General features: G+C 25.3%; 51 protein-coding genes and 1 pseudogene. 29 read left to right on the top strand and 23 right to left on the bottom strand.

All coding sequences use genetic code 11. The features are described from left to right. On the bottom strand, positions 1 to 438 hold the full coding sequence (locus tag R4K56_RS04695) for a GNAT family N-acetyltransferase (protein WP_335772090.1): 438 nt from the start codon (positions 436 to 438) through the stop codon (positions 1 to 3). An 80-nt stretch (positions 439 to 518) separates the two neighbouring features. After that, positions 519 to 1,271, bottom strand: coding sequence for a basic amino acid ABC transporter substrate-binding protein (locus tag R4K56_RS04690; protein ID WP_335772091.1), 753 nt, complete (start codon positions 1,269 to 1,271; stop codon positions 519 to 521). A 161-nt stretch (positions 1,272 to 1,432) separates the two neighbouring features. Between R4K56_RS04690 and R4K56_RS04685 the strand changes: the two genes are divergently transcribed. Continuing rightward, positions 1,433 to 2,200 (top strand): biotin--[acetyl-CoA-carboxylase] ligase, encoded by a 768-nt coding sequence (locus R4K56_RS04685; RefSeq protein WP_335772092.1) that lies wholly within the window; start codon positions 1,433 to 1,435, stop codon positions 2,198 to 2,200. A gap of 24 nt (positions 2,201 to 2,224) precedes the next feature. After that, positions 2,225 to 2,458: a hypothetical protein gene (locus R4K56_RS04680; RefSeq protein ID WP_335757376.1), complete on the top strand. Its 234-nt coding sequence runs from the start codon at positions 2,225 to 2,227 to the stop codon at positions 2,456 to 2,458. Positions 2,459 to 2,673: 215 nt separating this feature from the next. Here the strand turns inward: R4K56_RS04680 and R4K56_RS04675 are convergent, their stop codons facing one another. From R4K56_RS04675 to R4K56_RS04660, 4 genes are read right to left on the bottom strand one after another with little or no spacing between them, the layout of a single operon-like run. After that, entirely contained in the window at positions 2,674 to 4,356 is a 1,683-nt protein-coding gene (locus R4K56_RS04675; protein ID WP_335759208.1) for an ABC transporter permease, read from the bottom strand. Beyond that, the gene (locus R4K56_RS04670) at positions 4,353 to 5,471 is read right to left on the bottom strand and encodes an ABC transporter ATP-binding protein (protein ID WP_335759209.1); all 1,119 of its coding nucleotides are present in this window, start codon (positions 5,469 to 5,471) and stop codon (positions 4,353 to 4,355) included. The genes R4K56_RS04675 and R4K56_RS04670 overlap by 4 nt, the downstream gene beginning before the upstream one ends. Positions 5,472 to 5,500: 29 nt before the next feature. Next, complete coding sequence (locus R4K56_RS04665; RefSeq protein ID WP_335772093.1) at positions 5,501 to 6,511, bottom strand: ABC transporter substrate-binding protein; 1,011 nt, start codon at positions 6,509 to 6,511, stop codon at positions 5,501 to 5,503. A 14-nt stretch (positions 6,512 to 6,525) separates the two neighbouring features. Next, on the bottom strand, positions 6,526 to 7,575 hold the full coding sequence (locus R4K56_RS04660; protein ID WP_335772094.1) for an ABC transporter substrate-binding protein: 1,050 nt from the start codon (positions 7,573 to 7,575) through the stop codon (positions 6,526 to 6,528). 197 nt (positions 7,576 to 7,772) lie between these two features. On the opposite strand from R4K56_RS04660, the gene R4K56_RS04655 reads away from it, so the two are divergent. The 3 genes from R4K56_RS04655 to R4K56_RS04645 all read left to right on the top strand — a co-directional run bounded on the left by R4K56_RS04655 (position 7,773) and on the right by R4K56_RS04645 (position 13,542). Then, the gene (locus R4K56_RS04655) at positions 7,773 to 8,885 is read left to right on the top strand and encodes a tetratricopeptide repeat protein (protein ID WP_335757381.1); all 1,113 of its coding nucleotides are present in this window, start codon (positions 7,773 to 7,775) and stop codon (positions 8,883 to 8,885) included. Between the two features lie 66 nt (positions 8,886 to 8,951). Further along, complete coding sequence (locus R4K56_RS04650) at positions 8,952 to 11,672, top strand: DEAD/DEAH box helicase family protein (protein ID WP_335772095.1); 2,721 nt, start codon at positions 8,952 to 8,954, stop codon at positions 11,670 to 11,672. A gap of 4 nt (positions 11,673 to 11,676) precedes the next feature. Next, positions 11,677 to 13,542, top strand: a complete 1,866-nt coding sequence (locus tag R4K56_RS04645; protein WP_335772096.1) for a site-specific DNA-methyltransferase — start codon at positions 11,677 to 11,679, stop codon at positions 13,540 to 13,542. Between the two features lie 20 nt (positions 13,543 to 13,562). Here R4K56_RS04645 and thiD read toward each other — a convergent pair whose 3' ends face one another. Continuing rightward, positions 13,563 to 14,372: a bifunctional hydroxymethylpyrimidine kinase/phosphomethylpyrimidine kinase gene (gene thiD / locus R4K56_RS04640; protein WP_335772097.1), complete on the bottom strand. Its 810-nt coding sequence runs from the start codon at positions 14,370 to 14,372 to the stop codon at positions 13,563 to 13,565. Positions 14,373 to 14,396: 24 nt separating this feature from the next. Next, positions 14,397 to 15,104, bottom strand: a complete 708-nt coding sequence (locus tag R4K56_RS04635) for a PleD family two-component system response regulator (protein WP_335772098.1) — start codon at positions 15,102 to 15,104, stop codon at positions 14,397 to 14,399. A gap of 232 nt (positions 15,105 to 15,336) precedes the next feature. Here R4K56_RS04635 and R4K56_RS04630 point away from each other — a divergent pair, with 232 nt between their 5' ends. The 5 genes from R4K56_RS04630 to R4K56_RS04610 all read left to right on the top strand — a co-directional run bounded on the left by R4K56_RS04630 (position 15,337) and on the right by R4K56_RS04610 (position 21,421). Then, entirely contained in the window at positions 15,337 to 16,776 is a 1,440-nt protein-coding gene (locus tag R4K56_RS04630; RefSeq protein ID WP_335772099.1) for an alpha-amylase family glycosyl hydrolase, read from the top strand. A 21-nt stretch (positions 16,777 to 16,797) separates the two neighbouring features. Continuing rightward, a complete protein-coding gene (locus R4K56_RS04625; RefSeq protein ID WP_335759219.1) occupies positions 16,798 to 19,197 on the top strand; it encodes an ATP-binding protein in 2,400 nt (799 codons plus the stop codon). Between the two features lie 40 nt (positions 19,198 to 19,237). After that, complete coding sequence (locus R4K56_RS04620; protein ID WP_335757388.1) at positions 19,238 to 20,041, top strand: hypothetical protein; 804 nt, start codon at positions 19,238 to 19,240, stop codon at positions 20,039 to 20,041. Between the two features lie 40 nt (positions 20,042 to 20,081). Further along, entirely contained in the window at positions 20,082 to 21,161 is a 1,080-nt protein-coding gene (locus tag R4K56_RS04615) for a DUF3810 domain-containing protein (RefSeq protein WP_335772100.1), read from the top strand. A gap of 83 nt (positions 21,162 to 21,244) precedes the next feature. Next, a complete protein-coding gene (locus R4K56_RS04610; RefSeq protein ID WP_297298284.1) occupies positions 21,245 to 21,421 on the top strand; it encodes an FmdB family zinc ribbon protein in 177 nt (58 codons plus the stop codon). Here R4K56_RS04610 and R4K56_RS04605 read toward each other — a convergent pair. Continuing rightward, positions 21,416 to 22,312: a DMT family transporter gene (locus R4K56_RS04605; protein WP_335772101.1), complete on the bottom strand. Its 897-nt coding sequence runs from the start codon at positions 22,310 to 22,312 to the stop codon at positions 21,416 to 21,418. The genes R4K56_RS04610 and R4K56_RS04605 overlap by 6 nt on opposite strands. 135 nt (positions 22,313 to 22,447) lie before the next feature. On the opposite strand from R4K56_RS04605, the gene R4K56_RS04600 reads away from it, so the two are divergent. Further along, positions 22,448 to 22,924, top strand: coding sequence for an STM3941 family protein (locus R4K56_RS04600; protein WP_335772102.1), 477 nt, complete (start codon positions 22,448 to 22,450; stop codon positions 22,922 to 22,924). 503 nt (positions 22,925 to 23,427) lie between these two features. Here R4K56_RS04600 and R4K56_RS04595 read toward each other — a convergent pair. The 6 genes from R4K56_RS04595 to R4K56_RS04570 all read right to left on the bottom strand — a co-directional run bounded on the left by R4K56_RS04595 (position 23,428) and on the right by R4K56_RS04570 (position 28,272). Then, positions 23,428 to 23,895, bottom strand: coding sequence for a hypothetical protein (locus R4K56_RS04595; RefSeq protein ID WP_297300592.1), 468 nt, complete (start codon positions 23,893 to 23,895; stop codon positions 23,428 to 23,430). Positions 23,896 to 24,010: 115 nt separating this feature from the next. Continuing rightward, entirely contained in the window at positions 24,011 to 24,499 is a 489-nt protein-coding gene (locus R4K56_RS04590; protein WP_335772103.1) for a Spy/CpxP family protein refolding chaperone, read from the bottom strand. Between the two features lie 42 nt (positions 24,500 to 24,541). Continuing rightward, positions 24,542 to 24,775, bottom strand: a complete 234-nt coding sequence (locus R4K56_RS04585) for a hypothetical protein (protein ID WP_335769776.1) — start codon at positions 24,773 to 24,775, stop codon at positions 24,542 to 24,544. A 144-nt stretch (positions 24,776 to 24,919) separates the two neighbouring features. Next, positions 24,920 to 25,765 (bottom strand): DUF4349 domain-containing protein, encoded by an 846-nt coding sequence (locus R4K56_RS04580; protein ID WP_335772104.1) that lies wholly within the window; start codon positions 25,763 to 25,765, stop codon positions 24,920 to 24,922. Positions 25,766 to 25,802: 37 nt separating this feature from the next. Then, positions 25,803 to 26,372 (bottom strand): tetratricopeptide repeat protein, encoded by a 570-nt coding sequence (locus tag R4K56_RS04575; RefSeq protein ID WP_335772105.1) that lies wholly within the window; start codon positions 26,370 to 26,372, stop codon positions 25,803 to 25,805. Positions 26,373 to 26,679: 307 nt separating this feature from the next. Then, positions 26,680 to 28,272: a peptide ABC transporter substrate-binding protein gene (locus R4K56_RS04570; protein WP_335757397.1), complete on the bottom strand. Its 1,593-nt coding sequence runs from the start codon at positions 28,270 to 28,272 to the stop codon at positions 26,680 to 26,682. A gap of 452 nt (positions 28,273 to 28,724) precedes the next feature. Between R4K56_RS04570 and R4K56_RS04565 the strand changes: the two genes are divergently transcribed. The 6 genes from R4K56_RS04565 (at position 28,725) to R4K56_RS04540 (ending at position 36,129) form a co-directional block, all read left to right on the top strand. After that, a complete protein-coding gene (locus R4K56_RS04565) occupies positions 28,725 to 29,126 on the top strand; it encodes a hypothetical protein (protein WP_335772106.1) in 402 nt (133 codons plus the stop codon). Positions 29,127 to 29,273: 147 nt separating this feature from the next. After that, on the top strand, positions 29,274 to 31,121 hold the full coding sequence (locus R4K56_RS04560) for a methyl-accepting chemotaxis protein (protein WP_335758133.1): 1,848 nt from the start codon (positions 29,274 to 29,276) through the stop codon (positions 31,119 to 31,121). 321 nt (positions 31,122 to 31,442) lie between these two features. Beyond that, entirely contained in the window at positions 31,443 to 32,564 is a 1,122-nt protein-coding gene (gene tgt / locus R4K56_RS04555) for a tRNA guanosine(34) transglycosylase Tgt (RefSeq protein WP_335758134.1), read from the top strand. Between the two features lie 73 nt (positions 32,565 to 32,637). Continuing rightward, complete coding sequence (locus R4K56_RS04550; protein ID WP_335772107.1) at positions 32,638 to 33,459, top strand: tetratricopeptide repeat protein; 822 nt, start codon at positions 32,638 to 32,640, stop codon at positions 33,457 to 33,459. Positions 33,460 to 33,553: 94 nt separating this feature from the next. Further along, the gene (locus tag R4K56_RS04545) at positions 33,554 to 35,071 is read left to right on the top strand and encodes a DUF5312 family protein (RefSeq protein ID WP_335772108.1); all 1,518 of its coding nucleotides are present in this window, start codon (positions 33,554 to 33,556) and stop codon (positions 35,069 to 35,071) included. A gap of 20 nt (positions 35,072 to 35,091) precedes the next feature. Next, positions 35,092 to 36,129 (top strand): lysylphosphatidylglycerol synthase transmembrane domain-containing protein, encoded by a 1,038-nt coding sequence (locus tag R4K56_RS04540; protein ID WP_335772109.1) that lies wholly within the window; start codon positions 35,092 to 35,094, stop codon positions 36,127 to 36,129. Here the strand turns inward: R4K56_RS04540 and rsmG are convergent. From rsmG to ispF, 5 genes are all read right to left on the bottom strand, one after another. Further along, positions 36,113 to 36,742 (bottom strand): 16S rRNA (guanine(527)-N(7))-methyltransferase RsmG, encoded by a 630-nt coding sequence (gene rsmG / locus R4K56_RS04535; protein ID WP_335772110.1) that lies wholly within the window; start codon positions 36,740 to 36,742, stop codon positions 36,113 to 36,115. The two genes, R4K56_RS04540 and rsmG, sit on opposite strands and share 17 nt — an antisense overlap. Before the next feature lie 5 nt (positions 36,743 to 36,747). Next, on the bottom strand, positions 36,748 to 37,467 hold the full coding sequence (locus R4K56_RS04530) for a hypothetical protein (protein WP_335758139.1): 720 nt from the start codon (positions 37,465 to 37,467) through the stop codon (positions 36,748 to 36,750). A gap of 44 nt (positions 37,468 to 37,511) precedes the next feature. After that, complete coding sequence (locus tag R4K56_RS04525; RefSeq protein WP_335772111.1) at positions 37,512 to 39,446, bottom strand: tetratricopeptide repeat protein; 1,935 nt, start codon at positions 39,444 to 39,446, stop codon at positions 37,512 to 37,514. A gap of 104 nt (positions 39,447 to 39,550) precedes the next feature. After that, positions 39,551 to 40,567: a squalene/phytoene synthase family protein gene (locus R4K56_RS04520; RefSeq protein ID WP_335770470.1), complete on the bottom strand. Its 1,017-nt coding sequence runs from the start codon at positions 40,565 to 40,567 to the stop codon at positions 39,551 to 39,553. 22 nt (positions 40,568 to 40,589) lie between these two features. After that, positions 40,590 to 41,063: a 2-C-methyl-D-erythritol 2,4-cyclodiphosphate synthase gene (gene ispF / locus R4K56_RS04515; protein ID WP_335758142.1), complete on the bottom strand. Its 474-nt coding sequence runs from the start codon at positions 41,061 to 41,063 to the stop codon at positions 40,590 to 40,592. Positions 41,064 to 41,300: 237 nt separating this feature from the next. On the opposite strand from ispF, the gene R4K56_RS04510 reads away from it, so the two are divergent. From R4K56_RS04510 to R4K56_RS04455, 12 genes are all read left to right on the top strand, one after another. Next, positions 41,301 to 42,482, top strand: coding sequence for a cation:dicarboxylate symporter family transporter (locus R4K56_RS04510; RefSeq protein WP_335772112.1), 1,182 nt, complete (start codon positions 41,301 to 41,303; stop codon positions 42,480 to 42,482). A gap of 500 nt (positions 42,483 to 42,982) precedes the next feature. After that, the gene (locus tag R4K56_RS04505) at positions 42,983 to 44,275 is read left to right on the top strand and encodes a PstS family phosphate ABC transporter substrate-binding protein (RefSeq protein WP_335772113.1); all 1,293 of its coding nucleotides are present in this window, start codon (positions 42,983 to 42,985) and stop codon (positions 44,273 to 44,275) included. 85 nt (positions 44,276 to 44,360) lie between these two features. Beyond that, positions 44,361 to 46,229: an ankyrin repeat domain-containing protein gene (locus R4K56_RS04500; protein WP_335772114.1), complete on the top strand. Its 1,869-nt coding sequence runs from the start codon at positions 44,361 to 44,363 to the stop codon at positions 46,227 to 46,229. Between the two features lie 470 nt (positions 46,230 to 46,699). After that, positions 46,700 to 47,146, top strand: coding sequence for a hypothetical protein (locus R4K56_RS04495; RefSeq protein ID WP_335772115.1), 447 nt, complete (start codon positions 46,700 to 46,702; stop codon positions 47,144 to 47,146). A 252-nt stretch (positions 47,147 to 47,398) separates the two neighbouring features. After that, positions 47,399 to 48,826, top strand: a complete 1,428-nt coding sequence (locus R4K56_RS04490; RefSeq protein ID WP_335772117.1) for a hypothetical protein — start codon at positions 47,399 to 47,401, stop codon at positions 48,824 to 48,826. Between the two features lie 395 nt (positions 48,827 to 49,221). Continuing rightward, positions 49,222 to 50,640 carry a hypothetical protein gene (locus tag R4K56_RS04485; protein ID WP_335772116.1) on the top strand — a complete coding sequence of 473 codons (1,419 nt, stop codon included), beginning with the start codon at positions 49,222 to 49,224 and terminating at the stop codon, positions 50,638 to 50,640. A gap of 625 nt (positions 50,641 to 51,265) precedes the next feature. Next, positions 51,266 to 52,549, top strand: coding sequence for a hypothetical protein (locus R4K56_RS04480; RefSeq protein WP_335786886.1), 1,284 nt, complete (start codon positions 51,266 to 51,268; stop codon positions 52,547 to 52,549). Positions 52,550 to 52,636: 87 nt separating this feature from the next. Further along, positions 52,637 to 52,810 (top strand): hypothetical protein, encoded by a 174-nt coding sequence (locus R4K56_RS04475; protein WP_297299705.1) that lies wholly within the window; start codon positions 52,637 to 52,639, stop codon positions 52,808 to 52,810. Beyond that, positions 52,807 to 53,070, top strand: a complete 264-nt coding sequence (locus tag R4K56_RS04470; protein ID WP_297299703.1) for a Txe/YoeB family addiction module toxin — start codon at positions 52,807 to 52,809, stop codon at positions 53,068 to 53,070. Before R4K56_RS04475 ends, R4K56_RS04470 begins: the two co-directional genes overlap by 4 nt. 127 nt (positions 53,071 to 53,197) lie before the next feature. After that, positions 53,198 to 54,265 carry a hypothetical protein gene (locus R4K56_RS04465; protein WP_335773110.1) on the top strand — a complete coding sequence of 356 codons (1,068 nt, stop codon included), beginning with the start codon at positions 53,198 to 53,200 and terminating at the stop codon, positions 54,263 to 54,265. A gap of 24 nt (positions 54,266 to 54,289) precedes the next feature. Then, the gene (locus R4K56_RS04460) at positions 54,290 to 55,012 is read left to right on the top strand and encodes an ankyrin repeat domain-containing protein (RefSeq protein WP_335773111.1); all 723 of its coding nucleotides are present in this window, start codon (positions 54,290 to 54,292) and stop codon (positions 55,010 to 55,012) included. 166 nt (positions 55,013 to 55,178) lie between these two features. Next, positions 55,179 to 56,033 carry a DUF368 domain-containing protein gene (locus R4K56_RS04455; protein WP_335756734.1) on the top strand — a complete coding sequence of 285 codons (855 nt, stop codon included), beginning with the start codon at positions 55,179 to 55,181 and terminating at the stop codon, positions 56,031 to 56,033. A gap of 11 nt (positions 56,034 to 56,044) precedes the next feature. Here R4K56_RS04455 and R4K56_RS04450 read toward each other — a convergent pair whose 3' ends face one another. The 3 genes and pseudogenes from R4K56_RS04450 to R4K56_RS04440 all read right to left on the bottom strand — a co-directional run. Then, positions 56,045 to 56,596: a hypothetical protein gene (locus R4K56_RS04450; protein ID WP_335773112.1), complete on the bottom strand. Its 552-nt coding sequence runs from the start codon at positions 56,594 to 56,596 to the stop codon at positions 56,045 to 56,047. Between the two features lie 54 nt (positions 56,597 to 56,650). After that, entirely contained in the window at positions 56,651 to 57,166 is a 516-nt protein-coding gene (locus tag R4K56_RS04445) for a YfbM family protein (RefSeq protein WP_335773113.1), read from the bottom strand. Between the two features lie 127 nt (positions 57,167 to 57,293). Then, positions 57,294 to 57,671: pseudogene (locus R4K56_RS04440) on the bottom strand (Rpn family recombination-promoting nuclease/putative transposase); the annotation flags it as partial.

Here is a 57,671-nt window from a genome sequence, read left to right as displayed (position 1 = left end):
TTATAATTTCATGTGTATTATAGGGAAATTGTTTCCAAGCTCATCAAATTCATCTCTTTTATATGCTTTGAATCCTATATGTTTATAGAAGTTGTAGGCATTAGTATTTTGTTCATTAACAGATACTTCTTCGATAGCATAATTTGTTATAGCATATTCTATTAATTTTTTTCCTATTCCTTTACCTATAATTGTAGGATCCAAAAAAAGCATTTCTATTTTTTTATCATCTATGCCAATAAAGCCTTTTACCTCATTATATATTTCTACAACAATCAAATCTTTTACAACTATGAATGCTTGTTTTACATGTTTTGATATGTTGATAATATCATCTTCTTTTAAGAATAAATGTGTGGCTCTTACAGATCTTTCCCATACAATATAGAGTTTATCTATAATTGCATCATCTCGATTTTTTAATTTATATATATTCATAATCTTATTATTAAAAAATAATTGGTATTGAGTTTTATTAATTTACCAATACCAATAATTAAATTTTTTATTTTATTTGTTTATTTGAAATTTTTCTCTATTAATTTTTCATAAGTGCCGTTAGTCATTATTTGAGATAAGCCTGCATTAATTTTTTCTAAAAGAGCAGTTTCATCTTTTCTCATCGCTATAGCATAATTTTCTTGAACAGCATCACTTTCTACTAATTTGATATCATCATTATATTTTTCAAAACTTTTACAAGGTTCTTTGTCAAATACAACAGCAGCAATTTTTTTTGATTTTAATGCTAATACAGCACTTGCTCCAGTATCAAATTTCTCAACATTTACACCTTCTTTTTCAGTCATTATAGTATCGCCTGTAGTTCCTATAACAACACCTATATTTTTTCCATTCAAATCATCAAATGTTTTTATAGAGTCATCATCTTTATGTACAAGCATTACCTGACTTGATACATAATATGGTTCTGAGAAATTTACAAATTGTTTTCTGTCTTCTGTTACTGTCATGCTTGCTATTATAACATCTATTTTTTTAGCTTGAAGTGCAGGCAAAAGTCCATTAAATTGCATGTGTGTAAATTCAACATTCAAACCAGATAATTTAGCAACCTCATTCATTATATCATAATCAAAGCCTGCTATTTTGCCATTATCTAAATAACCAAAAGGCGGAAAATCAACATCTATTCCAACATATATTGGTTTGTCTGTATTTGATGATGAAGCATCAGAAGTTTTTGAATTATTACATGAAACGATTATCATTGATGAAATAATCATTATAAATATTATTATTTTTTTCATTTTGTACCTTCTTTTAATTAATAAAATAACTGTTTATAGTATTATTGCGAAAGATATTACTTCAAGTTTGTATAAAAGTCAAGTAATAAAAACTTAAATAAATAAAAAAAATATAGTTATCATAATATTGATATAATGATTATTTAATATATAATAAAAAAATGATAGTTAACATATTTACAGAAAATTTAAATACAAAAATATACGGCAAAAATACTTTATTATTTGAATCATTAGACAGTACAAATAAAAGAATGATGGAAGATTTAAATAATAAAATGAATCTTGAAGAAGGAACTGTATATATAGCATTGAAGCAGACATCTGGAAAGGGAAGCTACGGCAATAAATGGCAGTCTGATAATAATTTAGGATTATGGTTCAGTGTATTAGTATATACTCCTTTTAAGAAAGAGGCTTTAAGTTTTTTACCGGGTATTGCATTAAGCAAATGTCTAAGAGAAAAATATAATGTTGATGCTCATGTTAAATGGCCTAATGATGTTTTAGTTGAAAATAAAAAGATATCAGGCACTCTTATACAAGTTACTCCCATAGATAATAGAAATGCATGCATAATAGGTACAGGAGTTAATTTATATCAAAATAAAGAGGATTTCCCTATTGATATACAGCATAAAGCAACTTCATTATACATGGAAACTAAGAGTAGGGTAGAATTATCTTCATTTTACAAAGAACTTATTTATTATTTTGAGGAAGTTTATACAAGTGAGAGAAGTTTATCAGATTACTTTAGAGAATACAGCAAAATGATAGGTAAGCATATAAAAGCTAAAAAAGATGATGAAGATGTTAATGCTATAGTAAAAGATATTACAGAAGAAGGCTATTTGATAGTGGAAGTAAATGGAAAAATAGAAACTTGGATATCAAGAGCTTCTTTAGATATAGATACAAATTATTAAAAAATTACTGAAAAGGAAAGAATTATGAGAAAACCGATACCATATAAAAAACCAGAAGAAAAAAAGCAAGTTAATAAAAAAAGAATCGTATGGTTAGTAATATTTGAATTAATAATTATTATATTAGCCATTGTTACAACAGCTATTATATCATTATTATTTGGTATTACTCCGTATATAAGTGCTGCTATTAGTGCTGCTATACTTATAGTATTTAGTATATTTCTTGCTAAGGAGTTTTTATTTAATAATAAATAAAAAAATAACCTATCAAATAAATGGGGTTTTATTTGATAGGCATTTTTAAGAAAACATATGATAAAAAATAAAAACAATCTAAGATGTATAGTATACTATATAATGTTTTTGTCAATATAAAAATTATAAATCTTTTAAAAATAAATGGTGTAAAATACATAAAGCATATATTTTTATCTTACATTTTATACAAAAATAGATAGCTTGTTATGTAATCATAAACATATTTCTTTTTTATTACTGACCTTAAAAAATATAATAAGCGATATAATAGTTGTTAATGTTAGTATGGTAGAAAGTGCGGCAGCGGTTCCATAACTTGCCCTAATAACTTCCTGATAAATAGCTACAGACATAGTACGGGATCTGGTAGTATATAATATTATAGATGAGCTTAATTCATTAATAGTAGTTATCCAGCTTAATATAGCCCCTGACAGTACACCTGAAAGCATTAATTTTGCTGTTATATTGAAGAAAGTCTTTATTTGCGATGCTCCAAGACTTATAGAAGCTTCTTCAACATTTTTGTTTATTTGATAAAGTATAGCTGAACTTGATCTTAATGTATATGGAAGTCTTCTAATTATTAATGATATTATTATTATTATAGATGTTCCTGTTAATACTATTGGAGGCTTATTAAAAGATATTAAAAATGTTATTCCTAATATAGAACCGGGTATTATATATGGAAACATTGATACTATATCGATGATATTAGTAAAAATATTTTTTCTTCTTGTTGTTATGTAGGCTGTAAGCATTCCTATTATTATTATTAAAATTATAGTTATTATGCCGTATACATAAGTATTTTTTATAGATGAAGCCAATGAGTTAAATATTGTTATATAGCTGTCAAATGAAAATTCATTGGTAAATACTGATCTATTTGTTTTTAGAAATGAAGTATATATAACAGTTATTTGAGGAAGTATAGAAATGAATACTAAACTGTATAAACAAAAATGAATAAGTATTGATTTTATGCCTTTTATATTTTTAGGCTTTATACTATTCATTGAACTCATAGCATAAGATTTTTTATTTACAATATATTTTTGAACTATAAACATTATAGTTGTTATTATAACCATTATAACAGACATAGATGCTGAGAAATTAGCATTGCTTCCAACTTCGCTTATAAACTCAGAATATATCATAGTAGGCATTGTTCTGTATCCTTCTCCTATTAACATTGGAGTACCGAAATCAGCCAATGCATTCATAAATACAATAAGACCGGCTGAAAGTATTGTAGGTTTTATTAATGGTATAGTTACAGTAATATTTCTTATGAAGCTTGAAGCTCCTAAACTTTCAGAAGCTTCTAAAAGAGAATTGTCTATTTTGGATAAGGCACCATAAACATACATAAATATAAACGGATATAATTTTAATGAAAATACTAAAAGTATGCCTCCGAATCCATATATTGTGGGTATATTAATTCCAATGGATTCAAAAAATTTTGTTATAACTCCGTTTCTTCCAAGAAGAAGTATCCAAGAATAAGCCCCTATAAAAGCAGGCGACATCATAGAAATAATTATTAAAATTTCAATGGCTCTTTTGCCTTTTAGATTATACATTTTCATGCAGTATGCTAAAGGCGTTCCTATTAATACTGCAAGTAAAGTTACAGATATAGTTACAATAAAACTATTTATTAAAGTGCTGTAATAATATTTTTTGGTAAAGAATCTTATAAAATTATTTAATGTCAATTCCCCAGTTTTTACATCTTTGAAGCTGCTTAAAAATAATGAAAATAAAGGATATACCAGAAATATAGCAAATACCAATGCCATTATTAAAGTTATATATGTCCAAAAGTCCATTTTTTTAAAATAGTTATTTATATTGTTAAAAGAATTATTCTTTATAATCATTCTTCCTTTTTTACCCCAATGATTAAACTTCTTTCCATATCTTTAGTAAATACATTTATTCTATTTTTATTTGGTACAATTTTTATATTATTATTTATATTTAAAGAATCATTAAATGTAAATGAATCTTTTGAATATTCTATTAACTTATCATTTATACTGTCATCACATTTTAGAAAATATGTTGTATATTTTCCTAAAAAAGTTTTTGATACTATTTGAGCATTTATACCATCTTTATCATCTAAAATAAATTCTTCAGGTCTTATTGCGGTAATTACTTCATCATTATTTTTTATACCATTAATATCAATTAAATCAGTCATATCTATTTTAAAACCGGATTTAAATATCAATGAAACTTTATTATTATTAATTTGTATTACAGATTTAAATAAATTAGAATGTCCTATAAAAGTAGATACAAATACATTATATGGTTTTGAATATATATTTATTGGTGAAGCTATTTGCTGTATATTTCCATCTTTAATAATAGCTATTCTGTCTGATATTGCTAATGCTTCCTCTTGATCATGAGTTACATATACTGTTGTTATTCCTATTTGTTTTTGAATATCTTTTATAACATTACGCATTTCTATTCTTAATTTTGCATCCAAATTAGAAAGAGGTTCGTCCATTATAAGTACGCTTGGAGATATTACTATTGCTCTTGCTAATGCTACTCTTTGCTGCTGACCTCCTGAAAGTATTTCCGGAAGTTTATTTTGATATTCTTCAATTTTTACTATATTAAGAATTTTATCAACTTTATTTTTTATATCTTGTTTTGATTCTTTTCTTAATTTTAATCCGTATTCTATATTTTCTCTTACTGTCATATGAGGAAATATTGCATAGTTTTGAAATACCATTCCTATATTTCTTTTATATGCTGGTATATCATTGATTATTTTATCATCAAATTTTATTATGCCGGCTTCTATACTATTAAATCCGGATATCATTCTTAGTATAGTTGTTTTACCGCAGCCTGAAGGGCCAAGCAGAGTAAAGAATTCACCATTTTTTATATTTAATGATAAATTTGGTATAACAGTATGATTACCATAACGTTTGGTAACATTTTCTATATTAATAGATACACTCATAATATTTTTTATATTTAATTACAAGTTATTTATGCACCAGTAACTATATTTTTAAATTTTTCAAGCCAAGCATCTTTATTAGCATCAACTTTTTCTTCATCTTCTTTAATATCATTTATTTGTTCAAGAGGTATAAGTATTTGAGAACCTTCTAAATTCTTTATTATAGCTCTTGTAAATAATTCATCATTAATTATTTTTTGAGCATCATAACTTGTTACATAGTCTACAAATCTTTTAGCATTTTCTAAATGTTTTGCATTTTTTATTATAGCCATAGAATGTGCTTTAGTTAAAACACCTTCTTTCATATATACAACTTCTATAGGCGAACCTGTATGTATATAGTTAGCAGCTGCACTTTCAAATGTAAGTCCTACCGCATACTCACTGTCAGCAACACCTTTATACACTGCTGAAGAACTGCTTAAAAGTTTTCCGTCTAAATTAGCATATAATTTTTCTACATATTCCCAGCCATTATCAGGATTTCCATTTCCCATAGCATAAAGCATATTTACTAATTGTTCAAAAGATGATGATGAAGTAGTAGGATCATTAAAAGCTATTTTTCCTTTCAAAGCAGGATTAAGCAAATCAGCATATCCTTCAATTTTTATATCTTTTATTAAATTAGTATTAATTATTAATACGCTTGGACTAAGCATAAAACCTGTGATATATTTTTCTTTACTTCTATAATCATCATATATATTGTCAGCATTTGTTGAAACATATTCTTCAAAAAGATTAGAATTGTATTTTAATATGTTTTCATTAGCAGCAAAAAATATATCACCTAAAGGATCATTCTTTTCAGCATCTATTCTTTTTATTATTTCAGCTGTACCTGCTATTATTATTTCTACATTTATATCAGGATTTTTTTGTTTGAAATCTTCAACTAATCTGTCTATAAAGAATCTAGTTGCAGGTGTATATATAACTAAGCTATTAGTATTTTCTTCTTTTTTTGAACATGAAAAAATTGATACCATTGTTGTTAATGATAATAAAAATAATATTATAATCTTTTTCATTATTTTATTCCTTTTTATAGTGTTGAAGTAATTATATCTTTAAATTTTTCTAACCAAGCTTCTTGATTTTTTTCAACTAATTTATCTATATTTTCTAATTCTTCATTTTTTGTAATTGCATTAATATCATTTATATTAACCAATACAGGAGAAGGGCCTAAATCTTTTCTCACAGCTCTTGCATTGAGTTCGTCATTCATTTTTTTCTGAGTATCAAAACTTGTTATATAATCCACAAACTTTTTAGCATTCTCTAAATTTTTAGCATTTTTAATAATATATATTCCAGCAGGCTCCATTATAACACCTTCTTTCATATATACTAATTTTACAGGAGAACCAGCAGAAACATAATTAGCAGCAGCATTTTCAAAAGTAAGTCCTACAGTGTATTCTCCGTCGGCAACACCTTTATATACTGCTGAAGAACCTGTTAATAATTTGCCGTCTAAATTTGTACATAATTGACTTATATAATCCCAACCCTTATTAGTATCATAAGTACCCATTGTATAAAGTATAGTAACTAAATGTTTAAAAGATGAAGAAGAAGTAGCAGGATCATTGAATGCTATTTTTCCCTTTAGTTCAGGGTTAATTAAATCTTTATATCCTTCTATTTTTATATCGCCTACAAGATTAGTATTAACTATTAAAACACTAGGACTTATCATAAATCTAGTCATAGAGCCTTCAACATTTTTATAACTATCATGTATATATTCTTCATTTGTGCTTGTGTAATTTTCAAATAAATCTTTATTGTTTTTCACCAAATTAATATTAGCTGCCATTAAAATATCACATAATGGTGCATTTTTTTCTGTTTCTATTCTTTTTATTAATTCACCTGTACCAGCTATTATTATTTCTACATCTATATTAGTATTTCTTTTCTTAAAGTCCTCTATTAATGGATCTATAAAATCCCTTGAAGCCGGAGAGTATATAACTAATGAAGATTTTTGTTCTTTGTTTTCTGATTTATTATTATTGCATGAGAATATTGAAGCAAAAATTGACAAAACAATGATTGCTTTTATTAGGTAGTTAAAATATTTCATATGTTTTTCCTACATACTATTTTAAGAATTTGTTTTACAATAAAATATATTATATTGTGTTTTTGTCAATAAAAAAATAGTTGCTTTTTTCATAATTATAGTGAATATAAGTTTACATAATAAAAAAATGCTAATATAAGTTATCATAATATCGATAATTATGTTAACATATTAAAAATAGGACTATAATCTATATTATGAAAAGTAAAATAGCAGACATAGCATATACTTTAATCAAAAAAAAGAAATATAAAAAAGCAAAAGAATTTCTTCTTAATAATAAATCAAAATTAGCTAATGATGCAGAGGCTCTTGCTATGCTTGCATTTGCTGATATATTTTTAAAAGATTTTTACGGAGCAGATGAACTTTCAAGAAAATCACTTAGGGAAGATAGTTTTTGTATTAATGGAATGCTTGCAAAAGCTTATGTAAGTTTGCATAACGGACACAGAGAAAATGCTTTAAGGGAATATTTCAGAATATTAGATTTAGAGCCTGAAAATAAAATAGCAAAAGACAATCTTGAGAGAATAAGATTTTTAACAAATAATGCAAGAGGAGATGAAATTAATCCTAGAGCATATTTACTTGGAAAGAAAAAAGTATCAATATCAAGATTTTTAGTTCTTATACCAATAGCATTTGTACTTACATTTGCCTCATATATTGCTATAGACAGACTTTACCCTAAAATAAGATATGTACTTCTTGATAAAGATCAAAAAGAATTAAGAGAGAAATTAGAGAATGTATATTTATTTGAGGGATTAGAAGAAGGAAAAATTCCAGACAGTGCAAAAAGTCCTACATACTCGCCTCGTGAAGTAGCTGAGATGTTCGACAAAGCAAAAAAGAATATGAGAAGTGCCTCAGTAAATGAAGCAGTTATGATAATAAATGGAGCATTAAAAAGCGATATAAACGAATATTTAAAAGAGAGATTCAGAGTTCTTAAAGAATTTGTAATAGCACCAGACTATAACATTTTTAAAGAGAGTCCGGACTATTTAACAGTTGTTGAAAATTATGACTTATACAATGGCGGATATGTAAAGTGGAAAGCTGATGTAAACAGAGTAACTCAAACTAATGTAGACGGCATACCAAAAAAGAAAGCTAGAATATTAATCTATGATGTGAATGAGAAAGACATTGCAGGCGTTGCTGATTTAATAGTGAATGTAACTGTAACATTAGAAGCTAAAAACTATATAGAAGTTTACGGCAAGATTTTGGGCTATGATGCGAAGCAGAAATCAATACAGCTTGAAGGTCAGATTATAAAGCATTTGCCTAAGAAGAAGTAAAAAAACTCAAGATATTATGTAAACTTTACGATATATTAAAATACTTTATAACTAAGGTATATTTTTATGTCTAATGATAATTTGCAAGATAAAATATCGAAAAAAGTTGGTACAGATACTATAGAAGAAATTGAAATACCTATTTCCATTACTAAAAATATAAAAAATACTTTAAGACCATATCAAATAAATAGTTTACAGTATTTTATAGCATATTTGGATAAATATAATACTCCTAAACATTTAATGTTTAATATGGCTACAGGAAGCGGTAAAACATTAATAATGGCTTCTTTGATACTTTACTTATATGAAAAAGGATATAGAAATTTTTTATTTTTTGTAAATTCTGTAAATATCATAGATAAAACGAGAGAAAATTTTTTTAATATATCAAGTAATAAATATCTTTTTAATAATGAAATTATAATCAATAATAAAAATGTTGAAATAAAAGAAGTTAATAATTTTGATTATTCAGATGATTATAATATAAATATATTTGTAACTTCTATACAATATTTACATAATTTATTAAAAGAAAATAAAGAAAATGATTTTGATATAACAAACTTACATGATAAAAAAATTGTTATATTAGCAGATGAAGCACATCATTTTAATGCAGAAACTTCTAAAAATAAAATTGTTCAAAAAGGATTTTTTGAAGAAGAAAAATCAAATAAAAAAGAAATAATAAAAAATGATAATTGGGAAAGTACTGTACAAACTATATTTCAATCTAACAAAGAAAATTTTTTACTTGAATTTACAGCTACTATAGACTATGAAAATAAATCTATAGTTGATAAATATTTGGATAAAACAATATTTAAATATGATTTATTAAAATTTAGACAAGATTTATATTCTAAAGAAATTGATATAATACAAAATGATGTTGATAAAAAATATTTAATGCTTGGTGCTGTTATACTTAGCGAATACAGAAGAGAAATTGCTTCAAATAATGGCATAGATTTAAAACCAATAATTTTATTTAAAGCACATAAACGTGTAAAAGAATCTCAAGCAAATCAGGAAATATTTAATGATTTAATAGATAATTTAAAAGAAAAAGATATTGATAAATTATACAAATCTAATCTTAAAGAAAATGATAAAAAAGATATAATTTATAAAGCTATAGGATATTTTAAAAATAAATATAAAGATTTTGATATTTTTATAAGCAGAATAAAAGAAGCTTTTAAAAAAGAATATCAATTGATAACTAATGAAAAAACTACTTCATCAGAAGAAAAAAATAATAAAGACAGTAAGGAAATATCAAAACAAAATAAATTATTAAATACACTTGAGAATAAAGACAATCCTATAAGGGTTATTTTTAGTGTTAATAAATTAAATGAAGGTTGGGACGTTTTAAATTTATTTGATATAGTTAGATTATATGAAAAAAGAGACCCAGATACAAAAAATAAAAAAGCTGGAAAAACTACAATAAGCGAAGCTCAACTAATAGGAAGAGGAGCAAGATATTATCCTTTAAAAATAGATTATTATAATGATGATGAAATATATAAAAGAAAATATGATAAAGATTTGAGTAATGATAAAAGAATATTAGAAACATTATATTATCATAGTATAAAAGATAGCAGATACATATCAGAATTAAGAACTGTATTAAGAGAGCATGGACTTTTAGATGATGTATATTGCAGAGAAGAAGATTTTAAACTAAAAGAAAATGTAAAAAAATACGCTGATACAAATTTTATATTTTCTAATAGAAAAGAAGAAAAAGCTAGATTTTATAAAGAAGATAAAACATTAGTAGGAAATAAAAAATCTTTTGAAGATATTAAATCTTATTTTAGAAATATTACATTAGAATATAATTGCAGAACAGGTATAAGAAAAATAGAACATGCTATTAGCATTGAAGAAGAAAAAAATTTAACAGAAAGTGAAAAACTTCAAAATCTTAAAATAGAATCTTTGGGAAAACCTAAACATATAAGTTTTGGAGATATTAAAGATTATATAAAAATTAATGCTTGGTATAAAATGAATTACGGATTTGATAAACTTAAACCTAAATTCCAAGATTTAAAAAATATAGGAGAACTATTTGACTATTTAAATGATGTAAAATTTCTTTTTTTCAATTTAAATGATAAATATGTAAATCTAAATTATGAATATATTAACTTTCTTACAACAAATTTTTATCCTAAATTAATTAAAATAATTGATGAAAATTATAGTGAATATATAGGAACAAAAGATTTTTACCCACAATTAATAAAAGATGTATTTAGAGATAAAAAGAAAAAAATATACAATGAAAAATTATGTGATGATATGGAAAAAATAGACTATTATGCACAAAATTTTTTATATGCTGATAGCGATTTAGAAATATCTTTTTCTAAAAAACATATAAATGATGTTATAGAATATTTAAAAGAAAAAGGCTATAGCAATATATATTTATTTAGAAATGACCAAGATTTAGCTATATATAATTTTGATAATGGAACAGCTTTTTACCCTGATTTTATTTTAATATGCGAATATAAAAAAGAACAGATTCATTATCAAGTATTTTTAGAACCTAAAGGAAAAGGTTTAGGAGATTCTCCAAAAGAAAAAGCAAAACAAGATTTTTTACTATCTATAAAAAATGATAGTACTTTAAATAAAGATATTTTTGAGCTTGATACAGATAAATATATTTTATTCGGTATGAGATTTTTTACTGATCAAATGGATATTCAAAAATGGAATGATGAATTGAAAAATGAGTTTAAAGGATAATTAAATGGAATATATACATAATTATTTAAAAAAGTTATTTAAGAAAAATAATAACTATATAGGAAAAGATGGGGATTTGTTAATATCAAAAATAGCTGAAGATGCAAGACTTTATAATTCAGAATTAATAAAATTTCTGCTTAATGATAAAAGATGCCAAGATTATTTTTTTGAAAAAATAGATGATGTAACTATTTTCAAATCAGAAGATTTTAGAATGTGTATAAATGATGCAAGATTTTTAGGAAATAGTTTTACAAAATACGGTAATAAAATAGGATTAATAACTGACAGAACAACAGAAAAAATAATGAATGAAGATTATGTTGTATTAAGTTACCCATATAAAGACTGCACTCTTGACGGCGGAATGACAAAAACAGAGGCAAAAAGAGTAAACCGAAAAGAAACAATGATAAATAATATTCTTTTTAAGGAAGACATACATAAATTAAAAAGCCCTAAAGCATTTAAAAATTTTAAGAAATATAGTTCTGAAAATGGAAAAATAAAAGAAGAAGCACCTGCAGCTATAAAAGGCAATGAAAATATAATTATTAACGGCAATAACTTTGCAGCTTTATGCAGTTTGAAAGCAAAATTTGCAGGTAAAATAAAATTAATATATATAGACCCACCATTTAATACAGGAAATGATACATTTTCTTATAATGATAATTTTAATCATAGTGCTTGGCTTGTATTTATGAAAGACAGACTGCAATTAGCCAGAGAATTATTGTCTGATGACGGAGCAATCTTTGTACAATGCGATGATAACGAGCAGGCATACCTAAAAGTATTAATGGACGAAATTTTCGGAAGAGAGTTTTTTATAAATAAAATAATTTGGAAAAAATTATTGAGTTCTAAATCTCAGAGTAAAAGTCTTTCTAATGTAACAGAAATAATTTTATTGTATTCAAAATCTAATATATTTGAAATAAATACTACTTTTATAGAATCAGAGATATCTAAGGATTTAAAAAATTATCCATATATAGAGGAATATACAGGTAGAAGATATGGATCTTTTGATTTTACTCAAAAAGGTAAAGGAGAAGCAAGATATTTTTGTGGTAAATTAATAGAGCCACCTAATGGTAAACATTGGATATGGGGACAAGACAAGATAGATGAAGGTATAAAAAATGGTGTGATAATTTTTACAAAGAATGGAGTTCCAAGAGTAAAAAGATATCTTGATGAAAAAGATGGAAACAAATTATCTGATTTATGGAATGATGAAGAAGTAAAAATAATATCTGCTAATGATAGAGAACGGTATGAAGAATTTTATGGTCAAAAACCTGAAGCTTTATTAAAAAGAGTTATTGAAATTTCTACTAACGAGAATGATATTGTTCTTGATTTCTTTGCTGGGTCTGGTACTACTTTAGCCGTTGCTCATAAAATGAATAGGCGATATATAGGAGTTGAGCAGATACAAGAGCATTTTGATATTTGTGTTGAAAGGCTTAAAAAAGTTATTGAAGGTGAGAATTCAGGCATTTCTAAAAATGTTAATTGGAATGGAGGAGGAGAATTTATTACTTTTGATATTGCTTCATATAATGCTGATTGGGCTAAAAAAATTGAAAAAATAAAAGGTGATAAAGAGTTAAAAGAAATATTTGAAGATATGAAAAATAAATCTTTAATTAATCATAGGCTTCAAATAGATTATTTTGAAAATAAAAGTTTTGAAGACGACAAAGAGTTTTTGTCTTTAGATTTGGAAAGAAAAAAAGAAATTTTATTAGAACTGCTTGATAAAAATATGTTTTATGTACCTTTTTCTGAAATGAAAGATAAGACTTTTAAATTATCTGATGATGATATCAAATTATCTGAACAGTTCTATAAATAATAATTAAAATTTTATTTATATTAGAAATTCAAATGCTTCCAAGCGGCATAGAAATGATGCACTGGGCCATGACCTTTTCCAACGCTGTCAACTTTTGCTGCTTGTATAGCATTGAATAAATAGTCTTTGGCTAGTTTGCAGGCTTCAAGCGGTGTTTTGCCATGTGCTATGTAACTGCAAATCGCTGCTGATAATGTACAGCCTGTGCCATGTGTATTCTTTGTGTCTATTCTAATGGCATCTAAAAATTCATGACCTTCTCTGTTTATGAATAAATCTCTTGATAATTCGCCTTCTAAATGTCCGCCTTTAAGCATAACATTTTTCGCTCCCATATTTAATATATCATTGGCAGCATTAAGCATATCTTCATCGGTTTGTATTTTCTTTGATGTTAAATCTTCAGCTTCCGGTATGTTCGGAGTGATTACAGTAGCTATTGGAAGTATACGGCTTTTTAGACTGGCAACTGCTTCCTCTAATAATAGCCTGTCGCCGCTTTTCGCTACCATAACAGGATCAACTATTATAGGTATGTTTTTGGCATTCTTAGTTAGAAAATCGGCTACTAATTTTATTATATCGCTATTGAATAACATCCCTATCTTGATGGCATCAGGTATAATATCATCAAATATACAGTAAAGCTGTTCTTCTATAGCCTTAAGCTCTATACCATAACAATTCCTCACACCTTGAGTATTCTGAACAGGTATGGCAGTAAGTACACACATTCCATAACAGCCTAAAGCCGAAAATGTTTTTAAATCCGCTTGTATTCCAGCTCCGCCTGAACCGTCAAATCCTGCTATAGTTAAAGCTTTTATCATAAACAAACTCCCAATATTTAATTTTTATTTTAATTTTTCAGAATATTTATCATATATAAATTTACATATTAATTTAGTATTAAATGCTGATAAGTCCTCAAATTTTCCAATATATTCATTACCTATTTTTTCTGATATACTTATAGAAAAATTTATTTTATAAGCATTGATAGCCATAGAAGCATTTTTTATAATATGTCCGATTTCTAGGCTAGCTTCTTCAGGAGGCATAATAAATTTTAAACCTACAGGTGACATTTCTATTATCATACCATGCAGTATCTGTCTTACACCATCATGTCTGAATACAAGTTTAAAATTATCCAAATTGTTTATAACTATATGTTTTAATTTTTTAGGTTTAATATTGGCTTTTTCTAATAATAAATTAAATCTATTTAAAAAATCTTTTTCATTAAAAGGTTTTAGTAAGAAGCCAGCAATTCCTATTCTCATCATTTTACTGAAAAATTCTTTGCTTGGATCGCTTACATGAACTATTACATGCACACCGCCGTATCTGTCATCTAAATAAATTTTTTCAAGGATATCAGCCATTTCAGAGTCATTCTCTTCAACTTCTATAATAGCTACTGTAAAAGGCAATTTACCAAACATAGGCAAAATACTATTTTTATCTTTCACAGCTACTACTTCATATCCTGCTGTTATAAGAATGCTTATAAGACTGTCTCTTATTTGTAAAGATGAATCGTAAACTAATACTCGCATAATATTACCTGAAAATTATATTATTTTTTATTATTATATATATAGAAACAATTAAAATCAATAATATATAAATAGCTAATCATATTGTATATATTAATAATTATCATAAAATTATTTTATATAATGTACTTGAAAGTATATTATATATCAAATTAAAAAATATTATTATATTTTATTTATAAAAAAATGATAAAAAGTTGTTTTTTTTTATTATTTGTATATAATTATAAGAATGAGAGTATCAGGATATAATTTGTTTCCGCCGCTTCTTGGGCATATAAAAAATTGGTATAGCCATATTGATAGGATAAAGGCTATGGGATTCGAGTGGGTATATGTAAATCCTATCACATACCCTGGTTTTAGTGGCAGTTTGTACGCTACAAAGTACTATTATAAATATAATTCTTCATTTTTCAGCACTTCAGATCAAGATATAGCAGAAAAAGAATTGAAAGATTTCATTTCTTATTGCAATAAAAATAATATTAAAGTGATGATAGACTTAGTTATTAATCATTCATCTAAAGACTGTAATTTAGTAGAAGAACATTTTGAATGGTATAAAACTAAAGACGGTGTACTGCAGTCCCCTGGAGCTTGGGATAACGGCAAATGGGTAGAGTGGGGCGATTTGGCTGTATTTGATAATGAGATGGATCCTAACAAGAAGGAAGAAGAACATAAAGATAATAATGAAGAAAATAAAGAAGATGATGAAGAAATTATCTTATGTGATGAAATATTAAATCCTATATGGAATTATTGGAATGATCTTGTAAAACATAATCTTGATTTAGGATTCAGCGGTTTCAGATGTGATGCTGCCTATAAAGTGCCTAAAGAATTATGGAAATATCTGATAGATAATGCTAAAAAAATCAATAAAGATGTTATATTTTTCGCTGAAAGTTTAGGCTGCCCAGTTAAAGATACTAAAAATTTAATAAAAGCTGGTTTTGATTATATTGCAAGCAGTGCTAAATGGTGGGATTATGAAGGCGAATGGTTTATTGAGCAGTATGATTTGGCTAGAGAAAAATCAAAACAAATAGCTTTTCCTAGTAATCATGATACTAAAAGACTTATCACTGAATATGACGGCAATATTTGGAAAGTAAAGCAAACTATGCTATTTACAGCAATAGTATGCGATATGTGGATGATAACTACAGGTGATGAATATGGTTTTATAAATAGATGCAATGTAGTTGGCGGAAGTGAAAAAGATTATGAAAATATCAGTTATGATTTAGCTGAATATATAAAAAATATGACTGATTATGTAAAAAGCAATGATATACTTGCTAATTGCGGTAAAATAGTTTCTATTGATATAGAAGAAAAAAAGATATTAGAAAAATTAAAAAAAGATAACGAAAATAATCATAATAATGATTGCAATGATAATCAAGAAAAAGAGGAGAAAAAGGATCCTTTTAGGAAATTTTATAAATATAGTTTAGACGGTAAAGACAGAGTTTTAGTGATTGTTAATATTACATCTAAAGAGGAAGAATTAGATACTTTAAAATATGGTATAAAGGAAGATATATCATTTGATAATATTATAGGTAGTATTACCGATACTATAAAAATTTTACCTCATGAATTAAAAATATTTAAAGTGACAGAAAAAAGTTTATTTGATACAGACAGCAGCAGTATATAATTATTATGGAAGGCGTTTTTTATGGAAGAGAGAAAATCAATAGACAGCTTTTTTTTAGATCTATCTATGGGGCTTCTTTTTGCTGAAAATACAAATGAGATAGATAGAGTTGTTGATTTGTTTTTAGAGAAAACTTGTCAATATTATGGATTTGATTGCGGTGAAGTATATTTTCCTAAAGGAGATTATCTTATATTAAGAGGCGTATATGGTATAGATAGATACTATGTATGTAAAGTAGATTTTCATATAGAAGCCTCCCACTGTAAAGATGTATTGTATGATCAAAAAATCTTTATAGGTGAAAATATTAATCATACAGATATTGAGGTATTTTCAAATTATAGCTCTATAGCTGTTCTTCCTATATTCTTTTATGCCAATCCTATAGGTGTTATTGTTTTCAGAAATAAAGAAAATAAAATAAGTTTTTATGAAAGTATAGTTTCAGAGATAAAAAATGTTATAGGTCATTTTGCAGTATATGCCAATAATGTTCTTCAAAGCGTAACATATAAAGAAAGAGATAAGCAATTAAAGCTGCTTAGAGAATTATATTTAAAATTAAGCGATGTAGATGAATTTGAGAATAATTTAAATCATTTGGCTACAGATGTTGCTAATATTTTCACTGCCAGTAAGGCTTTTATTAGGCTTAGAGATGAAAATAATAATTTGTATACTAGATCAAGTTATGGTTTTCCAGAAGATTTTGATTACTCAATATTTGAAGACGAGATTTATGTTGAGGAATATTGGGATAATAATATATTCTTTGTAAATAATGTATCAAAAGATAAAAATTATAAAAAATTTGAAGGAGTTATAAATAGATCTGTATTATTTAACAGGATACCAGTAAAAAAAGGCTGTATAGGATATATTGTTGTTGTAGATAAAATTCCTGATGCAGTTAATCCTTTAGGTGATTTTGATTTAGAGGATCTTAATTTATTTAATCCTTTGCTTGCCAATATATCAAGCAGAATTTCAGAACATTATAATATAATAGAGTTAAGCAAGGCTAATGAAAAGAATTTAAAACACATGTCGCGTTTAAATACATTGTATGATATAAGTAATATTTTATTAGCCCGTTCTAAAACAGAAGATATATTATTTTTACTTTTAACTATTACTACAATAGGAGATGTATTTGCTTTTAATAGAGCATTTGCATTTCTTTATGATAAAGAGTTTAACGTATTTAGGGGACGTATGTGTGTTGCTCCGAAAAATGCACAGGATGCAGGTGTTATATGGAGTAATATGCAGAATTTAGAAAAATTTGCTTTAAGAGAGAAATTAATGCTTTCTTTCGATAAGAGAAGCATGGAAGATGCTTGGGATTTGAATCAGAAATTCCTAAATACTGTTATACCAAATAATGAAAATTGTAAATTATTTTATGATGTATTTAATAACAAAAACAGCATCAGTGTTATAAATTTAGATAATAATGAGCTTGTAACTCAAATAAGAAAATATACAGATATATTTGGTGATTATCCTTTTGCCATCATTCCTATAATGAATTCTGTAAATTGTATTGGTATGATAGTTGTAGATAATCCATATAATGGAAAGCCTATTCCGGAAGATGATCTTGATTATTTAAAGATGTTCGGCAGGCAGGCGGCTGTTGCTTTGGAATATTCTTCACTTTATAATGAAATGGAAAGAAATAACAATGCTCTTAAAGCAGCAGAGAAAACTTTACTTGATTTAAAAAGTTTGGCTATAATAGGAGAGATGAGTTCTTCTATGGCTCATAATTTAAGAAATTTTATAGTTCCTATTGCCGGATTTGCTAATAGGCTTGTAAAAGTAAGTAAAGAGGAAAATATAAAAAATTATGCCCAAATAATTGCTAATGAAGTAGAAAATTTAGAAAATTATTTGAGAAGGAATTTATCTTTTGCTAAAAGTATTAACTTGGAAGTTGATAATATAAAAATAGATGACATGATAAAATATTTAACTATTCTTTCTAATGAATATATTAAAAAGAGCGGTAAGAATATTAAATTTTATGCACTTAAGATGACAAAAGAGGAAGTTGTAAGATGGGATTATGACAGAATGAATGAAGTTGTGTTTAATCTTGTAATCAATGCTATAGATGCTATAAATGATGGAGATAAAGATTCCTATATTAGCGTAATATTTGATGATAATGCTTATAGGGAATCTATTATAGATATAATAGTGGAAAATACAAATTCGTATATAGAACCGGATTTAGCAGAGAAGATATTTACACCATTCTTTACTACAAAAAGTCATGGTGTTGGTATAGGACTGGCCATATCTAAGAGAATAGTTGAAGCTCATGGCGGAAGTATGGTTTTAAAAAGTGTGAATGATATTTTTAAAGTAACAACTTTTTTTGTTTCTATACCAGTTAGTTTAAATAATTAATAATTATTTTCCGACAATTAATTATTGGGGAGATATAGTTATGGCAAAAATAAGTGAAGCAGCAAAAGCTGATTGTATTAGAATGCAAAATAAATATAAGGACTTGCTTGCAGGTACTGAATCGAAATTAGTAAAGGTTGAAAAGGATTTGCTCCTTTTAGAAGACCATTTTGCTATTTGCGAAAAGAAGATAGATGCAGCTGTATTATATATACAGGCTTCTTCTTATATTGCTACGACTTGTTATATTGCCATAGAATATATAGATGTTCGTTCTGATAATCAGTTAAATGACGGAAGACGTTATATCAATAAAGCTATTATGCTTTTAGAAGAGGTTTTTGGAAATCATACTGACGATTCTCTTTCTTTGAATGAAGAAATTCATGAATATTTTAAAGGTAAATTAACTGACCAATGGAAATATGAATTTTTATGTTCATTTGGTTATATTATAGATTATTTCAAATATTGTTATGGTGAAAATTCTAAATGGCTTCAGAATTTTGTTGAAATAGAAGGCAGATTTGCTATTTTAGGTAAAAATATGATAGATTTTAAGACTTATATTAAAGAATTAAGTCCTGAACTAGAAGGTTTTAAATATAGAATAAAAATGATGGATTTAGTAAAAAGATTATTAGCATCATCTGCCGAACAGTACAGAACAAAATATGAGCTTCAAGATAAAAGATTAGATGATATGAAATTAGCGTTAAATATAACAGCATCTCTTAGAAGAATACATGTATATTTGAATGAAGTTGAAGAAGCTGAAGAAAAGAAAAAAATGTATGATTTGTGGAAGAAGAAAATGGATGCTGATATCAAAAAGATGAAGTAATTTTGACAAATTAGTCTTTTTTTATATAATATTTATTAAGATGAAAGTAAAAATTACTGTTATATTATCACTTATTTTTATTGTTGTTATATTAAGAATAACAACAATGTCTAAAAATTTTATAGAGAATTTCTATTCTAGAACTATATACAAAAATATAGCTGGAAATATAAATAAATTATCATCTAATTTTAGTTTTTCTGTAGGTGAAGTTTTACTTTTTTTATTTATAATAGCAGTTATTGTTTTTATTGTAATAGCTTTTAAAAAATCTTTTTTCAATCATAATATTCATTCTTTAAAAGAGAAATCAATAATTGCATTGAATTTTTTATATGTTTTATTATGTTCAGCTCTTGTTATATATATAATTTTTCTACTATTTTGGGGATTGAATTATCATAGGGTGCCTATTATAGAAAATTATGCTGATAATAAAAATATTACAGATAATGATATTTATTATTTAGCTGAAAGACTAATAAAAAATGTTAATGATTTAAAAAATGAAATGAAGTATACAAAAGTTAATACTAATTATCAGGTATTAAACAGACTTGTAGAGAGTGAATATAATAAGGTATTTGAAGAGTTTAAATTTCTTGAAATGAGTTATTCAAAAACGAAGCCTATAATGATATCAAAGTTATTTTTACATTTACAAATAACAGGTATATATTCTCCTTTTACATCTGAGGCAAATGTTAATATACTTATACCAAGCGTTTCTTTACCATTTACTATAGGTCATGAAATGGCTCATCAAATAGGAATAGCTTATGAGGACGAGGCAAATTTTATATCTTATATTGCTTGTTCTAAACATTCCGATGCTTTTGTAAGATACTCTGCTAATTTTGAGGCATTGCTTTATGTTTTAGGGGAAGTAAAAAGAGATGAAAATTATGCTCATTTAATGGCAAATTTAAATAGCGAAATTAAAGAAGAAATGCAAAAATATTATGAATTTTGGCAGCAATATTCAGGAAGTTTATCTAAAGTAAGTCAAACGGTTAATGATACTTATTTAAAAGCTAATAGTCAGCAATATGGAGTAAAAAGTTATTCAAGAGTTGTAAGGTTATTAGTATTATATTTTAAAAGTAAGGGCTATCTTTAATATTTAATTTTTTTTACGATAATATAATACAGTTTGTTAATTTTATATTGGCAAATTTATGAATTAATTTTTAAGGGTATTTTATGAGATTGAATGAACCTCCTTATTTTTATCAATGCAAATCATGCAAAAGAAGATTCACTGTGAAAAGAAAAAAGAATACCATAGATTTTTTAATTTTAAAAATTAATCCCCAAAAATGTCCATACTGCAAAAGTTCAAGAACTAAAGATATAGATGAAATGATAAAAAAATTATGATAGAGATTTCTTTTTACTTGGCATGCTCAATAATGTCAATGCTGTAACTGTTAATGCAATACCTATAATTGAAGGTATATTAGGTATTTCATTAAAGAATATTATACCAAATATAGTTGATGCTATAGGTTCGCATGAGGCAAGTATAGATGCTTTTCCAGCGTCCATAAATGAAAATGATATAGTATAAAATACATAAGGCATTATAAGTACCAATACGGAATGCATTATCATAAATACAGAAATATTTATAGGGTCATTTTTCACTAAATTTATTATTAATCCCCAGTTGGTAAATGGTGCTATAATAATTGAAATAAATATAAATGCATATAAAGTTATTGTAAGTGAATGATAACCTTTTTGTAATGCTTTTTTTGATATTATGCTGTAAAGGGCATAGAAAAAAGCAGCAAGCAATCCGCTAATTATTCCTCTAAATGATAAATTTATTTTTGATGATAGTACATTACTTACAAGCACACAGCCTAGAAAAGCAAGAATCATAGATATAATTTTTATTGTAGTTATTTTTTCTTTATATAAAAAATATGACATTATAAGTACAAATATAGGCGATAGGCTTAATAAAACTGCTGCTAAAGAAAGTGATAATAAATGTACGCTTTCATTAAAAAATACGTTCACTGCAAACATGCCAAGCAAAGCAGCCGATATAAATATGTATATGTCTTTTAATTTTATTTTTAATAATGATTTATTATAAATAGTTATAAATATTATCATTATAATTGAGGCTATACTTACTTTTGATGATATTACTGTTATACTATTCATTCCTAAATCCATAGATTTTCTTATGAATATACCAGTAGCACCCCATAAAATTCCAGCTAATATTGGAAATATTGGCATAATCTTTTTTATCATATTTTTGTATCCTAAAAATCTTAATTGTTTTGCTGCGAGATTTTAAATGAAAATAATTATTTGTCAATTAATATTTTTTATATTGAATTATTTTTTTATTTGATATACAGTTAATATTAATTTTTTGGAGTAAAAATGGAGCAAGAAGATTTACCTAAACTTGAAATATATAACAGTAAAAGAAAATTATTTTTATTATTAGCTGTGTCTGCAATTTTTCTTGTAGTTTCAATATTAGCTTTTATTAATTTAAGCGGATATAAAAAGGTATTATTATTTTTTAGTTTATTATTTTTTTCAATAAGTTTTTTAGTTGTTATTATTCAATTATTTAAATCAAGAAATCCTATTATCGTTTTAGATGAAAATGGAATAATGTATAATATTGTATTAAGAAATAAAAATATATTTGTAAAATGGAATGAAATTAAAGAAATACATTTTTCAAAAACATTTATATATATTTATCTAAAAGAGGAGAGCAGTTTATCAAGAAATAGAAAGAATGCAAATGAACCTTTTGTGTTTTATATGTCAGAATTAAAAATGAAGAAAAATACTGTTATATCTCTTATTACACATTATTTTGAAAAAAGCACAGGAATTATTTAATTTTTTAATTAAAATATTTTAAATTAAAAAAATTATTTTGACAAAATATAGTTGTTTAGGTATATACTGAAATTTTTAACTTTGTCAACTGATGCACTTTATATAGAATTATTAACTTTTTTGCCGCCACGCTCTGCGGACTTCGTCAAAGAACCTTATATCCTCGATAAACTCGGATACGCTTCGCGAAAGTGCAAGTATAAAATTAGTACTAAATCATCTAAAATTGTTTTTACATGTAATATAAATTATCAAATTTAAGCTAAAATATAGCCCTTCGCCGAAGGCGGGCTGTTCCTGCTTCTTTGTGGCACGCCACCCTAAAGGACTTCCTATGGTCGCAGGCACTCCTTCCAGTCGCAAAAGAAGTGGGGGTGCTGTGTAAGCACACAGATTTGCACTCTGTGTGCTTCGCAGTGGGCAAAGCCCTGCATATATTTAAAATATAAAAAATTATTTATGACAAAATATAATTGTTTAGGTATATACTTAAATAATTAAAATTATTTAAAATGTCTGTTTATATCTAATTCTCTTAAAGTTCTAATCATCTGCATTTCCATTTCTATTCTAAAATTATCATTAACAGCACTATTTATAGCATTGTTGTTTGGATTTTTCTGATGCATTTGAGATTTTATTGCAGAGTTATTGACTCTCATTTGATTTTCTAACATTCTGTATCTTGGAGAATATCTTCCGTCTATAGCTCTTAATTTTTGTCTTTCCATATAGCTCATATATCCGCTTCCGAAGTAATGAAATCTTCCATTCCTGTAGTATGATTTAGTGTATCCCGGATTGCCGTATCTTGGTGTTGTAAGATCATTTTTATAAGGATAAACAGGTATAGCAGTTCTTGTTTTTGGTGCTATAAATGGTTTTACATTTCCAACTTTAGGTGTTGGACTGTAATAGTATTGTGAAAAAGCCATTGCTGAAACACTTAAAAGTATAAATAATATTTTCATAATTATCCTCCTTAAACCATTATATTTTTATAAAACAGAATAAATAATAAAAAATAAAAATACCCACATAATATTTTACTATTATGTGGGGGATTAAAGTTGAGCGATTAAAAAATTATTTATTTTGGTAAACTTTGTCTATCTCTAAATAACATTGAGTTCTCAATTTTGATAAATCTGCAGAAGCTTTACTTCTAGCATCTATTGCAGCATTTATAGCATTTTGATCTGGATTTTCTTTTCTCATTTCTACAGCTATAGTTTCATTTTGATTGAATATTTCTCTTCTTAAAGTATCCATTTGAGGGAAATATTTATCATGTATAGCTCTAATTTCATCTATTTGTTCTTGAGTAAGATTGTTGTTATAATATCCATATCCTCTGCCATAACCATATCCGCAGCCTCTGCCGTAACCCATTCCGTTTCCATAACCTCTGCCATGATGTCCGTATCCTCTATCATAACCATATCCGCAGCCTCTGCCGTAACCCATTCTATTTCCATAACCTCTGCCGTATTGAGCAAATACTGATGCAGAACCAAGTACCATTATAGCTATTGATATTAATATTACTACCTTTTTGTTAATTTTGTTTTTCATATTGTTTTCTCCTTTTTTATAACATTTTTATTATTTTTATGCTTATTTATTATAAGTGCTGTAGTAACAACCATTATAATTATTGTAATATCCTCTATAATTTCTGTATTCAGAATTATAGCCTGTATTATAGGATCTTCCGTAATTACAGCCTCTGCCGTAACCTCTTCCATATCCTCTTCCATTTCCATAACCTCTGCCGTATTGAGCAAATAAGCTAACAGAAGCAAATAACATTATTGCGATTGAAACAAAAATTATAATACCTTTTTTCATATGTTTTCTCCTTTTTTATTTACTGGTATTTTTGTTTTTATTATGCTATGTTAGACGCTAACTTGATAGAAAAGTTCCCGAAAAAAATAAAAATTGATAAAAAAAATTCAATTTTTTATAATACAGAATGAGGGTATATGTAATTTACTTGATTTTTTTGTATAATTTCTTTATTAAACCTATTTTTCCGAAACAAATATAGTAGAATAATGCCAATATTAATACTATAGGTATTCCAACAGCTACAAATCCTACTATAAAGAATATTATACCTGAGAAAAATTCTTTTAAGAATGATATTAGATTTAAATATTTATTATATATATTTGTATTGCTTTTTATGGCTTCTTGATTTTGTATATTAACAGTAACTCTTGAATAGTCTATAGATGACTGTAAATTTTGAAGATTTCCTTTCATTCTTTCTATTTCATAAGTTAAAGTATTAATTCTATCTTCGATTTTTAATATTTCATCAATATTTTTTGCTTCTTTTAAATAATTTCTTAGTTTTTCTAAAAGTACTTCTCGGTTTTTTATTCTGTTATCGGTATCGTAATATGTATCGGTAACATCTTGAGTGCTGATATTTTTATTTTCTATTTTTTCACTTTCTTCTATGAAAGATATAAAATTATTTAAATTATCTTTTGGTATTCTTATTGTAAGGTAATATCTATTTTTTGAAGATTCTACATTATCAAAATATCCATTATATTCTTTGACTTTATTTTCTATTGATTTATAACTTTTTTCTACATCTTTTGAATTAATTCTTATATCAACAGTTACTATTAATTTTCTTTCTACATTGCTTTCTGAAGTGTAATTTACACTATCAGTAACAACTTCATTTTCTTCAATCATCATTGGGCTAGGGGGAGGCACAGCACTTTGAGTTGTGAAATTTATATTATTACTTGATCCGCTTTTTCCTCCGCATGATAATAGTAAAAGCGTACTTAACATAATAATAATAAATTTTTTCATTATTTACCCCCATTTATAAATAATTATAATTTTTCAATTAATCATTTTTTATGCAGTATGATACATTAGCATTTGGATTAAGTTCTATAACTTTATTATAATCAATTATAGCTTCATCATAAAGTCCTATATTATATTTAGCATTTCCTCTATTATGATAAGCTAATTCATTATTAGGATTCAATTCTATAGCTTTGTCATAATATTCTATAGCTTCAATATATAAACCTAAACTATATTTAGCATTTCCTCTATCATTATAAGCCCATACATAATAAGGATTTTTATCTATAAATTTATTATAATCTCTAATAGATTCTTCAAATAATCCTAATTGAAATTTTGATGATCCTCTTACATAATAAACTTTTTCATCATAAGGATTAATCTCTATTGATTTATTATAATCATCTATAGCACCGTCATATAGTTTTAGTTCCTGTTTTGACATTCCTCTTATATAATATATTTCACTGTCTATATAATTTTTTTCTAATGCTTCATCAAGTATTTCTATTGCTTCTTCATATAGAGAAAGTTTAAATTTATCTCTTATTATATTTTTGATATCATCTATATTATTGATGGTATTTAAATTTTTATTCATAATTTATTCCTTAATAAAAATTAAAAACAAATTAATTGTTTTTATATAGAAGCAATATTACTTCATAATATAGAAAACATTATGAATTGTAAAAAGTAATATTATGTTTAGTTTTTATTAACAAAAATTAAGTATTATTTTTAATAATTTTTGTATAGTATACTATATTTTATATTAACAAAAAATACTAAATAGTAATTATGATTATTAATAATAAAAAAATAGAGTATCTAGTAAGCAACTTTGTATATTACTAGATACTCAAATTTTTTATTTACTAATTTATTTTTTTTATATTTTTATACTATTATTTTTCAACATAGCAATTAAAGAATCTTGGAGGTATAACTGCACTTATCATAACTCCTTTTAATTCAGGTCTTACAAGTATTACTCTGCTGTAGAAGTATAGCGGTATGAAAGGCATATCTTCCATTAATACATCTTCAGCTTTATGTAGTGTATTCATTCTTGAAACTTTATCTCCATTAGTTAAAGCTGATTTTATTAATTCTTCGTATTCTTTATTATAATAGCTTCCAGTATTTTGAGGACTGTAGCTTAAAAAAGTATCCAAAAAAGTCATAGGGTCATTATAATCTCCCATCCAGCCGGAACGTGCTATTTGGAAATTTTTATCTCCTCTAGTTGTCTGCATGAATACTCCCCATTCTAATTGATTAACTACAGCATCAATATTTAAATTTTCTTTCCACATTTGCTGTATAGCTTCAAATATATTTTTTGAACTTTCTGATTCAACAGTAAATTCTATAACAGGGAAATTTTTTCCGTCCGGATATCCTGCTTCAGCTAAAAGTCTTTTTGCTTCATCAATATTTTTTGAATAATCTTCTTCTTTGACACTGAAATAATCTCCGCCTTTTTCTCTGAATGAACCTTCTATATCATATACTGGAGGAGGAACTAAAGCTGCTGCAGGAGTTTCAGCACCTTTAGTTACATTTTTTACAATGTAGTTTCTGTCTATTGAAAGTGAAAGAGCTTTTCTTACTCTTTTATCTTTTAATACTTCATTTGTACTATTAACTGATAAAAAATAAATTGCAAGTAAAGGTACATAATCAATATAGCCTTCCTCTGTTAATTTTGGTATATCCTGTAATGGAGGATTGCTTCCAAATAATAAAGTTCCATTTTCTATAGAAGATATAATAGTATTAGGATTATCTAAAAGAGCGAAAGTTAATTTTTCAGCTTTAATATTTTGATTATCCCAATAATTAGTACTTTTTATCATCACTAATTTATCATTATTAATATGCTTGCTTAAATAATAAGGGCCGTTTCCTATATATTTTTTTTGAGTCCAAGAATCTCCATATTCATTTATTATATCTTCTCTAAGAGGACTATATATTGTAATCGCAAGTAAATCCAAGAAATATGTTGTAGGACTTTCTAATACAACTTCTAAAGTATAATCATCTAATGCCTTTACACCTAATTCTTCAATAGGCAATTCACTATTAATAATTTTAGCAGCATTTTTTATTGGGTTTAATTGATAGCTTACAGAACTTGCAACTTTAGGATCAACAGCTCTCCTCCAAGCATATACAAAATCATTTGCAGTTACAGAAACACCGTCATGCCATTTAGCATTTGTTCTTAAATGAAATGTATATGTTTTATAATCTTCGCTTATTTCCCAGCTTTCTGCTACTGCCGGTATTAGTTTATCATCTTTATCTCTTGAAGTTAATCCTTCAAATGTATGTGCTATATAAGCAGAACCGTCGTAAGTTTCTGTATATGTTGGGTCTAATGTTTTTGGTTCCGGCCCTATATTTATTAATAATCCTGAATCTTCTTTATTTTTTGAACAAGATATTATTAATAAAAATGAGAATAATAAAATAGATAATATTTTTTTCATGATACTTCTCCTTTGATTAAGTATTAAAAAATAATAAATTTATTAGATTAAATTTGATATGTTTTTTATATAGACAAACTGCCTACAGAATGAGAATGCTCTCGGGAATCTTATATTTTTTATAGAATACTATTATAGAAAATAATTTATATATTTTTATTTGCTTCATAAAAAGAATACTTCCGTTAATATTTGTAAAAAGAATTATAGAATAAAATTTTTATAAAGTAAATATAATCTATTTACAAATATTAAATATTTAATAGTTTTTATAATGAAAATTATATTTATATAAAATTTATTATTTTTCTTTTTTACTTCTTATTATAATATTGTTTTATAATAAAATATTTATTTAGTATTTTTTATATAAACTAATAATATGAATTTATTATTTGATAAATAATTTTTTATATGTTATAATCTTAATCTTAAAATATAAAAGTTAAAAAATGAAAGATAAATTAAAAAAAATTATTGGATTTATACTGCTATTAATTATTATTATAGCTGTTTTATGGTACAAAGCTCCTATTAATGGTATTAAATGTTATCCTGAAAGTGTATCAAAAATAGATATAAATTATGGAAATGATTTCATATCAGTAACAGATACTAATGATATAGATTTTATAATAAAAAGTTTAAATAGTATATCATTAAATAGGGTTATATTTAAATTAGGAAAAAAACAGCTTGGTTATGATATAAATATTTATTCAACAAATAAAAATTTATTGAATGAAATCACTATATATTCATCAGAAGTAGCTTCTATAGGAAATTTTTTTTATACCGATAAAAACGCAATACTTCCGTATGAGTATATAAAAAAAGTGTATTCTAACAAATAATGTTACTTTTTATAGTTATTTTGTAATAAAAAATGTACACTTTTTGATGTTTATTGTTATACTAATGTAAAAAAGTATAACACTTTTATAAAAAAATATATAAATTATATATAAAATGTAGATTTAACAACTCGGAGAATGTTTTTTATGAGAAAGTTTCAAAGTCTAAGGGTAAAAATGCCGCTCTTCATTATTTCTATGGTTACCTTTTTTATTATTGTCTTGATTGTAATAGCTGAAATTAAGGCTTCTGACAGTATAAAAAATGCAACTTATACAGGCTATAATAATACAGTTATGGGATATGCGTCGCTTATTGATACTTGGTTTAAAGATCAATTAACTATAGCAGGTATATACAGTACTTCTGAAGAATTAATTAGATATGTTGCAGAAAGAACAGAAGATACAAGAGTCATTGCATTAAATAACCTTAAAAAATTTAGATCATTGAATGAATATGCTATTAATATAGGTTTATCTGATGCTAATGGAACTGTTTTAGTTGATTCAGATAATAATGATTTAGTTGGACAAAATATGTTTAATATACACCCGGACTTGAAAAGTAAGATAACTTCAAATAATAAAGGTGTATTTGGAGATAATATTACTCATTCTTTAACAACAGGCGGTTGGTCATTAATATTATTAGAAAAAGTTAATAATAGTGTTGGTAATGTAATTGGTTATTTATATGTAATATTAGACTGGTCTACTCTTAATAAGAATCATATAGAACCTCTTGTTATAGGTAAAACAGGTAATATGTTTGCAATAGATAAAAATATTATTATAAAAATACACAGTAATTTAAAAAATATTAATAATAATGCTCCTAAGGAATATGCAGAAGCTTTCAAACAAAAAAGCGGTATATTAAGTTATGAATTTGAAGGCAGTAAAAGGGTAGCTTCATATACAACATTAGAAACTATGCCTTGGGTTTTAGGTGTATCAGCAACAGAGTCAGAGATTTATGAAGCAAATGTAGCTCTTATGAGAATGATGGTTATTATATCTTTGATTGCAATTATTGTAATATCAGTATTTATTTCAGCATTTATACGTTCTATAACAAAACCATTAAATATATTAGTAGGACTTGCTAAAGAAATAGCAGACGGAGATTTAAGAACTACAAAACAAAAAATTAAACGTAAAGATGAACTTGGAGAGTTATCAAATGCATTTGTTGCTATGAGAATAAAACTTGTAGAAACTATAAGAGTTGTTGAAGAATCAGCTAATAATATTACTATGGCTGCAAAAGAATTATCAGAACAAAATACTGATTTGGCACATAGAACTGAAAGTCAGGCTGCAAGCATAGAGGAAACTTCAGCTTCTATGACTCAAATTTCAGCAACTATAAAAGATTCAGCAGATAATTCTATAAATGGAAGCAAAATGATATTAGCATCAAAAACTTCAGTAGAAAATGCCGGAGATATTATATCTGAAACAACTTCTAATATAGAAGAAGTTCATGAAGCTAGTTCTAAAATTAAAGATATTACAAAAATCATTGAAGATATAGCATTCCAAACTAATATTCTTGCTCTTAATGCTTCAGTTGAGGCAGCACGTGCTGGAGAACAAGGTAAAGGTTTTGCTGTAGTAGCAAGCGAAGTTAGAAATCTAGCTCAAACTACTCAAACTTCAGTAAAAAGTATTACTGATTTGATAGAAAATGTTTATGAAAAGATAGACAAAGCTACAGGAACAGCTAGAGAATCTCAAGAAATATTCCTTGAAATTCAAAATAAAATAGAAGATGCTTCAAAGATTATGGAAGGAATAAGTAATAGTGCTGTTGAACAGCAAAATGGAATAGATCAGATTAAGATAGCAGTAAATGAAATGGATGCTACAACTCAAAAGAACGCTGCTTTAGTAGAAGAAGCTACTGCTTCAGCTGAATTGTTATTTGCTCAGTCTGAAGAATTAATGGCAGCTATACATGTATTCCAACTTCCAGACGGAAGCAGATAATTTTAGTAAATAAAAAATATAATATATTAATAAATTCTATGCTATTTTTATATAGTGTAGAATTTATTAGTTTATAGGTATAACTATTTCATATAATTAATAACATTAAATTAATATTATGTTTTTTTATAACATTTTATTGTATTTTATGTGCTAAAATATTCTGTATTAATAATATTATTAAGTGTTAGTATAAATAAATAATATTTTTATTAGTTTTATTTTTTAATGATTTTTATATTCTTTTTTTATTGATAAAAAATTTGATATTTATTGATTTTTATATAAAATAGTACTAAATATTTAGGGTAAAGGAATAATATGTCATTTTCTTTTAATGTGTTAAAACAAAGTTCACAAACATCGGCAAGACTTGGTAAAATAAATATAAATGGTATAGAAATAGATACTCCAGTTTTTATGCCTGTTGGTACTAAAGCTAGTGTTAAAGCATTGACTCCTACAATGATAGAGGAAACAGAAAGTAAAATAATACTTGCTAATACTTATCATTTGGTATTAAAGCCTGGTTTGGATATATTAAAGATATTCGGCGGCGTTAAGAAATTTATGGGCTGGAAAGGTGCTATGCTTACAGATTCCGGCGGTTTCCAAGTATTTTCACTCGCTAAATTGAGAAAAATCAATGATGAAGGAGTGGAGTTTAGTTCTCATATAGATGGTTCAAAATATTTCTTTACACCTAGAAGCGTAATGGAAGCAGAACATATTATAGGTGCTGATTTTATAATGTGTCTTGATGAATGTTCTAAGCATGATGCTACTTATGAATATGCTAAAGAAGCTATGTTAAGAACACATAAATGGGCAAAAGAATGTAAAGAGTATCATGACAGTACTCCTAATAGTGAATATCAGTATTTAGGCGGTATAATACAAGGTGGAATGTTTGATGATTTAAGAAAAGAGAGTGCTGAAACTTTAGTTAATATGGATTTTCCTTTCTATTCTATAGGGGGGCTTTCTGTAGGTGAGACTCCAGAAAAAATGCATGAGGTACTTTCTAAAGTTATGCTTTATACTAATAAACAAAAACCTCGTTATTTAATGGGGGTAAGTGAGCCTAGAGACATACTTAATGGTGTTATGGAAGGTATTGATATGTTTGACTGTGTTATGCCTACCAGAAATGCTAGAAATGGAGAGGCTTTCACTATGAATGGCATAGTAAGAATAAGAAATTCTAAGTATAGAACAGATGATACAGTTCTTGAGAAGGAATGTGATTGTTATACTTGTAGAAATTTCTCTAAAGCATATCTTAATCATTTGGATAAAGTTCATGAAATATTATTTTCTACTCTTATGACAATACATAATGTTAGATTTATGCAAAGATTTATGAGAGATTTAAGAAATTCTATTGAAAATGATACTTTTTCCGATTATAGGAAAGATATGATGTTAAAATTTTATGAATAATTATTTGTATTTGTTTTACATATATAACTAAATATTATATAATACAAATAAAATAATTAAGCAGGTTTATTTTATGACTAGTAAATATGCTAACCTTTTAGAAAAATATAACTCTATTCTATCAAAGAAACCTAATGATTCTTATACATTAGCTATTTTGGCTAGAATAGCATTGAAGGAATCCAGATTTGCAGATGCTGAAAATTATTATAATTTTATTTTATCAAATGATCCTGATTATCCAGAAGCATTGTATATGATGGGATTTCTATTTATGAACCGTAATGATTATTCTAAAGCTTTAGGTTATTTTAATAAGCTTGTATCAAATGGAAAAGAAAATGCATTTATATATGAATATATGGCTGTTATGGATAGAGAAAATAGAAGAAATTATTTAGAAAAAGCATTAGCATTATCTAGAGATACTAAAATAAGATCTAAAGATTATAAAAGATGTTCTTATTTAGCTTTTGAAAGTTATATATGGGGTGAATATGATATATCTTTAGAATATGCCAATTGGGCTTATAGTGCAAAGCCTACAAATGATATAGTTAATTTGCTTGGCTGTATATATCATCACAATGAAGATTATGATAAAGCTCTTTCACTATTTCATGAAGTAAATGCCAATTATGAAGGACATAATCCTTATGTATTATGTAATATAGCATCTTGTTATAAAAAGAAAAATAGTAATAAGATGGCTATAAGATATTTAGAAAAAGCCTTGGAAGTTGATTCTAATGATAAGCTTATATATTATAATATAGGTTCAATGAATGCTTTAATAGGCAATAAGAAATCAGCAATTGAAAATTTCAAAAAGGCTTTAGAAATTGATAATAATTATGAAGATGCTAAAAAAGCTTTGGCTTCTTTAGGTGAATAATTTATAAAATAAAAAATTTTTTAAAAAACTTTAAATATTACTTGATTTAGTATATTATAATAAACCTAAAAAATGAAAATGGGGTGTCGTAACAGTGAATTTTTTTGATTATATTAAGTACAATTTATTTAACATTAGAACTCCCGAATTAGTAGAAAAAATGCGTATGGAGGAATATTCAGATAGAATATCCAAGCAGAAATATAATTTTGTAGATTTGAAAACTAAAGCTTTAACACCTACTTGTGCTAAATTTGTATTTGAAATGTATAAAGTGATAGGGCCATTACTTGCACCTTTAAAAGAAGAATTTGTAGTTAAAGATGGTAAACAATTTTCTTATTATCTTATAGAAGTTTCTTTCAGCAATGAAATTAAAGAATTATATTCTACATTAAATAGAGATTATATGATGGCTAAAATACAGGAAGGTAAGAATCCTAATGCTGTATTTAGTGAAGTAAAAAACAATTTTGTGAAGTTTAAAAAATTTATAAGCGGTGAAAATGGTAAGGAAATTAATTTAACATTTAATTTGCTTAAAGATTTTGCTCAGTTATCAAATTTTGACTTTTTCTTATTTTTGAGAGCTTTTTGTCCGGCATTTGTAGACGGTGCTTATAATTCAAATCCTCAATTTAAACCTAGCTCTAATATACAAATAGTTGATGACTTGGTAAAATTAGATTATGCTGTTAATGGTATAATGATAAGAAAAGAGCTTTTATCGGCATTAAATGTTTTTCAGCAGTATTTAGGAATGCCTCCTATACCTGAAAAAAATATTAAATACTTCTTGGCTAGAATTAAATACTTACAATCTCCAAATCTTTTGCATGATATTATAGTTTATTTACTTAAAGATTTCACATACAAATGTACAGTAAGTCCGTCTAATGTTAATATATTTGTAAACTATATTACAGATTTTACTAATAATCTTAAAAAAGATATGGATAGTATTGTTGCTGATATAAAAAGCAGTAAAATTGCTGGAATGCGTAATAAGATGTTTAGCGGTATAGAAATATTGAAAATGTCTTATGTTAATGAAGAAAAAAATGAGCAATTAGAAAAATTTGATTGTCAAACATTTACTTGTGTAGAACCTTTACAATATATAAAAACATTTATCATAGAAATATTTGATATGGATTATAAAGATCCGCTTAATGATATGTTTTTAGGTGCAGAATTTGTTCATAAAGATAGAAATTCATTAGGCTTAGATGCTTTCTATACATTGAATGATTCAAGAGATATTATTCAAAAATTTGATACAACATTAACTCCTGAATCTGAAAATGTAAAACGTCTTAAAACTTGGATGGTATCTAAAAATAAAGCCAATGCCAATAGAGATTTAATAGAAGGTATGGTAAATAAAATAGATGATGAAGGTAATAAAATAGTTCTAAGTGTTTATAATGCTGTAATAGATTTAACTACAATAGTTAAAAATATTCTTGAAGATTGTTCTAATGGTACTAAATTAGAAATCACTAATGCTAATAAAATTCAGTATTTACAGAAATTTAATTTAGATATAGCTAGAAAGATGTTAGATGATTTTGATAATTTTATTGCTTTGATGAAAAATTTTGTTAGATAATTTATAGGAAATAATAATTAATGAATAAAACACATAAAACCATTATACAAGTTGTTGTAGGTGTTATAATAAGTGTAGTATGTTTATATTTTGCATTTAGAGGCATAGATATAAAAGAATCTATAGAAATAGTAAAAAATATTGATATTAAATATTTTGTTATTTCTTTAGTATTATCTGTTGCTATAATAGCTTTAAGAGGTTTGAGATGGGAATGTTTTATTCCATTAAAAAAGCCGATTAAAAAAAGAACTGTGGTGATGGCAACATATATTGGCTATATGGCTAATAATATACTTCCTGCTAAACTTGGAGAGGTTGCTCGTGCTTATATTTTGGGTGTAAAGGAAGATGTAAGTAAATCAGCATTAATAGCTTCTATTGTTACTGAGAGATTATTCGATGTTATAACAGGAGGTGTTATATTGTGTCTTTCTGTAATATTTATACCTAATTTGCCTCAAAATGTTACTTATGCTGCTATTGCTTTATTTGTTTTATCTATAGTTGGTTTTGGTGTATTAATATTTTTGGTATGGCAGAGAGAATTTGCCCATAAGGTTTTTTATAAAGTTTTTGGAATATTGCCTAAAAGTATTGGTGATAAACTTATTTTATTTTCTTGTAATTTTATAGATGGTATTGGATTTAAAAATGATCCTAAACATATATTTTTAATATTTTTCTATACAATTCTTTATCTTATAGGTCAGATTCTTACTATAGGTACTTTATTGATTGCTTTTGATATTAAGGCTTCTCCAATGATAGCATTATTTATGTTTGCTGTTGGAGGATTTGGTTTTGCTGTACCTTCAGCACCTTCAGGAATAGGACCTTTTGAATGGGCTTTAGTATTTGGTCTTTCTTTGATAGGCGTAGATAAAACTATAGCATTCCCTTATGCTTTAGTTTATCATATGATGGGAATTGTACCTATAGTAATTATTGGATTTATATTCTTATTCATGTTAGGTATAGATTTAAAAACTGCCACAAAAGGTGATAATAGTACAGAAAATAATATAAATAATGATTCTTCTACAGAGCAGAAATAATTACTATATGACGTTCTTTATCTTCATTTGGTAATTTTTTTATTTCTATATTATATTTATTTTTTTGTATATTAGCTTCTTTTAATTCTTCTTCTATTTTGTCTATTTTACCTTTATATAGTAATAATTTAGAATTTTTCTTTTTTAGTTTATTAAATATTTTTAATAATGTGGCAATATCTGAAAATGCTCTTGAAGTTATGGTATCATATTTTTCTTTTATTTCATAAACATTCATACATTTTATTTCTATATTGTTTAATTCTAATTTCTCTTTGGCTAATCTTAAGAATTCGCATTTTTTATTTTTGGATTCACAAAGAGTAAATTTTTTATTATTATATATAATAGCAAGAGGTATAGAAGGAAGTCCTGCTCCGCATCCAATATCTATTATATTGTCATTATTTTGAAATATATTTAAAGCGAGAAGACAATCTATGATATGATCATTAAAAAAATCTTCTATTGTTTTTGCCCCTGTAATATTAACATTTTGATTGTATTCTATTACAAGGGAAGCATAATCCAATAGTTTTTGTTTATTTTCTTCTGTAATTTTTATATTTGCTGTACTAGAAATATAATCCAATATAGAATCATAATTAAGCATTTATATTACCAACCTAATTTTTTAGCATCTTGTTTTGCTTTATCTCCGGCAGATACATTTGTAATATTATAACGTATTTCTCTTTTATCTATTTTACTTTTCATTATAAATTCTTGAGGATATGGCATATTATTAACAGTTGTATAAGAGCCTAATTGTACGTCTACAACATTATCCATAAATGCAGTAGAAAATGTTCTTACTCTGTATGTACTTGCTGAGAAAACTATAGTATCAACTCTGTCAACATATCCTATTTTTAATGTATGCCAATTTTTTCCTAATGTTATATTGCTGCTTACAATTTTTTTTGATAGATCTATAAATTTATAGTCTAATATATCAGCATAAACTTTAGGGAAACGCATGATAGGAGCTTCTAATGCAAACTCATCGAAATTTCTTTTTAAAGGAGTTTCTTGTTCCGGAAGCACTAGAGTAAGTTCATTATTATTTACTTTAGCGTCCATTATTAAACTTCCTAAAAGCCCGTCAACAACATTCATATATTTAGTGTTATTGTTTCTGTAATAATTAACAAGCATAGGCATTTGATCTAAATCGTCACCGCTGTAAAAAGCTCCGCCTGATGAATATATTGAAGTGAATGGAGATTTAGAAAATTTACTGAATGCTTCTTTCATTACTTCTTTTTCATTTTGTCCATATACTAATTGAGTGATTAATAAAAATATAGTTAATACAATAATATTATTCTTTTTCATTTAATATAAACCTATACAAAGTTAGATGTTAATATAAAACCTATTTAGTTATTTTCTGTTAAACTTTTTATTTTTTCTTTTATTCTTTCTTCATCATAATCAAATTCTTTTTGATAAGAAGTTATTGATTTTCTGTAATATTTAAGAGCATTTTTATAATCATTTTTAGCATAGTAAGCATCTGCTATATGAGCATAAATTTCAGCCTTAGAACTATCATCTACATATAATGCTGCTTTAAGTAAAGTTTTTAAAGCATTATCATAATCGCCTTTTTTAAAGTATCCAACACCAAGAGTGTCTATATAATGAGCTGAATTAGGTTCTAATTGAACTGCATTTTGTGATAGGCTTATAGCTTTATCTAAATCTTCTCCTAATGATACTAATGCCCAAGATAAACTGTTAATATTTTCTGCTGAATTTGTATCCTGATTATATTTATAATTAGCATAAAGTAAAGCAGAAGATTTATTATCAGCTGCTAATGCTGTTACATAAGGTATATTTATTCTATAATCATTTGTATTTGATTTATTATTATAAAAATATTCAAAGTCTTCATCTAAATATTTATTAACATTATTTGTATCATTACAAAGTAAAGAAGCATAAGCTTTTAAATAGCTGTAAGAATATTTTTCTTTTTCGTATAATTCTATAGCTTTTATAGCTAATTCTTTTTCCCCTAAATCGCTTGCTGTTAATACTAATGATACTAATTCATTTTCTTTTACATCTTTATTATCTAAAGATAAATATTTTTCTATCATTTCTTTTGATTTTGTATAATTTTCCTGATTTTTAAACTCTAATGCTGCCTGTAAATATAAATTATTAAATTTTCCGCTATTATCATAACTTATTAAATTATCTATATGCTGAGGTAGGGCATCTATATTATTTATCATAAAATAGAATGATATAATATCCATTTCTGAATTTATTTTATCATCTTTGCTTCCTGTTTCAGCTATCATTTTATAGTATGCTTGTATTATATCTAAATCTATTTCTTTTCTTTCCAAATCCAATTCAATTATATTTAAAGCATTGCTGTATCCTGAATCTTTTGCTTCTTCTATAATTGATAGTATTTTAGGAGTGCTTGGATCTGAAGTATTTATTTGAGAGAATAATTCTTCATTATATTCATTTGCCATAAAACTTAAATAGGCACTTAAATATGTGGCATCATCAATTAATAAGCTATTTGAATAAGCTTCATTATATTTTTCTAATGCTTGATAACTTTTTACTATACCATAAGCAGCACTATAACTATCTACTGGAGATAATTGTACATTTTGAAGTTTTTTTAATCTGTTTATGCTGTTTTCAAATCTGCTTAAATAAAATTCGCTCATACCATAATAGAGATTATAATATTCCATATAATTATTGCTTGCTTTATTATTTGGATTTACTTTAGAGAAATAATATATAGCTTTTTCAAAATCTTTTTGCTGATAATAAGTAAAACCTAATAATATTAAAGTATCGCTGTAGGTTTGATCTAATTCATAAGCTGTTTCTAAATAGTATCTTGCTTTGCTGATATTATTTATTACAAAAATATTTCTTTCAGCTGCTTTTACTAATATTTCTATATCTTCAGGATCATCAAAAACTAAATTATCATAAATTTTAGAGCTTTGATAATATTCCCCTAATGCTTCATAAGTTTCTGCTAATGAAATATATATATCTTTATTTTGAACGTATTTGAGTACTTCTAAAAGTATAACTTTGGCACTTTCTAAATCTTTTATGGTTTCTTGTGTAACTGTTTTAGATGCTAATGCTCTTTCTTTATAGTATAATGCCAATGTATAAGCTGCTTTAGCTTCTTCTTCATTTCTTATATATTGAGCACCTTCATATACATTTTTTTCTTCTTCTTTGTTAGTTTCTGCAAATATATTAGATATACTAATAATAAATATTAACAATACAATGCTGAGTTTTCTTATAAACATACTATTCACAACTCCAGATATTTTTTAGTTTACATAATTTTAATATATATCGGTATTTATATCAATACAAAATATTGTGAAATATATGTTATTATAAAGAATATTTAGTTATCATTTTCTTTTTGTGGAGCAGTTTCAGCCTCTTTAGCAGTTGCTTCCGGTTCTTTAGCAAATGCCTTTTCTAATAAGTCCTCAAGTTTTTTATTAGTATAGAAATCAGCTTTTACTTTTGTTACTATTTCCAAAGTATTTTTTCTAGGTATTTTTACAGTTTCACCCATAAAGATATTATAATTATTTTTCATAAGTTTTAAATTTTCATATCCCATTAGGGTAGCAACCAAACAGAAATGTCTATAACCTATAGCTTTTTTCTCTATAGTCATTATATATTCTATTGAATTTCTGAACTCATTCATAGCTGATTCAATCATTTGACTTAATACTTCCATAGCTTTATCCATATAGGCACCGTCTTCAAAGTATGGAGCAGGATTTTCATTGTCAAATAAAGTAACCGGCCAGAAAAATCTTTTTTCTTTATAATCTATTTTAGCATCTTTTATAATATTTACTTTTTGTAGGAATCTTCCTAAACTTTTTGCCTTTTCTTTATCTAATTCCAAATTATCAAGCATTTTAGCTAATTCTGTAAGATAAACTCCTACAGTTCCGGCAACATAATAACAATAATCATCTAAATCTTCAAAAGTTGTTATTGGGTGATCTTGATAATATATCATTCCATATCCCATTTCTCTTAAATATGAAATTGATATATTCTTTATTTCCTGTTTGAAAGTGTAAAAGGATTTTAATACTACATTTATATTTTCTATTAATACTTTATCATTTTCATTTATTGTGTTTTCTATAACTATTTTTTTGAAATTTTCTAAATTTTCAGTATTTTCTGTTTTTAATATATTTATAAATCCAGTTATTAAAGTTTCTTTATCTTCTTTAGTATGATTTGAATCTTCTATAGTATCTATTATTCTAGCTAATAAATATTGTACTTCTACTTTACTTTTTTTATTTTTATCTAGTAATGGTATTGTTAAAGCAAAGCTTCTTGAAACAAGATCTAATAAATATTTTGTATTAATTTTTGTTGCCATATATTATTTTCCTAACACTTTATTAATTATTTTTTAACAAACATACACAATGAACAGCTATTCCTTCGCCTTTTCCTACAGCGTCCATTTTTTCATTTGTTTTAGCTTTTATTGATATATTTTCTATACTTGTTGATAAAATTTTAGATAGTTTTTCTCTCATAGAATCTATATAATTTCTCAATTTTGGCTTTTCCAGTATTATAGTGACATCTATATTCCCGATACTGTATTTTTTTTCTTTCATTATAGAAACAGTTTCTTCTAATAAAACAACAGATGATATATCTTTGTATTTATTATCATTGTCTGGGAAATGGCTTCCTATATCTCCAAGTGCTAATGCTCCAAATATAGAGTCTATTATTGCATGAATTACAACATCAGCATCGGAATGACCTTTAAGACCTAATTCATAAGGAATTTCAATGCCTGCTAATATTAGTTTACGATTTTCTGCAAATACATGTGAATCATAACCGTAACCTATTCTCATTATATATTTTTCCTTTATTAATTTATGTTTAAATTATACTAAAATAGATTAATTTGTCAAACTATTTTATATGTAGTATTACTATGTAATTTTTATGTATGTATGATTTGTAGTGTAATATTGTATGTGGTTATGTACTGTATATAAAAAAGTAACAAATTCTACATATGTATATTGAATACGTATCAAAAAATTATATAATACTATACATAGAAAATATTAAATGGAGCAAGACAAATGAAAAAAATAGGTCTTTTGCCTAGAATTATTATAGGTATAATTTTAGGTATATTAGTTGGAATGTTCCTTCCAGGTCCAATAGTAAGAATATTTGTAACTATAAGTGCAATATTTAGTTTATTCTTAAACTTTATAATACCATTAATGGTAGTTACATTTATTGGTTATGGTATAGCTAATTTGACAGAAGGAGCTCCTAAGTTGATAGGTGTTACAGTGATAGTATCATATCTTTCTACATTAGTAGCAGGAAGTATAGCATTTTTGGTAGCTTCTAATCTTTTCCCTACTTTATTAGGTTCTGCAAGTTTGAGCAGTGTAAAAATTGAATCTGGTTTAGAAAGCTATTTCACTATACCTCTTAAACCATTATTTGATGTTACCTCAGCTGTAATATTTGCATTCATCTTGGGAATAGGTATAACAATGTTAAGACCTAAAGGACAAGGTGCTGAATTATTTTCTATAGTAAGAGACTCTGAAGAAGTTATTCAAGCTATATTAAAAAATATAATCATTCCTATATTGCCTTTGCATATTTTAGGAACATTTGCTAATTTAGCTTATGCAGGAAGCATACAGCATATACTTATAATATTTGCTAAAGTATTTGCTGTTGTTATAATTCTTCATTTACTTTATATAACAGCTTTATTTATAATAGCTGGTGTTATAGGAAAGAAATCTCCTTTAATGCTTATTAAAAACCAAATACCACCTTATTTGACTGCTGTAGGTACTCAAAGCAGTGCGGCAACAATTCCTATTAGTTTAATAGCAGCAGAGAAAAACGGAGTATCTGAACAAATAAGAAAATTTGTAATACCTCTTTGTGCTACTATACACTTAGCAGGTTCTATGATTACATTAACTTGCTGTTCTACTGCTGTTATATTAATTTTAGGACAAAATCCTACTTACAGTTCTATACTTCCTTTCTTACTTATGTTGGGAATAGCTATGGTTGCTGCTCCTGGTGCTCCTGGCGGTGCTGTTATGAGTGCTTTGCCTTTCTTCTATATGATTGGAATAACAGGAGAAGAATTACAAGGATTGATGATTGCTTTATACTTAACTCAGGACTCATTCGGTACTGCTGCTAATGTATCTGGCGATAATGCTATAGCTGTATTTGTTGATTGGTTCTATCAAACTAAAATAAAAAAAGATGCTGCTTGATTTTATTAAATTAAAATGAGAATATAAAAAAGGATAGTTCTTTCAAAGGGCTGTCCTTTTTTATTATAGATTTAATTACATTTGCCCGCCCTTTTTCTTCATTATTTAAACATGAAATTTTAATTATTATTTCATTATAGCTAAAATTAGAAATAGTATTGCCAGCCCAAGTTTTTATTAAATTGTTAATCTATTCAACGCACGGTGAACAAAATTTATTATATAATTTGTATGTTATTATTAATTCATTTATATTGATAGTGCTGTTCTGCGTGCGGTTAAGATATTTTAAATTTAAAAAAAAAAATCTAGGGTGGGTGTTATAATTAGAGATTAATATAAAAAAGAAAATAATACTAAAATAACATATTAGTTTAAAAAGCCTAGAGGGTGGGATTAAAAATAAAACAAAAAAGAATATTATCGTATTTTGTATACCCTGTTGACGTATAGTTTATTTTATAGTATGATTCTCCAAAATTATTATGAGATAATAACTTATGAATATTAAAAAATTAATCAATATATTTGCAATTATTTTAATACCAATTTCTATTTTATCAATTTTAATTTCTTTGATAATGCTGCTTTTTAAACAGAATATTGCCTATATTATAATTATAGCTTCTATAGTTTTTATAGTAAATTCTATTTTACTATTTATAAAAAAGAATTATAGAAGATTTATTATAATATTTTTATCTACTGCAATAGTTTTATTTATAAGTATATTTTCTGTAATTCTTTATAATAATTATGAAAAAAGAATAACAAGAGTTAGTAATGATATAGGACTTTATTTATATTATCCCTTTGATGATATTAGAAATGATACCAATTCAAAAATAGCAAAACTCACAAATGAATCAAGTTTAATAATAATAAATAATTTTCCAAGATTAGATGGAGCAACTGCATTATTTCCGCTTTATTCATCATTTGCAAATGCAGTTTATGAAATCACAGTTACAAATAATGAATATACTAATATGTTTTTAGAATATGTACCATTTAAAGGATATGTAGAAACTAATACTGATGGAATAATAGAAACTAATTATGGCAGAGCAACAAACAGCAGTTATGATACAGCTTATGTTTTATGTTCAAAAACACATGATGCTTATATTAATCTTATTTATGATGATGTTGATTTAATATTTTGTGCTGCACCTTCAGATGAAGAAATAGAAGAAGCTAGAACAAATAATAGAGAGCTTATATTAACACCAATAGGAAAAGAGGCATTTATATTTTTTGTAAACTCTAAAAATAAAATAAATAATCTTTCAAAAGAAAATATAAAAGACATATATACTGGAAAAATAAATAATTGGAAAGTATTAGGCGGAGATAACATGAAAATAAAAGCCTATCAAAGAAATAAATACAGCGGAAGTCAAAGTGCATTTATAAGATTTATGGCTTCAATGAATGCAGAGAATGATATAATGGCACCTTATACAGAAACAGTAATAGGCGGAATGCTTGAGGTAATAGATGTAGTAAGTGAATATAGAAATAGAAAAAATGCTATAGGGTATTCATTCTTATTTTATGCAACAGAAATGGTTAAAAATAATGAAATAAAGACTATATCTATTGATAATATAGAGCCAAACAGAGAAAATATAAAAAATGGAACATACAAATTAGCCAATGATTTTTATGCTATAACTACTAAAAGAGCTTTGGAAGAAAATCCTAATGTTCAAAAATTAATAGATTTTATATTGTCAAAAGACGGACAGTATTTAATTAGTACTACTGGATATACGCCTATAAATAATTAATTTTTTATACCTTATTGACGTATAAATATTTATAATATAATATATGAATTCTTGTTTCAATGTTTAGTATAGTTTAGGAGAGTTTATGAATAAAAATATCTGCAGAATAATTGTGTCTTTTATTTTCTTAATATTTACATCTTTCTTGTTATACTCTCAGGAATATGATACTAATTATTATAAAAATATTTTTGATCAAATGTTTACAAATGAAGATGAATTAAAAGAAATGGCAAAAGACCCTAAAGAATATATGGAAAACTTATTTAAAGAGGCAGCAGAAAAAGTATTAAAAGAGAAAATAGAATTTTATAAAAAATATAATGTTATAGAAATAGATAGTTTAGAATATGAATATCAAAATGCGGCAGAAGGTTATGGGGATTTAGAAGCTGTTAAGAAGTTTATACAGAAATATGATATAAACGGAGTATATGACGGATATACTTTGCTTTATACTTATTCAAGATATAATGGCAAACCTGATATAATAGAGTTCTTACTTGAAAATAATGCTGATGTTTATCAAAAATCTATTAATGGTAAAACAGCCCTTTACAGTGCTGTAGATGATTATGCTTATGATGTTGTTGAAATTATCTTGAAACATTATAAAAACGATGATGATATAAATGATGAGTTTTTGTTAGCTGTTAATAAAGAAAATGAGTTTATCTTAAAAAGTCTATTAAAAAAGAAATTTTTATTCTTTGGAAATAAATTCAAAATGGATTTAGACAAAGGGCTTGAAATAGCACTTGATAAAGGCAACGAAGATATAGCAGCTATATTAGTTTTAAACGGAGCTAAAACTGATAATTTTTTATATTATTTTAAATTGGTATTTGGTAAATATTTAATTCTTATAGCTATTTTTATAGCTGTTATCATTATTTTTATTAAAGCATATAAAAGAAGATATATTCCTACTATTTATGAAGAGAGTTCAATGTTTATAACTTTTAAAGATAAAGTAAATAATATGTATATTTACTCTTATGTTTATTATAGCTATGGCGGACTAATATCTACAAAGCAGGGTTTTTTTGGAAATATATTTATAAATAATGATAAGCTAAAAGGATATTATAATATACTCAGTAATTTTATGGATAATTATATTTCTATTTATTGTTTTAATGATAATAAACAAAATGACAAAGAATATTTTAGCTGGTATGATCTTATTATAGAAAGAAATGAAAAAGCCATTATAAAATTTGATTGTTCTCTTTATGATTTTATAAATAGTGATAAAACAGAAATTAACTATATTATGAAAGTATCTGATTCTAAAATTATAAATGGAGTTTTTGAAGTGAATAGAAATCCTGATATTAAGGTAGAATATTTTAAATTAATATTTAAAAAGATAGCAAAATCTAATCATTTGATAAATATTCTTCGCTATTTATTTGATCTCTATCATTTCAATATAAAAAACAATGATAAAATTAATTCATATATAAACGGAGATAATAAACCATATTCTCAGAAACAAAATGAATTGAAGATAAATGTCGAAGAGATTTTAAAGAAACATGATAAGGTTTTATTTAATGATATAAAAATTAAATATTATGACAAACTTAAAGATTTTTATAATGCTGATAATATAGTGTATTTTGATGATAAAACAATATGTGTATACAAAAGATTTTCTAAAATAGACTCTGATAATGATCTTATAATAAATAATATATCACTCATAATTGATTTAGATAATGAAAAATTAATAAGTCCTTATTTTAAAAATTTTGTTAATAATGCTGATGATATACTAAAAAAATATAATTCTAATTTTTATAAGAATATAGATAATGTACTTTTCCTTATAACAGAAGCCGGTATTATATTGATGAAAGATAAGGAACATAAAAAAATATTTATCCCTTTAGATGATATAAAATATAATATTAATAAAGATCATTATTTGTCTTATTTATTTGATTAATTTTTATATATACCTAAACAATTATATTTTGTCAAAATAGTTTTTTTAATTTAAAATATTTTCAGGGCTTTGCCCCGAACCCCAGTTCTTTTACGACCGAAGGAAGTACTGTAAATATTACCAAAGGCGAAGGGCTATATTTTATCTTAAATTAATAATTTATATTACATGTAAAAACAAAATTAGTATGATTTAGTACGAATTTTATATTTGCACTTTCGCGAAGCGTGCCGACGAAGTCCGCCTCGCTCTGCGTGCCTTTGGCAGGCGTGCGGCGGGAAAAAGAACAACAAAAAATTGACAAAGTTAAAAATTTGCAGTATATATTATTTTTAGTATGATTTAATACTATATTTTTCAATTGAAACAAATAAAAAATAATAAAAAAACGAGTAAATTTTAAAAATTACGTATGTATTGACATAATTCTAATTTTTTATATAATACCATACTATAGGAGGTTATATGATATGAAAGGTAGAATTTTAAAATTTTCATTCTTTTTATTAATTTCAACTTTTTTATTTGTTAATATTGCATGTTCTAAAAAAACAGAAAAAAACACAAATATCCCTGAAGACCTATATGGTCAATATTTTATGTCGCCTGATGAAACATATATGAAATCGCTTCTTATAATTGTGGATTATGATGGTATAGAAATTAACTATCCTAATGATGAATCTACAATAGAAGTTGTAAAAAAGTGCGTAGATATTGTAATGGAAAGCGACAGAGCTATAAAAGGAGATATAGGAAATAATAAATTATCAAAAGTAGCAGATAATCATTATAAAACTGTATCTAAAAATGATGCTCACTTAGAATTTAAATTTACTAATGAAGCACTTGAACTATCTGTTTTTGATGGAACACAGCAAGTTAACTCAATTAGTCTTCGTAAATTAGGAAAATAATATTTTAAGTGAATAAAATTATAATTATATACGATAAGTGTTGCGTATAAAAAATCGTATTTTTAAATTTTTATTCACTTATTATTTTTTTATAATGTATTTATACGCGTATCACAAAAAATAATAAAATGTGAGTATAACAAAAATAAGTGAGCCGAAGCCTTTGACTTAATTTATTAAGTCAAACCTTTAGGCGAACCGAGTAGGCACACTTTGTGTGGGCGAACATAGCAACAATAGGAGTTTATTATGATAGATAATATATTTGATTTTCTATTAAATCAAAATGAAAATACAAAGTTTATTCTAGGTATAGTTTTTATTGTTATTTTTTATATTATTTTTATGTATATAAAGAAGCGTTCCAAGAAATGGTATTCTCAAAATAAAATAATAGTAGATGGAAAAGATTTCTTTATGCTTAAAGATAAAGTAAATAATATATATATTAATTGCTACAGATATAAAGATAATGCTTATGCCAAATGGTTTAACGATCACCACTCTAAAATGGAGGATATACTAACATTAAGCAACAATTGGGCAGAAGATGAAATTAGAATAAAAAGACAATTTGACGGTTTTGCAAATGAATATTTTGACCGTTTTCCAAGTCAAATATTTATAAATAACGGCGATGAATTAATTATTCGTGAAACTAGTAAATTATACATAGATGAAATGGTGGTTTACCATGATTATGACAAAAAATATTTTAAGGATTTATATTACAGACAATACAAAATAGAAACCCCTTTTCAATATTATGAATTTAATCCAAATGATAAACCTAAATTTGAAGGTTGGTATTCAAAAGAAAATGTAAGAGACAAACTTACAACTATAAAATTCAGAAAAGAATTAGATTATGAAAGAACATCTAAAATTGAATATACAATGGATATTGAAAATAAAAGAATAGAAGGAGTTTTTGAAGTTATTAGAAAGCCTGAAATAGAAGTAAAACAATTTTATATTCCAATTGAACAGATGAGTTTTCCTGATCAGCTGTCTTACAAATATGATGGTTTGGGAGTTGATGAAACAAAGAAAATGCTTACTAATTATTTATTTAATTTCAATTATCCTTTTATTAAAGGAAAAGAAAAAATAAATATGGCTATCAGCGGAGCTTATAATTTTGATGAAAGATTCAAACAAGAAAAAGGAAAAGAACTTGAAGAGAAATTGAACCATAAAAATGCTCTTTTTGATATATTCTGTCCTTTAGATTATATTGGTCTTATATATTATAGGAAATTTAAAGACTTTAGATGCCTTGATATATCATACTATGATGATGAAGTAATATGCGTATACAAAAGAACTGTAGAAGCAGATGCAGAAAGTAAAGAAGCTATGGTAAAGAATAATTCTCTTATATTTGAATTGGATAGTGAAAAAAGTATAAGTTCTTATTTAAGAGATTTAGTTGTTGATAGTAAAGAATTATTATCTAATTATGAACTTACTGATAATTTTTATAATAATATGAATAAATTAATATTTCTTTTGACAGATACAGGAATTATAGTAATGCCGGAATATCCTGATCTAGATATTAATGACTCTGCAGATGAATATGAAGAAATTGCAGAAAGAGTATTTATTCCTACAGAGCATTTAAAAAATTATCTAAATAAAAGTCATTATTTATTTAATTTTTTTAGTAGGAGATAATTAATTTTTATATACTGAAACAATTATTTTTGTAAATTTCTATATTTTTATAGATATATTATCAACTTTTTTGACACACACGCTCTGCGGACTTCGTCAAAGTTGCTGCCGGCACGCTTCGCGAAAACGCAAGTACTTTAACTCTATATGTATAGAATATATCTTAAATGTAGTATAACACATTGTCGCAGTCACACATAGCAGTAAGTATACTCACTAGCTTATACATGGCGAACCAAGTAGGCACACTTCGTGTGGGCGAACATAGCAATAATAAATTATAATTTTTAAATATTAGAAAGCTAAATATAAAAATTTTAAGCATCTAGCAAATTCCAAAAGACGGCTAGATACTATTAGCCAATAATTTTTATTAACAACAATAGGAGCTATTTATGATATCATTTGGTATATTTGAACCATTAAGAATTTTTATTATTAGTGACTATTTCTGGCCTGTTATTTTGGGAGTACCTGCAATTTTGCTAGCTGTAATTTTTATGCTTGAGAAGAGAGCAAAAAAATGGTATGCTAAAAATAAAATATTGGTATATGAAAAAAGTTTTTTCATGCTGAAAGATAGAGTAAATAATATATATATTAATTGCTATAAATATAAAGATAATGATTATGATGAATGGTACAGAAAACATCGCGGTAAAATAAAGTATTTAATTAAAGTAAAATTTGATAATTTCGCACGTGAATATTTTGCTTCTTTTACAGGGCAAATGTTTATAAACAGCGAAAATAAATTAATGATTCGTGAAACTAATGAATTAAATAATAATCAAATTAATGTTTACCGTGATTATGATATGAATTATTTTGAAAGACTAAAAGAAAAGCAATTTAAATCATATCTTCCTTATGAAACGTCATGGAAAGAATCAATTAAATTTAATAAATGGAGTTCGAAAAAAGAAATTAGAGAAATTTTATTAAAGATAAAATTCAAAAAAGAATTCGATTATGAAAGAACATCAGAAATTGAATATACTATGGATATTAAAGGCGGAAAAGTGGAAGGAGTTTTTGAAGTTATTAGAAAACCTGAAATTGAAATAAGAGAGTTTTATATTCCAATAGAACAGAGTACTTTTACTAATGATAAATTTTCAGCTTATCTTGGTATGGATGAAGTAAGAAAAATGCTTACTAATTATTTATTTAATTTCAATTATCCTTTTATTAGAGGAAAAGAAAGAATAAATTCAGATATCAGCGGAGCTCACAATTTTGATGAAAATTTTAAAGAAGAAAAAGGAAGAGAACTTGAAGAAGAATTAAAAAATAAAGAACTTATTATAGAAAAATTCCATCATTATGACCAAAACAAAGCCTATTATGCTGATAAAATTGGTATTATATATTATAAGAAACTTAAAGACTTTAGATGCTTTGATATATCATACTATGATAATGAATTAATATGTATATATAAAAGAACTGTAAAAGCAGATGAAAGAAGAGATGAAGCTACAGTAAAGAATCATTCTTTTATATTTGAATTAAACGGAGAAAAAAGTATAAGTTCTTATTTAAGAGATTTAGTTCCTGATAGTAAAGAATTATTATCTAAATATGTAGTTCCTGATTATTTTTATGACAATATATATAGTTTAATATTTCTTTTAACAGATACAGGAATTATAGTAATGCCTGAATATACAAACCTAATTCTTATCGATGAGGACTATGACTTGGAAAATACACATGAAAAAATTGCAAGTAGAATATTTATTTCTTCTAATGATTTAAAAAATTATTTAAATAGAAGTCATTTTTTATTTAGTTTTTTTGATAGGCAATAATTGCTTTTATAAGTAATTTTTATATAATGCAGAGCTTATAGTGTAAAATATAAAATGCGAATATATACTTAAAATTTTAATTTTGTTAATTTTTTATTCAACTTTTTCCCGCAGCAAAAAGTTGCAAAAAATGCGAGTATAAAACTAGCATTAAATAATACTAATTTTATTTTAGATGTAATATAAACTATTAGTTTAAGTTAAAATATTGCACTTAGTGTGGGCAAACATAACAATAATAAAAGCGAGCAGAGCCACCTCTATACTTCGCAGAATGCGGACAAAGTCAGTATAGAGGTACTTTCAGGCGATGCGAGTATAACAATTAATAAGTGAGCCGAAGCCAGCTAGTGAGTTTACTCACTAGCTTATTATAGTCGAACCAAGTAGGCACACTTCGTGTTGGCGAACATAATAATTAATAAGTGAGCCGAAGCTAGCTAGTGAGTTTATTCACTAGCTTATTATAGTCGAACCAAGTAGGCACACTTCGTGTTGGCGAACATAATAATTAATAAGTGAGCCGAAGCCAGCTAGTGAGTTTACTCACTAGCTTATTATAGGCGAACCAAGTAGGCACACTTCGTGTGGGCGAACATAATAATTAAGGAGAATATTAATAACAGTGAAAAATTTAATAAGTAAATCATTTATAGATAAAGATATAATAATTTTGTTAGCAGTAGTAATTTTAGTAGCTGCTGTCATAATAATTCTTAATATACCTAAAAATAAGGCTAAGAAAAACCCTGTAAGATTCTATAGAAATAATTTTTTCATGCTTAAAGATAAAGTAAATAATATATATATTTATGTCTATGAACACAAGAAAAATGATAATCATAATGATTTATACTTGCCTAAAGATAATGTGTTTCCATATCTAGGAAAAGTATATATAAATAATGATAATGGCTTTATTATAAATGATGTTTATTTTTCATCTGAAAGAATAGGAGTTGACAATTATTATGATAAAGATAATACAATTTTAATTAATAAACACTCATCAGAGGGTAGTAGATCTTATGGATATGATCCTGAAACTTTTGCTGAAATAACATTCAAAACAAAATTAGATGATACATCAAAATCACAAATTGAGTATGTTATAGAGTTTAAGCCTTATGACAGTATTGTTGATTATGTTGGCGATAATATCAAAAAAACTTTAAGAGAGCCTGTAAAAATAGAAGGAACTTTTGAAATCATAAGAGAAGATGAAGCAGAAATAATAAGACTGCATAATACAGACATATTGGGTTTGTATAATGATAAAAGTATTTTATTCAGTTCTGAGAGAATATTCTCTCTAAATGTATTTAATTTTGATTATCTCTTTATAAATGGAAAAGAAAAAATAAATTCATCTATTAATGGAGTTAGAGAGTTTTCAGATGAGTTTTTGAAAGATAAAATAAATGAAAATAAAGATATAGTTGCATCTTATGTAAAAGAATCTGAAAAAAGACATTGGAAATCATTAATGAATGAGAATATATTAAATTATATTGATAATTATGCTGATTATTATAATGAACTTAAAGAGTTTAAAAGTTTTAATATATTATACTATGATGATAAAACAATATCTTTATATAAAAGAGTTTCAAAGCTGGAAGATTTGCAGCTTGCTGAAATAGATAATATGTTTATGACATTTGAGTTGGGCAGTCAAAAATTAATAAGCCCTTATCTTAAAGATTTAGTAAATGATGCTGAAAAATTACTAAAAGAATACAATGCTCCTAGTGATTTTTATTCTAATATAGATAATTTAATTTTTGGTGTAACTGATTCATTTATTATAATAATGAAAGAAAAAGGATACGGAAAAATATTTATTGATAATAATAATATGAAAGAGTATATAAATAAGGAGCATTATTTAGCTTATTTGTTTGATTAATTTATATGGTATAAATTAGAATTAAAAAATTTGACTTTGTTTTAATTATTATTTATACTATTAATGAGTAATTGTTAAGGAAGAATTATGACAGTAAAAGAAGAATTGATAAATATTATAGACAATATGCCAGAAGAAAATCTAACAAAAATTATTGATATGATAAAAGAACAGCAATATCTTGATGAAGCCATTAATATGGAAGCTAATGGGAAAGTTATAGTTAAGACTTTAGAAGAACTTGAAGAGTTTGAAAAATGAAAATAGTTTTTAATGAAAGAGCTTGGCAGGAATATATGTTCTGGGTATCTAATGATAAATTGATTGTAAAGAAGATTAATGAACTTATTAAAGATATTATTAGAGATCCATATTCTGGTATAGGTAAGCCTGAAAAATTAAAATATGATAAAAAAGATCTATATTCCAGACGAATTAATTTAGAGCATAGATTAGTTTATCATATAGAAAATGATAATTTAATCATTACTTCTTGCAAATACCATTACAATAAAGAATAAATTATATTAATTAATTTTATTTTCAGAAATTATTTTTATCACTTATTTTCAATAAAGTTTATAGATATCACAGGAACTTATAACTTTTGTAGACTGATACATTATAATAGCAAATGAGGTTTAATGAATGAAAAGTATATTATATAACGAATATTTTGTTTTGATTATTTCTATTATTATTTTAGTTATTATTTTTAAAATCTTAATGAAAAATAAATACCGTCCTTATTTTGAAATAAAAAATATAACTTTTACCGTACTTAAAGATAAGATTAATAATATATACATTTACTGCAATAAATTTGAAAATATAGATGATGGTATTCATTATTTGTATAGAGGAAAAATTTTTATAAATAATGAGGATTTATTTGGTATTTATGAAATTAGAGGAAACAGCAGTAAAATAGAAGTTTTTGATTATTATACTGAAGAAGAATTTATAAGATCTAAAATAAAAAATATTGCAGAGATAAATTTAAATAATTCTAGTATTTCAAAAGCTGAATATGTTATGGAGATTAATTCTAAAAGAATAGAAGGAGTTTTTGAATTAATAAATGAACCTAAAATAAATATAAAAAAATTTAATATATACAAATTTGGATATTTAAAAAAATATGGAGAATTAAGCATAATTCTTAGTTATTTATTCAATTTTTATTATGCATTTATAGACAATAAAGAAAAAATAAATTTTGATATTAATGGCGAATCTAGTTTTTCAAAAGATTTTCAGTATAAAAAAGAAAATGAACTTTCAGATGAAATTAATTCATTTTTGAAAAAATTTCCTGTTTATGAATTAAGGAAATATTTTATTAAAATTAAAGATTTATATGCTTTTAATATATTATACTTTGATGAAAAAACTATTTGTATGTATAAAAGACTTATAAAAATAGAAGATAGTAAAGAAATTATAATAAATAATGTTTTTCTAATTTATGATTTGAATAATCAAAAATTAGTTACTCCATATTTAAAAGACTTAGTAAATGATGCTGAAAAATTATTAAAAGAATGCAATGCTCCTAGTGATTTTTATTCTAATATAGATAATTTAATTTTTGGTATAACAGATTCTTTTATTATAATAATGAAAGAAAAAGAATATGGAAAAATATTTGTTGATTTTAATAATATAAAAGAGTATATAAATAAGGATCATTATTTGGTTTATTTATTTAATTGATTTTTAGTTTATAATAAATCAATTATGAGTAATAAATTAAAAACTATAATAAATATATTTGCTGTTATTATCATTGTTGCATCTGTCAATATTATTATTTCTTCTTTTTCAATGATGATGTTTTATAATAAAAGTAATTTATTTTACATCATTGATATAATTGCTTTACTTTTTATAATAAACTCTGTAGTACTGCTTTATAAAAAGAATTATAAAGCATTTATTATAGGCTTTGTTTTGATATTATCATTTAGTTTTGTATTTGCTGCTTGCAATTATGTTATATATGCATGGAAATCAGAAAAAGCTAAAATTGCAAAAAAAGATAAGGAAGTACATAATTCTTTGGATAGAGCATTAGCCAAAGAACGTTTTTTTAAAGCTGCTGAAAAAGGCGATATTGAAAGAATAAAAGAATTAATGGATTATGTTGATATTAATGCTAAAGATGCTTATGGAATTAATGCTTTGATGCATGCTTTGATTTTTAATAATTTGGAATCTGTAGAATTTTTATTAGAAAATGGTGCTGATGTAAATTCAATGGATTATGAATATCAAACGCCTTTAATGTATGCAGTACAAAAGAATAATGCAGAAATTGTAAATCTTTTAATTTCTAAGGGGGCAGATCTTAATGCTAAAGATATGAGAGATAGAACGGCTTTAGATATAGCAAAATTAAAAGGTTATGCTGATATTGCTGCAATTTTAAATAATGCTAGAAAAAAGAATATAAAGAAATAAAATTATTTGTATAATATGTTTTATAAATAATATTTTACATGGCTGTGTTAAATTTAATAATTTGTAAATAAATAGTAAAATAATTGTTAAAAATACTTGCTTAATTTCCTTCTATAGTATATTATCATTTCCTAAATAATTATCAATTTTTAGAGGTTTGTGAAAAATGAAAGTGTTAGGTAATTATATATATACTATAATAAAAGGATTTATTATAGGAGCTTCAATGCTTGTGCCGGGATTCAGCGGCGGAACTATGGCTATGATACTTGGCATATATGATAAATTAATTGCTTCTTTAAGCGGAATATTAACATTTTCAAAAAATGAAAATTATTTTCTAAAAAATAAACTTAACTTTTTATTTTTAATATTTTTCTGTGTTGGTTCTGTTTTAGGTATGGTAATAATATCAAAGCCTTTATCTAATTTGATAGAAAAATATTATACAGTTTCTTCTTTCTTTTTTATGGGTGCTGCACTTGGAGGATTTAATACAGTTTATAATAAAACGAAATCTTATAAATTTGATTTTTTAAGCATTGTATATATTCTTTTAGGTGCTGCCATAGTATATTTAATATCCATAATACCGGAAGGTTTTTTCAGCAACTCAGGAAATAGAAGTGAAATGTTTATGTATTTTATACTAATAGTTGCTGGTTTAATAGTTGCTATTGCTATGATACTTCCGGGTATAAGTGTTTCTTATATGTTTTTGCTTTTAGGTATTTATAGGGAAACAATTGATGCAGTACATAATTTATATTTTCCATATTTGATTCCTTTAGCTATAGGTTCTATTTTGGGAGTGGTGCTTACTACAAAATTGCTTGAATATTGGATGGAGCATTATGTTAAATCTTCTTATCTTATAATATCAGGTTTTGTATTGGGTTCTATTATACAAGTTTTCCCAGGACTTCCAAAAGGCATAGAATGGGTATTATGCCCTATAATGTTTTTAGCAGCTTATTTACTTATAAGACTTTTACAGAAATTCGATCCTGATAATAGATAATTTTTATAATATTATTCATATATTAACTTTATATTATAAACATTAAAATAGTATGGGTATCTGCTGAAAATTTCTATATCAAATTTTTTTTGATCGTTATCTTCTTTATAATGCTTAATTTTTTTACTAGCATTAAAATTAAAATATATTTTTAAAAAAGAGTTTATATTTTTTTCGTTTATATTATAAAATATATTCTCTGGTATTTTTATAATAAAAGAATTATTTTCTTTTATAGATTTATAATTATTGTATCCGTCTGTAATTTCTATATTAAATAGAGTAGGGTATATATTTATTTTGTATGTGTTTAGTATGCGTCCTAACTTAATTATATTTATTTCTAATACTTTATACTTTTGATTTTCTTCTATTTTTAATTCTATATTTGCATCTCTGTCGAATGTTTGAATGAATAAATTATTAGTATCGAAATTATCATCTTCTAAAAATAAATTATAATTGTATTCATCTTTATGAAAACCAATTATATTTGATTTTTCTCTGTATAAATCATAGCCTTTGTATTTCAAATCATTTAATTTATAAATATCATCATTCATTATAGAAAATGCATTTATATAAAAAATGAATATTATAAAATATTTAAACATTATTTATTGATCAACAGTGAATATAACAGCTCTGTTTGCATCAGCAGCATTTTTCCAAAACTCTATACTTCTGTAAAAATAATCCCAAGTATATTCAAAATCTTCATCGTCTAATGGATACTCATAACCTTTTTCATCAATTTTTAAATATTTTTCTTTGAACTTTTCTTTTGTTATAGTTTCTATTTTTGAGGCAATATCTTTAACTACATCAGCTTTTTTTAATGTGATAATATAATCTTCCTCATCATCTCCATTTCCGTATAAAACATCGCCTCCCATTATGATAGAGCCGAAAGGATAATTATCATCACCGAATACTAAAAGCCCATCGTTGGAAAGACATCTATGCATAGCGTCCCAAGATTTATCAAGTTCATAAATATATTTAGTATGCTTTTCAAAATAAATTCCTTCCAAATCTTCAGAAATAAAATCAGGTCTTTCAAACCTTGAAGTTTTTAATAATTTATTTAAATCCTTATCGCTCAAAGCAAAGAATACGCCAAGACAACCCATACGACACCTCCATAGTAATTAATTTAATTGTATTAGAAAAATAAAATTGTCAGAATATATAAATATTGTATTTTTATTAAAAAATATTTATTTATGTATAGTAGATACTCATAATTTTTTATTTTTATTATAATTTATTTATTTCTTCTATACTTAAACCTGTTATTCTGCTTATATCTTCATTACTCATATTCATATTTTTTAAATTTAATGCTATGTCTTTTGCTTTATTTATTTCGCCTTGTTCTATACCTTCTTTTATACCTTCTTCTTTTCCTAATCTTCTTTCTTCTTCAAGCATTATTTGATTACCATATAAATATGCTTGTCTTTTATCATATTCATTCATCATTATTCTATCTTTTATAAAGTTATTATATTTTCTTTGTACTTCTTCCATTATAGGTTTTTCTTTTACTAAATCAGACATAATTTCCTCCTTATTATCTTTATCTTTCATTGTGAAAAATTTGAGCCAGCAATTTAAATCAGGTTTTAGTAAATG

It is taken from the genome of Brachyspira pulli (genome assembly GCF_036997785.1).
Classification (GTDB): Bacteria; Spirochaetota; Brachyspiria; order Brachyspirales; family Brachyspiraceae; genus Brachyspira; species Brachyspira pulli.
This window is presented reverse-complemented; position numbering and strand designations above follow the sequence as displayed.

Excerpts from the sequence above, each read along its gene's own strand:
- R4K56_RS04695 (WP_335772090.1), bottom strand. The coding sequence starts at position 438 with ATGAATATATATAAATTAAAAAATCGAGATGATGCAATTATAGATAAA.
- R4K56_RS04690 (WP_335772091.1), bottom strand. The coding sequence starts at position 1,271 with ATGAAAAAAATAATAATATTTATAATGATTATTTCATCAATGATAATC.
- R4K56_RS04685 (WP_335772092.1), top strand. The coding sequence starts at position 1,433 with ATGATAGTTAACATATTTACAGAAAATTTAAATACAAAAATATACGGC.
- R4K56_RS04680 (WP_335757376.1), top strand. The coding sequence starts at position 2,225 with ATGAGAAAACCGATACCATATAAAAAACCAGAAGAAAAAAAGCAAGTT.
- R4K56_RS04675 (WP_335759208.1), bottom strand. The coding sequence starts at position 4,356 with ATGATTATAAAGAATAATTCTTTTAACAATATAAATAACTATTTTAAA.
- R4K56_RS04670 (WP_335759209.1), bottom strand. The coding sequence starts at position 5,471 with ATGAGTGTATCTATTAATATAGAAAATGTTACCAAACGTTATGGTAAT.
- R4K56_RS04665 (WP_335772093.1), bottom strand. The coding sequence starts at position 6,511 with ATGAAAAAGATTATAATATTATTTTTATTATCATTAACAACAATGGTA.
- R4K56_RS04660 (WP_335772094.1), bottom strand. The coding sequence starts at position 7,575 with ATGAAATATTTTAACTACCTAATAAAAGCAATCATTGTTTTGTCAATT.
- R4K56_RS04655 (WP_335757381.1), top strand. The coding sequence starts at position 7,773 with ATGAAAAGTAAAATAGCAGACATAGCATATACTTTAATCAAAAAAAAG.
- R4K56_RS04650 (WP_335772095.1), top strand. The coding sequence starts at position 8,952 with ATGTCTAATGATAATTTGCAAGATAAAATATCGAAAAAAGTTGGTACA.
- R4K56_RS04645 (WP_335772096.1), top strand. The coding sequence starts at position 11,677 with ATGGAATATATACATAATTATTTAAAAAAGTTATTTAAGAAAAATAAT.
- thiD (WP_335772097.1), bottom strand. The coding sequence starts at position 14,372 with ATGATAAAAGCTTTAACTATAGCAGGATTTGACGGTTCAGGCGGAGCT.
- R4K56_RS04635 (WP_335772098.1), bottom strand. The coding sequence starts at position 15,104 with ATGCGAGTATTAGTTTACGATTCATCTTTACAAATAAGAGACAGTCTT.
- R4K56_RS04630 (WP_335772099.1), top strand. The coding sequence starts at position 15,337 with ATGAGAGTATCAGGATATAATTTGTTTCCGCCGCTTCTTGGGCATATA.
- R4K56_RS04625 (WP_335759219.1), top strand. The coding sequence starts at position 16,798 with ATGGAAGAGAGAAAATCAATAGACAGCTTTTTTTTAGATCTATCTATG.
- R4K56_RS04620 (WP_335757388.1), top strand. The coding sequence starts at position 19,238 with ATGGCAAAAATAAGTGAAGCAGCAAAAGCTGATTGTATTAGAATGCAA.
- R4K56_RS04615 (WP_335772100.1), top strand. The coding sequence starts at position 20,082 with ATGAAAGTAAAAATTACTGTTATATTATCACTTATTTTTATTGTTGTT.
- R4K56_RS04610 (WP_297298284.1), top strand. The coding sequence starts at position 21,245 with ATGAGATTGAATGAACCTCCTTATTTTTATCAATGCAAATCATGCAAA.
- R4K56_RS04605 (WP_335772101.1), bottom strand. The coding sequence starts at position 22,312 with ATGATAAAAAAGATTATGCCAATATTTCCAATATTAGCTGGAATTTTA.
- R4K56_RS04600 (WP_335772102.1), top strand. The coding sequence starts at position 22,448 with ATGGAGCAAGAAGATTTACCTAAACTTGAAATATATAACAGTAAAAGA.
- R4K56_RS04595 (WP_297300592.1), bottom strand. The coding sequence starts at position 23,895 with ATGAAAATATTATTTATACTTTTAAGTGTTTCAGCAATGGCTTTTTCA.
- R4K56_RS04590 (WP_335772103.1), bottom strand. The coding sequence starts at position 24,499 with ATGAAAAACAAAATTAACAAAAAGGTAGTAATATTAATATCAATAGCT.
- R4K56_RS04585 (WP_335769776.1), bottom strand. The coding sequence starts at position 24,775 with ATGAAAAAAGGTATTATAATTTTTGTTTCAATCGCAATAATGTTATTT.
- R4K56_RS04580 (WP_335772104.1), bottom strand. The coding sequence starts at position 25,765 with ATGAAAAAATTTATTATTATTATGTTAAGTACGCTTTTACTATTATCA.
- R4K56_RS04575 (WP_335772105.1), bottom strand. The coding sequence starts at position 26,372 with ATGAATAAAAATTTAAATACCATCAATAATATAGATGATATCAAAAAT.
- R4K56_RS04570 (WP_335757397.1), bottom strand. The coding sequence starts at position 28,272 with ATGAAAAAAATATTATCTATTTTATTATTCTCATTTTTATTAATAATA.
- R4K56_RS04565 (WP_335772106.1), top strand. The coding sequence starts at position 28,725 with ATGAAAGATAAATTAAAAAAAATTATTGGATTTATACTGCTATTAATT.
- R4K56_RS04560 (WP_335758133.1), top strand. The coding sequence starts at position 29,274 with ATGAGAAAGTTTCAAAGTCTAAGGGTAAAAATGCCGCTCTTCATTATT.
- tgt (WP_335758134.1), top strand. The coding sequence starts at position 31,443 with ATGTCATTTTCTTTTAATGTGTTAAAACAAAGTTCACAAACATCGGCA.
- R4K56_RS04550 (WP_335772107.1), top strand. The coding sequence starts at position 32,638 with ATGACTAGTAAATATGCTAACCTTTTAGAAAAATATAACTCTATTCTA.
- R4K56_RS04540 (WP_335772109.1), top strand. The coding sequence starts at position 35,092 with ATGAATAAAACACATAAAACCATTATACAAGTTGTTGTAGGTGTTATA.
- rsmG (WP_335772110.1), bottom strand. The coding sequence starts at position 36,742 with ATGCTTAATTATGATTCTATATTGGATTATATTTCTAGTACAGCAAAT.
- R4K56_RS04530 (WP_335758139.1), bottom strand. The coding sequence starts at position 37,467 with ATGAAAAAGAATAATATTATTGTATTAACTATATTTTTATTAATCACT.
- R4K56_RS04525 (WP_335772111.1), bottom strand. The coding sequence starts at position 39,446 with ATGTTTATAAGAAAACTCAGCATTGTATTGTTAATATTTATTATTAGT.
- R4K56_RS04520 (WP_335770470.1), bottom strand. The coding sequence starts at position 40,567 with ATGGCAACAAAAATTAATACAAAATATTTATTAGATCTTGTTTCAAGA.
- ispF (WP_335758142.1), bottom strand. The coding sequence starts at position 41,063 with ATGAGAATAGGTTACGGTTATGATTCACATGTATTTGCAGAAAATCGT.
- R4K56_RS04510 (WP_335772112.1), top strand. The coding sequence starts at position 41,301 with ATGAAAAAAATAGGTCTTTTGCCTAGAATTATTATAGGTATAATTTTA.
- R4K56_RS04505 (WP_335772113.1), top strand. The coding sequence starts at position 42,983 with ATGAATATTAAAAAATTAATCAATATATTTGCAATTATTTTAATACCA.
- R4K56_RS04500 (WP_335772114.1), top strand. The coding sequence starts at position 44,361 with ATGAATAAAAATATCTGCAGAATAATTGTGTCTTTTATTTTCTTAATA.
- R4K56_RS04495 (WP_335772115.1), top strand. The coding sequence starts at position 46,700 with ATGAAAGGTAGAATTTTAAAATTTTCATTCTTTTTATTAATTTCAACT.
- R4K56_RS04485 (WP_335772116.1), top strand. The coding sequence starts at position 49,222 with ATGATATCATTTGGTATATTTGAACCATTAAGAATTTTTATTATTAGT.
- R4K56_RS04475 (WP_297299705.1), top strand. The coding sequence starts at position 52,637 with ATGACAGTAAAAGAAGAATTGATAAATATTATAGACAATATGCCAGAA.
- R4K56_RS04470 (WP_297299703.1), top strand. The coding sequence starts at position 52,807 with ATGAAAATAGTTTTTAATGAAAGAGCTTGGCAGGAATATATGTTCTGG.
- R4K56_RS04465 (WP_335773110.1), top strand. The coding sequence starts at position 53,198 with ATGAAAAGTATATTATATAACGAATATTTTGTTTTGATTATTTCTATT.
- R4K56_RS04460 (WP_335773111.1), top strand. The coding sequence starts at position 54,290 with ATGAGTAATAAATTAAAAACTATAATAAATATATTTGCTGTTATTATC.
- R4K56_RS04455 (WP_335756734.1), top strand. The coding sequence starts at position 55,179 with ATGAAAGTGTTAGGTAATTATATATATACTATAATAAAAGGATTTATT.
- R4K56_RS04450 (WP_335773112.1), bottom strand. The coding sequence starts at position 56,596 with ATGAATGATGATATTTATAAATTAAATGATTTGAAATACAAAGGCTAT.
- R4K56_RS04445 (WP_335773113.1), bottom strand. The coding sequence starts at position 57,166 with ATGGGTTGTCTTGGCGTATTCTTTGCTTTGAGCGATAAGGATTTAAAT.